Here is a 57,671-nt window from a genome sequence, read left to right on the forward strand (position 1 = left end):
GATGATCTGATGTACGTGCGGACCACAACCAACCAATCTGCAAAAGAACGCATAGCGGCAGAGACGATTAAGCATCTGCCGGAAGGAAATTCCGTCTTTGTGGGGCTGGACGTCGGGAATACCGTATGGCATGTGGCGAAACTTCTGGTCAGCGATCCGACGAAGATCGTCGTTACCAGTTCGCTGGACGCAGCCAATATCTATGCGGAGGCGGGAAATCCGAGGCTGTATTGTACGGGGGGCCAGCTGCGGGAGGTAGACCGCGGATTTTACGGCTATTGGTCATTACAGAATTTAAAATCCATTCACATGTCCGTATGTGTTCTGGGATCGGTAGGGATCGTTAACCGGGACGGAATCGGGGCGGTCTCCTTTGATGACAGGGACGCGAAGCTGCTCTACGCCAAAAACAGTGACATGCGCATCGCCATCTTTGACAGCACAAAGTGTGCCAGAGGAACGCTGGTCGAAGGCCTTCCGTGGGAAGCGATTGATCTGGTGATCTCGGACACGGGAATGCCGGAGGCGGACAGGGAGCGTATAGAAGCGAAAACGAGACTGGTTCTTGTGTAAGAGGAGTTGGGGATTTTTGATTGGGTTCCGGGAGCGAGGAGTCCGGCGGGCGGACTCCTCGCTCCCTTTCCTGGTGAATGCGAAGCGTCATGGTCTGATAAATAGAAGGGGAATCATTATGAGAGAAGTGCAAAGAAGGGACGTACCCATTTACATATCGGATTTACAGATGAAGATAGCAGGACTTCCGGACGAAGACAGACAGGAAATACGATTGCTGCTGCTGGTGGATGAGCGGGGACGGTACCGTGAATTGAGCTTTCAGTTTCCGAAAGGGAAAGTACTTTTGGAAGATGCCGGATTATATGAAAAGTATCTGCTGGCGATGATCAACAATCTGCTGGTATCCTTCGGCGGGGCACTGCTGAAGGTATATTTTGACCTGAATGATAAGGACCTGGCGGATATGGCTGCAAGGGCTTTGAGCAGGTTTCAGGCAGAGAATGAAAGAAATGACAGAACCGGTTATGGAGTATACCTGAATTATATAAATCGGATGAATGTGTTTCTGGGCCTGGGAAAATTCCGTATGGAGGTCTGCGCGCTTAAGGATTGGCCCGATCTAAGTGAGATGGAACAGTATTTCATTTATCTGCCGGAGGATGGCTGGAAGGAACAGGAGCGATTGCGCCGGTCAGCCGCTGAAATGGATGGCAGGACATTCTGCTCCCTGGACGTGGGGGGGAATTCGATCAAAGGCGCCGTGGTTCAGAACGGAAAAGTCATGGTGCTGAAAGAATATCAGTGGTATCCCACAGGACATAAAGTGGCGGAAGAGATGAATGCGCCTATGATTCTGATGGTGCGTTTTTTAAGCGCCTGCACGGGTCTGCTGGAAAAAGAAGGAAGCCTTGACAGGATACGGGAAACATTTGAAAATCAAATGCCCTATCTTCAGTTGTTAAAATGGACGGAAAAACTGGAAGAAGAGGGAATACGCACGGAAGAGCGGTTTGACTCTGTCGTGATCGGTTTCCCGGACATTGTAGTACATAATAAAATAGCGGGCGGCGAATCTTTCAAACAATTGGGGCTTAAAAATAACCCGGAAACGGATTATGAGGTTGAATTCTTTAAGACTTCGGATATTGATCTCCTGGTGGCCGGATATGTGAAAAAGGGCGGGCCGGTAGTAGTACTGAACGACGGGAATGCGGCATCCTATATTACCAGTGTGGAGCAGGCATTTTCAGAGGAGAATTTTATAGAAGCTTATGGCATGTTCGCCAACACCATCGGTACAGAGATGGGTACCGGGTTCATATCCAGAGCCGGGACGATCCAGCATATTCCGCTGGAAGGATTCCAGCATGTGATCGACCTGGGAAATGAAGCTTACGCGGCTTATCCGGCGGCTGATATCCGAAGCGTCTGCAGTATGAATACAGGAATACCCGGAACCATTCAAAAATATATCTCCCAGCTGGGCCTGTTCCGCATGGCGGTTACTGCACTTTATGAAGCCCATGATCCGCTCTGCAGCCGCTTGCTCGAAGAGGGATTCATCACCTATGATCCGGAGCAGGACAAAATGATGACAGTCATCGCGCCAAAGGATCGAAGGGGGCAGCTCACCAGATGTTTAATCGCGCAGCTGGACGAAAAAACACCGGCGGTGGAGGAAGCCTTTCGCACCATGGGAAAGGCCCTGGGCGTGCTGATCGACCAGGATAAAATGATATTTCCGGAGATCGTCACCACACGGCTGTTAAGCGGTGGAATTATCGCGAACAACCGGGCCTATGAGCTGTTATCGGAGGGCCTGCATGCGCATAATCCCACATACCATGTTATGCGGCTGGACGAAGAGACGATGTACTCGCCGCTGCTGAAAAGCATCCGGCCGGATCAGAGAAACTTTAATGTAGCAATAGGAAGCGCATATATCGGCAACCGTTTCCTGATGGAGAATATAGAAAACATGGAGGAATCACATTCATGAAGAACAATTACATCTTAGGGGGATCTGTCTCCTGTTTTGATCTATACAATCTGGAGCGCCAATTTAAGGAAATCCACGAAGCGCCCATTGATTTCATGCACTACGATGTGGTGGACGGCAGATTTAACCAGTGTCTGATCCTGGGGCTTCCCACCCTGCAGATGATGCGCCCTCATACCGAACTGCCCATCGAAGTTCATCTGGCGGTCTATGAGCCGGAGTTGTATATCGCCCAATTCATCGAAGCAGGAGCAGACATTATAACCATACACCCGGAAGGGACAAAAGACCTGATGGAAGCCTTCCGCTATATCCGCAAACTGGGAGCAAAGCCGGCCCTGGCGCTGCGAAGCGAGACCATAGCCACCGAAGACATGCTGCCAGCCATGGAAGAAGCCGAGTACATCATCAAGCTGACAGTGAATCCCGGATTTTCCGGTCAGAAAATACAGCCGGCCGCCTTTGAAAAGATGTCGGCGCTGCGCGGGATGCTGGACGCACACAGTATCGACACCAAGATCGTTGCCGACGGCAACGTAAATACGGAAACCATCCCCACCCTGGTCCATCACGGCGCCAGTATGCTGATCGGAGGTACCTCCGGCCTTTTCCTGAAAGGCAGATCTGTAAAAGAGTGCGCCCAGGCCATGCTCGACGCCATGAAACAACCAAACGAAATCTAAATTCAGAAACTAACTTATAGAAAGCAGGTTTATAGACAATGGAAATAAACAGATATCTGGATCATGCAATCCTGAACCCGGAAATGACAACAGAAGAAGTAAAAGCATCCATAGAAGAAGCCATCCACTATGAGACCAAGACTGTATGCGTCAGAGGCTGCGATATCAAAATGGCAGTGGAAATGTGCCGGGGAACCAACACGGAGGTATGCTGTGTGCTGGATTTCCCTCACGGACATGGAGGAAAAGAAGCCAAAGCTGCCCTGGCCGACATCTATACGAAACAGGGAGCCGTGGAAGTGGACATGGTAATGAATTACGGCTTTGCCCGTTCCGGAGCCTGGGACAAAGTAGAGGAAGAAATCGAGGCAGTCACGAAGGCAGCCCACCAGAACGGTGCCATAGTTAAAGTAATCCTGGAAACCAGCCAGCTAAGCCAGGATCAGATCGCCAAAGCCACCGAGTGCAGCATCCGGGCTCACGCCGACTTCGTAAAAACCTCCACCGGTTTCCACGGCGAAGGCGCTACCGTAGAGGCGGTCCAGACCATGCTGGACACCGCCCGCGGCAGAATCAAAGTAAAACCCTCCGGCGGAATCCGCAACCTGGAGACAGCCCTCAAATTTGTAGAGATGGGTGTAGACCGGCTGGGTGTAGGCTGCAATTCGACCCGTGTTATCTGCGGGGGAGCAGAGGCCTGTGAATCTGCGGGGTATTAGGGAATACTGAGGGACTGTGGGGGGCTATAGGGGGCCGGAAGGGCAAGGCTCTGGAGGAGCGCCCCGTTCTGTCCGGGCAGCCTTCCTGGGGGAATCCGGTCCGCGGCGGAATCATCCCTGGCCGGAAAGGCATCCGAAACGTATAAGGATTGCTAGCTACGAAGAAAAAAGAACCTTTTATTATCCATGTCTGTCTCAAACTCGCCAAAATACGGCTCGGACAGTGAGACAGACATGGAAAGGTTCTTTTTTCTTCTACGCAAGCAATCCTAATACGTTTCGGATAGCCTTTCCGGCCAGGGATGATTCCGCCGCGGACCGGATTCCCCCAGGAAGGCTGCCCGGACAGAACGGGGCGCGCCTCCAGAACCTTGCCCTTCCTGCTTATCAGCCGGCCATGAAGTTATGGTCGCTTATAAATTTTTATGCACAGAATGGCAAAATTTTGGTTCTGGTGAATCCGGGTTAGGTGCTATGTGGGACTATTCACGCTAATACGGTCGGGTTGTTGGGCTTGAGGGGGCGGGGCGGAAAGCCGGGGGGATTCGGGGCGGACTTTTCCTCTGCCGTCGGGGGCGGGATCTCTTCGGGGGCAGGAAACATTGAGAGGTCTTTGAAATTTCTTATAGGGCAGGATTTTTGCCAAGTCAGGGGCCACGCACTGTCTGAGCGGATGCGAGTTTGCGCGGCCCCTGACTGTCCTGGCAAAAATGCTGGCCTATTAGAAATTCAAAGGTCCCTCGAAGTTTCCAGCCCCCGAAGAGATCCCGCCCCCGACGGCAGAGGAAAAGTCCGCCCCGAATCCCCCCGGCTTTCCGCCCCGCCCCCTCAAGCATTATCCCCCAAACTCCCCGGCAAAAGTATTTGACCAGTTAGTATAATCATGGTAAAATGAATGGGAATTGAAAAGGCGGGAGGCTCGGGATCCGGGTCTCCTGTTAGATTAAGGAGTGGGTACCCATTTCCAGATTGAAGTTTGGTGCGAAAATATTCCGCAGCCTTCGGGTGCGGATTTTCCTGTTTCTGCTGGCGGTTGGAATTATTCCCTGTATTATTTTGAGAAACGGGATTCTGAACAGCTATGAGGACAGAGCTGTTTCGGTGCGTGGGATGGACGTGCAGAATCAGCTGATGATATTGAGTAATCAGTTGATCTCGTCGGATTATATGCTGGATCAGTCGTCGGAGGTGATCAATGGTCAGCTGGATCAGCTGTCGAATATGTACGACGGGCGGATCTTGATTACGGACCGGAATTTTAAGATTATTAAGGACACCTATGGGCTGGATGAGGCCAAAACTATTGTCTCCGAAGAAGTGTTTAAGTGCTTTAAGGGGGAGAATATCGTTAATTATGATCCCGATAATCACTACATAGAGCTGACGGTTCCGATTAAGGACCAGACCAGCAAAGAGGTGATCGGGGTGATGATAACCAGTGTGTCTACGGACAGTATCATGGACAACCTGGATGTACTGGGGAGCAAATCTCTGGTGCTGGTGATTGCGATTTCAGCAGTGATTCTCATGATCGCGGTGTATCTGGCCAGCTTTTTTGTGAAGCCGTTCAGTCAGGTAACCCACTCGATCGAAGAGGTGAGCGAGGGATATGGGGATGAGAATAATCTGTCTATCCCGGGCTATGTGGAGACGGAGCAGCTGGCCGAGGCCTTTAACCGGATGCTGGCTCATATGAAGGTGTTAGATGACAGCCGGCAGGAATTTGTATCCAATGTGTCCCATGAGCTGAAGACACCCATTACCTCCATGAAGGTGCTGGCGGATTCGCTGCTGATGCAGGAGGATGCGCCGGTGGAGCTTTATAAGGAGTTTATGGGGGATATCGCCCAGGAGATCGACCGGGAGAGCCAGATTATCTCCGACCTGCTGTCCTTGGTTAAGTTAGATAAGAAGGCGTCGGATCTGAATATCGCCCAGGTAAATATCAATGAGATGCTGGAATCGATCCTGAAACGGTTAAGACCCATCGCGGCACAGCGGAACATTGAGCTGGTGTTCGAGAGTTTCCGGCCGGTGACCGCCGAGATCGATGAGGTGAAGTTAAGCCTCGCATTTTCTAATCTGGTGGAGAATGCGATCAAATACAACATCGACAACGGCTGGGTTCATGTTTCCCTCAATGCGGATCACAAATATTTCTATGTGAAGGTGTCGGATTCCGGAATGGGCATACCGGAGGAATCCGTGGAACATATCTTTGAGAGATTTTACCGGGTGGACAAATCCCGGTCCAGAGAAATCGGAGGAACCGGTCTGGGCCTTGCGATTACCCGCAGTGCGATCCTGATGCACCGGGGAGCCATCAAAGTGTACAGTAAAGAGAACGAAGGAACTACATTTACGGTGCGGGTACCGCTTAATTATATCGCTTAGGAGGGATAGAATGCGAAAAAAGGCTGGAATCATCGGTCTGCTGCTGTTCCTGGTTTTCCTCTTAAGTGCCTGCGGGGAGCAGGAGAGGGAAGCGGGGCAGAAGGCCGTGTTTTATGTAAATAAGGATGAGACGGCACTTGTGCCGGAGCCCTTTGAGATCAAAGGCGAAGATACGTTAAAACTGGTGGAGGAACTGCTGGTGCAGCTGCAGAACGTACCGGAGGACGCGGAGTATAAAGCGGCTATACCTTCCGGTATCGTAGTCGGACAGCCCACGATGGATGAGAATCAGCTGTACCTGGATTTCAGTGAGAATTATCATGAGATGTCCAGTATCCGGGAGGTTTTGTGCAGGGCGGCAGTGGTGAGGACATTGACCCAGGTACAGGGGGTTAAGAATATTACATTTACGGTAAATGGCAATCCGCTTTTAGACGCCAACGCGAATCCGGTTGGAATTATGTCGGCGGACAGCTTCGTGGATAACCCCGGGGCGGAGATCAATGCCTACAAGCGGGCCACTCTCACCCTATATTATGCCAACAAAAGCGGGGATAAGCTGGTGACCACCAAGCCTACGAAAACTTACAGCGGCAATATTTCCATGGAAAAGCTGATCGTGGAACAGCTGATCCAGGGGCCGAAAGAAGGATCAAAGGCTTACACCACGATTCCTCCCGAGACTAAGATACTGGGGATTTCCACGAAAGACGGAACCTGTTATGTGAATCTGGACGAAAAATTCCTGGATAATCCTTATGAGATATCCGACATGCTGCCGATCTATTCCATCGTAAATTCTCTTACGGAGCTGTCCAATATCAGTAAGGTACAGTTCTCCATCAACGGAAAGACGGATGTAAAATTCCGGGAGAGCATCAGTCTGGAATCACCGTTTGAGCGAAATCTGGATCTGATCGAGACACAGGACACCCTGATCAAGGACAGCCAGATGGATTCGTCAAAAGGAGTGACAAATAAAAAATGATAAAACGGCCAATGTGTCTGCTGGCGCTGGCCTTCGCATTCCTTGTACTGCTGGGCACTTATGGCAGGGAGAAGAAAGAGCCTCCCTGCCCGGACGGTACCCGGGTCACGGTGCAGGGGCGTGTCTGCGGACGCGAAGAAAAAAAAGACAAGTATCTGATCTATCTGAATCACACTTCCATTCTGGAAGATAATCAAAAATTCCCTTTAAATAAATTAATCATATACCTCGAAGAAAATCCGCTTTGGAAAATCGGAAGCACGGTTCGGGTGTCGGGAACGATAAAGTGGCCCAAGCCTGCAGGGAATCCCGGCCAGTTTGACGCTGCCGGTTATTATAAGATTATGAAAACAGACGGCTTTCTCTACGGGGAGGAAACTTATCTGGCAGACGGTGATTACAACCGTTATCTGGAGGGTGTCACACAGATCCGCGAGCGGATGAGCAGGTCCCTGGACCAGGTGCTGCCGGAAAGCGACAGCCAGGTGTTAAGGGCCATGCTGCTGGGAGAAAAAGGCCAGTTGGATGCCCAAATCAAAGAGCGGTACCAAAGCGGCGGAATCAGCCATATCCTTGCCATCAGCGGTCTCCATATCTCGATCATCGGCATGGCGGTATTTCGTTTCCTCAGAAAGATCCGATGTCCGGTGCGGGCGGCCGGAATTCTGTGTATCGCGTTAATGGGCAGTTATGTCCTGATGACCGGACAGAGTGTGTCGGCCGCCCGGGCGCTGCTGATGTTCAGCCTGATGACCGCCGGGAAGATATTGGGCCGGACCTACGATCTGGGTACGGGGGCCGCCTTCGGGGCTATACTGATCCTGGCGGATAATCCTTACTATCTGTATTATCCCGGCTTTCTCCTGTCCTTTGGCGCAGTCCTTGGAATCGCTGTGTTCATGCCGATATTAAAGGAACTGCTTCCATGGAAGAATCCTGTGGCGGAAGGCCTGAAGGCAAGCCTGGCGGTACAGATTATGAGTTTGCCGGTCCTTCTGTCATCCTTCTATGAATTCCCGTTATACTCTTTGCTTCTGAATCTCTGTGTAATACCCCTGATGTCTTTGGTTGTTTTCATGGGCCTGCTGGCCGGCTTCGCGGGTATGATCAATGCAGCGGCCGGCAGCTTCCTGGCTGCCCCGGTTCATTACATATTAGAATTCTATAATATTCTGTGTATCGGTTCAGAAAAACTCCCCTTCCATACTATCATAATCGGAAAACCATCCCTCGGCCGGATCATCCTCTACTATGCGATTAGTCTGTTGATTCTGGTCCTGTGGAAAAAAATAAACCATAAAGGTCTGCGGAAAACACTGCCTGTCGTCCTGTTTTGTGTCATGCTCTTGATCCTGACAGGACGGAAAAATCCCGAATTTGAACTGGTGTCACTGGATGTCTCTCAGGGTGACGGCATATTTATCCAGTCGCAAGGACTGAATATGCTGGTGGATGCAGGCAGTTCCGATGTAAAAGAGGTGGGCAGATACCGGGTTCTGCCATTTTTAAAATCCCAGGGCATTCGAAAATTGGACTACGTACTGATGACACATGCCGATGCCGACCATATCTCAGGCATCCGTGAACTGATGCAGCTTAACTATCCGATTCGCTGCCTCCTGCTGCCGGATATCGCTGACCGGGACGAGCCTTATATGGAAATGATAAAATTAGCGGAGGATGCCGGAATAGAAGTGAGGATGATTGCTGAGGGGATGGAACTGAAGCAGGGGGGACTTTGTATCCATTGCCTGCATCCTTCTCGTGGATACCAGCCTTTGGATCGTAATGACGGCTCTGTGGTCCTGTCTATACAATATGATCAGTTCCGCTTCCTGCTTACCGGTGATTTGGGAGAAGAGGGGGAAGAACGTATCCTGGACGAGCTTTTACCGGTCGATATCTTAAAAGCAGGGCATCATGGCTCCAATACCTCCACAAGCCGGCAGTTTCTTGAAAAAACAATGCCGAAAGCGGCGTTAATCTCCTGCGGTGCCGGGAATTCCTACGGTCATCCTCATCAGGAGACCCTGGACCGCCTGGACGCGGTCGGATGCCGTACATTTCTCACCATGCAAAGCGGTGCGATTACCGTCACCATCGATGGTGGCAGCTTAAAGTTGGAAACTTTTCTTCAAAACCATTAGAAATTATAGTATAATTAAAATCAGCTACCGGAAATCTGTAATGATCATCCGTATGAAAATCTGAAATTCGGTCCCTCTGGTTCAGTTTAAGTCGTATTCTGTGAAATTACCGAGCGTGGATTGAAACAATAACAGGATAAGAAATTTTGAAGAGAGTATGCATATCCTTTCTATATGCGGATAAGGCGGAGTAAATTTATAATGAAAAATATCATCGAAGATATCAAAAATCAAACGATTAAACAAGTGTATCTGCTCTACGGAGATGAGACCTATCTAAAGAAACAGTACCGTGACAAACTCCATGAAGCCATCCTTCCGGCGGATGATACGATGAATTACACCTATTTTGAGGGAAAGGGCATAGCACCGGGAGAAGTGATCGATCTGGCGGAAACCATGCCGTTTTTTGCAGAACACCGGCTGATCGTTATAGAAAACAGCGGTTGGTTTAAAAGTTCCAGCCCCCAGATGGCAGAATATATAAAGGAGCTTCCGGAATTCACTTACTTTGTTTTTGTAGAAGAGGAAATAGACAAGCGGAACGCTCTGTTTAAGGCGGTTAAGGAGAAAGGCCGGGCGGCCGAGATGACCCGGCAGGATGATAGAACATTGGCCCGGTGGGTAGCCGGTATGCTTAAAAAAGAACAAAAAAATATTCGGGAATCCACATTGCAGCTCTTCTTAAGCAAGACAGGCTCCGACATGGAAAATATCTGTCAGGAACTGGAAAAATTAATCTGCTACACCATGGACCGGCCGGAGATCAGTGATGAAGACGTGGAAGAGATCTGCACCACCCAGATTGCCAACAAGATTTTCGATATGATCGGTGCCGTCACGGAACAGAACCAAAAGAAAGCATTAAAGCTATATTATGACCTGCTTGCTTTAAAAGAGCCCCCCATGCGAATCCTGTTTTTGATCTCCAGGCAGTTCAACCAGCTGATGCAGGTAAAAAACATGAAAAACCTGGGCCTGGACAGTTCCACAATAGCAAAGCAGGCGGGCCTGGCGCCGTTCCTGGTCAAAAAGTACGCCGCCCAGACAGGCCGGTTTACCCTGGAGCAACTGCGGGAAGCGGTAGAGGACTGCGCCCGGATGGAAGAAGCGGTAAAGACCGGACAGCTGGCAGACACCATCAGCGTAGAGCTTTTGATCGTTAAGTATAGTGCTATGGCTGGGTGAGGGCCGAGTGATGGCTGAGGGCCGGAGCGTGCCGCTGCAGGTTCCCCGCCGTTTCCCTCTCCTCCCGGACCCATAACGCAGAATTCCCCATAAAAAAAACAGCCAACATGACGGTATTGGCTGTTTTGCGCTTCTTATAACCGATTAGGCAATGCTGTTGACAGCTTTGGTTAAACGGGATACTTTACGGGAAGCGGTATTTTTATGGTAAATTCCTTTGGATGTCGCTTTATCGATTGCGGAAATCGCTCCCAATAATGCAGCATCTGCAGTAGCTTTGTCTTTTGCAGCAACTGCTGCATCGACTTTTTTGATCGCGGTCTTTACTGCCGATTTAATCGATTTATTTCTAGCCGCTTTTGTCTCATTTACCAAAATTCTCTTCTTCGCAGATTTAATATTAGCCAATCCGTACACCTCCAAATCAATGAAATCTGATTTTTGAATTCTTTTGTGGTTACCCTATAACCGGACACGGACGCTTACGGTAATCACGCTAAACATACTCATTCATTCTAGAACAAAGAAGTTTATCTGTCAATACATAATCCTCAACTTTTTGTAAAAAATACGGTTAAAAGTCTTTTCTATAAATAAGGAGGATGCTATGTTGGACAAATTCAGAGTGCGGACAGACCTGGCACTGGAGGCAAAGGAAAGTTTTGAGCAGGATGATGTGGAAATCAAGGGTGTCGTCGTGGAGGAAGAATACGATGAGGAGCGGGAGATCCATATTACAAAAGTAAAAATCGAGACCGAAAAAGGGGCCAAGGCCATGGGGAAACCGATTGGTACCTATATCACCCTGGAGGCTCCGAATATGTCTGATCCCGACGAAGATTACCACAAAGAAATCTCTACGGTACTGGCCGATCATATCAGGAATCTGATCGATCACTCTGAGGAAGAGCAGTCCATCCTGGTGGTGGGACTGGGCAACCGGGAGGTAACCCCGGATGCGCTGGGGCCGGAAGTCGTAGGCAACCTTCTGATCACCCGTCATGTCATTCAGGAATACGGAAAACTGGCGATGGGAAAAGACAAAGTCAATCTGATCAGCGGTATTGTCCCCGGGGTCATGGCTCAGACAGGGATGGAGACACTGGAAATCATCCGTGGGGTAGTGGAGGAGACCAAGCCCAGTCTGGTAATCGCCATTGACGCTCTGGCCGCCAGAAGCACCAAACGGTTAAGCCGTACGATACAAGTCACAGATACCGGCATCAACCCAGGATCTGGGGTGGGTAACCACCGGCACGCGCTGACCCGGAAAACACTGGGGGTTCCCGTGATCGCCATCGGGATACCGACGGTAGTGGATGCGGCCACCATCGTCAACGATACGATGGAAAATTTGATTGAAGCCATGGAACAGTCTGATCATATGAAGGGATTCGGCAATACCTGGCGGGAATTCGACAGCTCGGAGAAATACCAGTTGATCCGGGAACTGATTTCGCCGCATCTGAATGGTATGTTCGTAACGCCAAAAGATATTGACGACACGATTAAGAGGATTAGTTTTACCGTATCAGAGGCCCTGAATATGGCTTTCCAGTTATCCTAAGCCTCCACAAGTGCCCTTGAGGCAGCGCTTCGATTACAAGCATATTCCCCTGCAGAGGGGAATATAATTTGTAAGAACGGAGTGGTCACACAATGAGCCATTTTCAGAAAATTTCGAATCTCTTCCTATGGGTAGTGATTTTAATTCTGGGATTATATATCATATTTCATGGAACAAAAGCCCTGAGCAATGTACAGATGCAGGGCAGTTTTTCGGACCTGGCGGGCCAGGTGGAAAGTTATCTGAATAAAAAGGCCATTACAACGCATTTGCCAGGTCTGATGTATTCGGCTGCTTATGAAGAGCAGCCGTCTGATTTTAGTGTATATGTGGCGGAAAAAGCATTTGATCTGATCCCGCTGTTCGGCTATCTGGAAGAACACTCCGGATATACGACGGAGGTGGAGAGTGCCTCCACCTATGAAATGATATTGGCGGGGGAGGCCAACGATGAAAATGCCGTAAATGAGATGACCGGGGAACTGATTCCGTCCGATACGGAAAACGAAGCGATGCAGCAGGAAAATGCCGCGGCCCTGGCCAATGCCATGCAGGCAGAAAACGCCGCTGCCAATCCTGCGCCCAGTGAGCAGGTGGATGTATCCCAGATACAGGAGGCCCAGGAGGCGGCGAACCAGATCTCCATGGAAAAATTAAATGACTATGATTATCTGATCAATAACTTTTACGTAGTGGACAAAACGACCACGATTACCAGCAGCCAGCTCAATGCATCCCAGCTTCTGCAGCAAAATATGGGGATCGCCCAGGATAACAGCGTTCCCCAGATCCTGATCTACCACACCCATTCCCAGGAAAGCTTTGTGGACTCTATTCCCGGAGATCCCAGTACTACCATTGTGGGAGTAGGGGAATATCTGACGACTCTACTCAGGGATAAGTATCACTTCAATGTCATTCACCACACGGAAGTATACGATATGATTGATGGGAAGCTGGACCGAAGCAAAGCTTATGCGTTGGCGGAAACCTCCATCGCGCAGATTCTGGCTGATAACCCTTCCATTGAAGTCGTGATCGACCTGCACCGGGACGGGGTGGCCGAGGGCACCCATCTGGTTACCAATATTAACGGTAAGGACACCGCCCAGTTCATGTTTTTTAACGGCTTGTCCCGGACGACCAAGATCGGAGATATTTCCTATCTGCCCAACCCCTATATCCAGGATAACCTGGCCTTCTCCCTGCAGTGTCAGCTGAAAGCCGCCCAGTATTATCCCGGAGTGGCCAGAAAGATCTACCTGAAAGGATACCGCTATAACATGCACTTTAAGCCCAGAAGCCTTCTGGTAGAATGCGGTGCACAGACCAATACCCTCCAGGAAGAGAAAAATGCCATGGAGCCTCTGGCAGATATCTTACATAAAGTGCTGACGGGGTCCTGATTAGAAAGGTGCCAATCCCCTCTCAAAATCCCCATTTACCAAAGTTGGCCGTGAATCGTAACGATATATGAAAAAGGTATGAAAAAGGTCCGGAAAACCGCCTGGACAATAATCCTAGGTCTGTGATATAATGCTACTCGACAAAGTACGGCTGCCTGAGGAGATCTGCAATCGAATCCGGTACCATAGGAGGATGAATATGTCTCATATCGATCAGAGTAAAATACGGAATTTTTGTATCATTGCACATATTGACCACGGCAAATCGACGCTGGCGGACCGGATCATCGAGATGACCGGACTTTTAACCAGCCGGGAGATGCAGGCCCAGGTGCTGGACAATATGGAGCTGGAGCGGGAGCGGGGAATCACGATCAAGGCGCAGGCCGTGCGTACCATATATAAAGCGAAAGATGGAGAAGAATATATCTTCAATCTGATCGACACGCCGGGACACGTGGATTTTAACTACGAAGTATCCCGAAGCCTGGCGGCCTGCGACGGGGCGATCCTGGTGGTGGATGCGGCACAGGGAATCGAGGCCCAGACGCTGGCCAACGTCTATCTGGCGCTGGATCACGATCTGGATGTGATGCCGGTGATCAATAAGATCGACCTGCCAAGCGCGGAGCCCCAGAGAGTGATTGAAGAGATTGAAGATGTCATTGGCATAGAAGCGCAGGAGGCCCCTTTGATTTCAGCGAAGGACGGAACCAATGTGGAGGAAGTGCTGGAGCAGATCGTAAAGAAAATTCCTGCGCCGGCAGGCGACCCGGAGGCTCCGCTGCAGGCACTGATCTTCGATTCCCTGTATGATTCCTATAAAGGGGTTATCGTATTCTGCAGAATCAAAGAAGGTACGGTCCGCAAGGGAACGCCGATCCGAATGATGGCGACCGGGGCGGAAGCGGAAGTCGTGGAATTAGGCTACTTTGGAGCCGGACAGTTCATACCCTGTGAAGAATTGTCGGCCGGTATGGTAGGCTATATCACGGCCAGCTTAAAGAACGTCAAAGATACCCGGGTAGGTGACACGATTACCAACGCGCAGCAGCCCTGCGATCATCCGTTGCCGGGATATAAAAAAGTGAATCCTATGGTATATTGCGGAATGTACCCGGCCGACGGGGCGAAATATCCCGATTTGCGGGATGCGCTTGAGAAACTTCAGCTCAACGACGCCTCCCTCCAGTTTGAACCGGAAACTTCCGTAGCGCTGGGCTTCGGCTTCCGGTGCGGATTCTCAGGGCTTCTGCACCTGGAGATTATCCAGGAGCGTCTGGAACGGGAATACAATCTGGATCTGGTGACCACGGCGCCCGGTGTTATCTATAAGATATACAAAACCAACGGGGATGTGGTGGAACTGACCAATCCCTCCAACATGCCGGACCCTTCCGAGATCGAATATATGGAGGAACCCATGGTCAGCGCGGAAGTCATGGTGACTACAGAGTTCATCGGCGCCATCATGGACCTGTGTCAGGAACGCCGGGGGCAGTATCTGGGGATGGAATATATAGAAGAAACCCGTGCTGTTTTAAAGTACGACCTGCCGTTAAATGAAATCATCTATGATTTCTTCGACGCCCTGAAATCCAGATCCAGAGGATACGCGTCCTTTGACTATGAAATGAAAGGCTATGAGCGCTCTGAGCTGGTCAAGCTGGATATCCTGATCAACCGGGAAGAAGTCGACGCACTCTCCTTCATCGTTCACGCGGGAACCGCCTATGAGCGGGGACGCAAAATGTGCGAAAAGCTAAAAGAGGAGATCCCCCGCCAGCTGTTTGAGATTCCGATCCAGGCCGCCATCGGCAGCAAGATCATTGCCAGGGAGACCGTGAAGGCCATGCGAAAAGACGTGCTGGCTAAGTGCTACGGCGGCGACATCACCCGTAAGAAAAAATTGCTGGAGAAACAAAAAGAAGGAAAGAAGAGAATGCGTCAGGTGGGCAATGTAGAGATCCCGCAAAAAGCATTCATGAGTGTACTCAAACTGGATGACAAATAAATGAAAAAAGATCTGAGCATTTATATCCATATTCCATTCTGTGTAAAAAAATGTGGCTACTGTGACTTCTTATCTATGGCAGGAACCGAGGAGGAGCAGGAGCACTATGTGCGGACCCTGCTCCAGAAGATGGAGCGGACCCGGGAGGCCGCCGGCCAATACCGAGTGAACACCATCTTTTTCGGCGGGGGGACCCCATCCATACTGCCTGAGTCTTTGATGGGCAGACTTATGGACAAGCTCTTCGACCTCTATGAAGTAGAGCCCCGTGCGGAAATCACGATCGAGGCCAACCCGGGCACGCTCACCCCGGAAAAGCTCGTATCCTACCGGAAAATGGGGATCAACCGTTTAAGCATAGGCCTTCAATCCACCAAAAATGAAGAATTAAAGCTTCTGGGCAGAATCCATACCTATGAAGAATTCCTGGAAAATTATGAACAGGCCCGAAAAGCAGGCTTTGAAAACATCAACATTGATCTGATGTCGGGCCTGCCTGGCCAGTCCACGGAATCCTGGAAACAGACCCTCAAAAAAACGGCGGCACTGCATCCCCAGCATATCTCCGCCTACGGACTTATGATTGAAGAAGAAACGCCTTTCTACCTATTATATAAAGACGACGTGACGCGCCGTGACCGGGGAGAGGAACCCACGCAGCTGCCCACCGAAGAAGCAGAGCGGGAGATGTATTATGACACCGCCGGAATCCTGGATGAGTTCGGATACCACCGCTACGAGATATCCAATTATGCCCGCCCCGGTTATGAATGCAGGCATAACATCACATACTGGAAGCGCGGCGATTATCTGGGCTACGGCCTGGGTGCCGCCTCTCTGATGGAAAACCAGAGATTCTCAGTCACCAAAGACATGCAGACCTACCTGACCAAAAAGTACGTCTACGAAGATCTGGTGACCCTGTCCGCCACCGAGCAGATGGAAGAATTCATGTTCCTGGGCCTTCGCATGATGGAGGGGATCTCCCTGGGAGAATTCCACGACCAGTTCCATCGCAGCTTCTGGGATATCTACGCCTCCGTGTTTCGGAAGCTGGAGGATCAGGGCCTCCTGGTCCGCGAAAAAAACCGGATTTTCCTTTCCGATAAGGGAATCGATGTGAGTAATTATGTAATGGCCAGCTTTTTAATGTAAATTCGGGTTACAAACGGAAAAGAATCCCCATTACGGCGCCAAAGGCAAGAAATGTAACAGGATGTAGTTTTTTGAGCCTGGGAATATTAAGAAGGCCGAAGGTAAAGACGGCCAGCAGGATCACTCCCCAGACCGGCGTGAGATTTCCGGATTCTGAGCTTACGAATAAGGAAGTTTTAAACAGCCCGATTACCGCAGAGGCGATCAGCGCAGCGACAGCGGGGCGGATCCCGTAGAACACCGCCTGTACGATACGGTTTTCACTGAAACCGGACAGAAATTTTGCGATCAGCACAATGATCAGGATACTGGGGAGAACCAAAGCCATGGTGGCAACGATGGCACCGGGAACACCGGCTGTGTGAAATCCCGAGTAGGTGGCCATATTCACACCGATCGGCCCTGGGGTGCTCTCGCTGACCGCGATCATATCCGTCAGCTCAGCGGCGGAAAACCAGCCGTATTTATCCGCGAGTTCCATCAGGAAAGGGAGGGTGGCCAGGCCGCCGCCCAGCGCAAACAATCCCGTCTTAAAGAATTCCACAAATAGCTGCAGATAGATCATGACTTTGCCCTCCTCTCCCTGAACCGTTTGACCCCGACCCCGATCCCGGCGGCCAGCACCACAAGTAACACCACCGGAACCGGAGAAAACAGTGCCAGCAGGAGAGTTCCGAAAAAGACCAGATAACAGATCCAGTCCACCATACTTTTCCTGGCCAGGGTCAATACGGTGCCCAGCATCAATGCGCAGACGACAGCACGGATTCCGGCCAGCGCATGGGCCACATAGGCATTCTCCATGAAATTCATCAAGACAGAAGCAACAAGCGAGATAATCACCAGAGAGGGAAATACCATTCCCAGAGTAGCCATCACGCCTCCCCAGGTGCCTTTTCGTTTATATCCTACAAAGGTCGCGGTGTTAACGGCAATAATACCCGGTGTGCACTGTCCGATGGCGTAATAATCCAGTAATTCGTCTTCTGTCACCCATTCCTTCTTCTCCACTAATTCATGTTTCAGCATCGGCAGCATCGCCAGTCCGCCTCCAAACGTCAGCGCACCGATCTGCGCGAATGTACAAAATAACTCGATCAGTTCTTTCAAAGTCACCGCCTCCTCAGTATTTCATAGTATCTTCAAATCTAATGCTCCATGTATTGATTCTGCCAGTAAGATGAAAACCTCAATTTATCTATTATACGGTCTGTAGGATGAAAACCTCAATTAATCTATTATACGATCTGTAGGATGAAAACCTCAATTAATCTATTATACTGTCTGTAGAATGAAAACCTCAATTAATCTATTATATTGTCTGAAAGATCAAAACCTTATACTATCATTCTATTATATCCTCAAACCAGAGCCCCTACAATCATCGTTTCCAATCTCATCAAAAATATTAACCCAGGCAAACAACACAAAAACAGAGGACATTAAAAACCACTATAGTTCATCGAACACCGAACAGATTACGGGCGATGAATCATGTAACACACTGGTTTTTTCAGTCCTCTGCATATTTATCTAAGATATATTGAATTGTACAATAAAGCAATTACCCCAATAATAGGTTTCTTAAAAGGCAGCCGTCTCTTAAACTTCCATAATAACAGGCAGGATGATCGGGCTGCGCTGTATTTTCTTCCACAGATAGCTGTCCAGACTGTCTTTTATTTCCTCCTTGATCCGAACCCAATCCCGGCAATTTTGTTCCTCACACTTAGCAATTGCCTTTAACGCGATCTGCTGCAGTTCCTTCATCAAACTGCCGGATTCGCGGACATAGACAAATCCTCTGGAGATAATGTCAGGTCCTGCCATCAGACGGTTCGAACCGTGTTCCAGCGTCAGAGTCACGATCAGAATTCCATTTTCCGCCAGGTTCTGGCGGTCACGGATCACGATATTTCCCACATCGCCGACGCCGAGACCATCTACAAAGATCCCCCGGGCAGGCACTTTCGAGACAACCTTTCCCCGCTCCTTAGAAAGCTCCAGCACATCCCCGGCCGCCAGCACAAACGTATGCTCCTTGTCGATCCCCAGATCATTGGCGATATGGGCGCCGGCCAGCAGGTGCCTGTACTCCCCGTGGACCGGAATCGCATAGAGAGGCTTTAAAAGGGAATAGATCAGCTTGATCTCTTCCTGACAGGCATGGCCGGACACATGGGTATCCTGGAAAATCACATTGGCTCCCTTCATTGCCAGCTCATTGACTACCTTGGACACAGCTTTTTCATTTCCCGGGATCGGTGTGGAACTGAAGATGATCGCATCATTGGGCATGATCGACACCTTTTTGTGAGTGGAATCCGCCATTCTGGACAGTGCCGCCATAGCCTCCCCCTGGCTTCCTGTAGTAATGAATACCAGCTTTTCAGCTGGATACTTATTCATATCATCCACATCGATCATTGTGTTTTCCGGCACATGGACATAACCGAGATCCGATGCGATCCGGATGACCGTATCCATACTCCGTCCCTGCAGGATCACCTTTCTGCCATACTTATAAGCCGTGTCCATGATCTGCTGCACCCGGTCCACATTGGAGGCAAAGGTTGCCACAATGATCCGGTTATTTTTATTTTCCGCGAAAAGCGTATCAAAAGTCCTGCTCACCTTGGTTTCGGAAGGGGTAAAACCAGGGCGGATCGCGTTGGTACTGTCACACATTACGGCCAGCACGCCCTTCTTACCGATAGCCGCCATCCGCTGCAAGTCGATGGACTCCCCAAATAAAGGCGTATAATCCACTTTAAAATCTCCGGTATGCACAATGGCTCCCATAGGGGTATACACGGCCAGAGCGGAAGCTCCCGCTATACTATGGTTGGTCTTGATAAATTCCACCCGCAGATCCCCCAGATTCACGCTGCTTCCCTGCTTTACCACTTTGCGCCGTACTTTCTTCATGAGCCGGGCCTCTTTTAACTTATGCTCGATCAGTCCCATGGTAAGCTTCGTTGCATATACCGGTACATTCAGCTGAGGCAGAATATAAGGAAGTGCCCCGATATGGTCCTCATGGCCATGAGTGATGACAAAGCCTTTGACCTTTTCCTGATTCTCCAGCAGGTAAGAGACATCCGGAATAACCTTATCAATTCCCAGCATCGTCTCATCCGGGAAAGAAATCCCGCAGTCGATAACCACGATCGTATCCTTATACTCAATCGCGGTAATATTCATCCCGATCCGGTCCAGACCCCCCAGCGGAATAATCTTTACCGTATCGCTCCCAGCCGTCAGCTTATAATCCGTATCCACATCGGAATGCCCGATATGCCCGGATTGCTTGGAAGGATCTTTGGCCCCGCCATCCTGGACAGCATTCTCTTTCTTAACGGACTTAGCCGTACCAGAAGCTTTAGCGGCAGTCTTTCTCCTGGCCGTGTTCCGGCTGCCGGTATCCGCACGCTTGTGCGCCTTTTCCGCTGAAGTCCCGGCACTGTCTGATCCTGTCTTAGCCCCGCCGCGATCTGCTGCAGACTTGGTCTTGGACTGGTCAGTCTTTCCCTTTGCGGCGGCCTTGGTACCGTCAGATTTGGAAGCTGCGGCCCTGCTGTTTCTTTTGCTGCCCCCTGTTGTCCCAGCAGTGTTACTGCCGCTGCTTTTTTTACTAATATCTGTAGAGATATCATTTGATTCATTCTTCATTCATTTACACTTTCTGCATTAACATGCGTTTTTCTTTTATAATTGTACATCCGGACGGTTCCCTGCGTTTCAAGAGAGCCCCCTGATCCCAAACCCATCGGTGAAGGAAGCATTCAAACATTACCTCATGCACAGACCGGAAAACAAACCCAAAGAGGCCTGGAAGGTAAACCTGCAGCATCCCATAATACATGCCCTGCGGGAGGGTTCGCAGTATTCGCTGCTCAACAGAGTATTACATTACGCAAACATAATCTGCATTTCTTTTCACAAGGTATGAGTATCTTTACTACAGCAAACAGACAATCCTACCTATTAAAAGCCTGTACAATGATTTCTCATAGTCGCAGATTTCTTACCACAAGATAAATTCCGTATACACAATTGTTTTCATTATACATTGCCTAATTACCAAAAGCAAGGGGCAACTTCCAAAGAATCCCCTAGAACTTCCAAAGAATCCCCTAGAATCATAAAGAAAGAGGTTCCCCCACCTTCGGAGTTAGCCGTTCTTAGGTCCGGCCGAAGGGATTAGCCCCCGCAAGATGAGCCGCCCGGCATCAAGCCCCCGCCGTTTCCCTATCTTCACCGCTCCTAAGTCAACACCCCGCCTGCAGCCAGCCTCCAGAATTTTTAAAAAATATGTGAAATGGTATTGACAAAAATTAGGGGGAGTGCTATGTTAATTACAGATGTTAGCACTCCTCAACAACGAGTGCTAATAAAGCAAAAAGAGAGGAGCGATTGGATGCAGCTGGACGACAGAAAGACGAAAATATTGCAGGCGATCATCCGGAACTATCTGGAAACCGGCGAACCTGTAGGTTCCAGAACGATTTCCAAATACTCGGATTTGAAATTGAGTTCAGCCACCATTCGCAACGAAATGTCAGATTTGGAGGAGATGGGATTTATTGTACAGCCCCATACATCTGCGGGCCGGATCCCTTCCGACAAAGGTTATCGGCTTTACGTCGATCAGATGATGGAGGAAAAAGAACGGGAAGTCACGGAGATGAAAGAACTCATGATCCAGAAGGCTGACCGGATGGAGTCGCTGCTGCAGCAGGTGGCTAAGGTATTGGCACATAATACGAATTACGCGACGATGATTTCCTCGCCTCAGTACCATCATAATAAAGTAAAGTTCATACAGTTAAGCGAAGTGGATGAGACTCAGATCCTGGCGGTCATTGTTGTGGAAGGCAATATCGTGAAGAATAAGATTATCACGGTGGATGAGCCTTTGGATAATGAGAAGATCCTGAAGCTCAATATTATGCTGAATACACAGCTCAATGGATTGACGCTGGAAGAGATCAACCTGGGAATGATCGCGAACCTGAAGGAACAGGCCGGAATCCACAGCGGACTGGTGAGCGATGTGCTGGACGCGGTGGCGGAGGCGATTAATCTGGACGATGATCTGGAGATTTACACCAGCGGCACCACGAATATTTTCAAATATCCGGAGCTGTCCGACAGCGAACGGGCCAGTGAACTTTTGAGCACCTTTGAAGAAAAGCAGCAGTTAAGCGATCTGGTAAATGAGACGCTGGCTAACGCGGACGAACATGGAATTCAGGTTTATATCGGGAATGAGACACCGGTACGGGCCATGAAGGACTGCAGTGTTGTGACCGCGACTTATGAATTAGGGGAAGGTATGCAGGGAACCATAGGTATCATCGGACCAAAGAGAATGGATTACGAAAAAGTAGTGAGCACTCTCAAAACACTGATGGTTCAACTGGATGCGATCTATAAGAAAAAAACATAGGCAGAGATAGAAAGGAAGGTAACCAGGCTTGGCAGAAGAAAAAGATACGATAAAGGCAGATCAGCAGGAGACAGCAGATATTCCAACGGATCAGGAGAATACGGCGGCAGAGACAGCGCAGGCAGCAGACCAGGAACCGGCGGAAGATAACGTGAAGGAAGCTGAAGCTGCACAGCCGGATACACAGGAAGGCGACGAGAAAAAAGAGAAGTTCAGTAAGAGAAAAGAAAAGAAAGAAAAAAGAGATAAGAAAGATGAAAAGATCGAAGAGCTGTCCGACCAGGTAAAACGGCAGATGGCGGAGTTCGATAACTACAGGAAGCGGACCGAGAAAGAGAAGTCCCACATGTATGAAATCGGCGCAAAAGAAGTGATTGAAAAGATGCTGCCGGTTGTGGATAACTTCGAGAGAGGCCTTGCCAGTGTGCCGGAAACAGGACGGGAAGATCCATTTGTGGAAGGCATGAACAAAATTTATAAGCAGTTGATGACCACGTTGGATGAGATTGGTGTAAAACCGATCGAGGCGGTGGGAGGCGAATTTGATCCGAACCTGCACAATGCGGTTATGCATGTGGAAGACGAAGAGGCAGGCGATAACATCGTTGTGGAAGAATTCCAGAAGGGATATCTTTACAAAGAAAGCGTCGTTCGTCACAGCATGGTAAAAGTAGCAAATTAAACAAATAGAATGATAGAATCAGGAGGAAATCATAATGGGAAAAATCATAGGAATTGACTTAGGTACAACAAACTCATGCGTAGCAGTTATGGAAGGTGGAAAACCTGTCGTTATAGCGAATACGGAAGGAGCCAGAACCACACCGTCTGTAGTCGCATTTACAAAAACAGGAGAGCGTCTGGTTGGAGAGCCGGCAAAGCGTCAGGCGGTTACCAACTCTGAGAAGACCATCTCCTCCATCAAAAGACATATGGGAAGCGATTTCCGCGTAGACATTGACGGGAAGAAATATACCCCTCAGGAAATCTCCGCCATGATCCTTCAGAAATTAAAAGCGGATGCGGAAAACTACCTGGGTGAAAAAGTCACCGAAGCAGTGATCACGGTTCCTGCTTACTTCAATGACGCGCAGCGTCAGGCTACCAAGGACGCAGGTAAGATCGCAGGACTGGATGTAAAACGTATTATTAATGAGCCGACCGCTGCCGCTTTGGCCTACGGCCTGGATAATGAAAAAGAACAAAAAATCATGGTTTACGACTTGGGCGGCGGTACTTTCGACGTATCCATCATCGATATCGGCGACGGAGTCATCGAGGTTTTGGCTACCTCCGGTAACAACCGTCTGGGCGGTGATGACTTTGACCAGAAGATTACCGATTATATGATCGCAGAGTTCAAGAAAAATGAAGGCGTAGACCTTTCCGCTGACAAGATGGCTCTCCAGAGATTAAAAGAAGCCGCAGAGAAAGCGAAAAAGGAGCTGTCCTCCGCCACCACCACCAACATCAACCTGCCGTTTATCACCGCCACAGCGGATGGCCCGAAGCACTTTGACATGAACCTGACCAGGGCAAAATTTGACGAACTGACCCATGATCTGGTAGAATTAACCGCAGAGCCTGTAAAGAACGCATTGAGAGATGCCGGAATCACAGCTTCTGAACTCAGCAAGGTATTATTGGTTGGCGGTTCCACCAGAACCCCGGCTGTTCAGGATAAAGTAAAACAGTTGACCGGACATGACCCCAGCAAGACCTTAAACCCCGATGAATGTGTAGCTCTCGGAGCTTCCATCCAGGGCGGTAAGCTGGCTGGAGATGCCGGCGCAGGGGAAATCCTGCTGTTAGATGTTACCCCGCTGTCTCTGTCCATCGAGACCATGGGTGGAATAGCAACCAGACTGATCGAGCGGAACACGACGATCCCTACCAAGAAGAGCCAGATCTTCTCCACCGCTGCAGATAATCAGACGGCCGTGGATATCAATGTCCTTCAGGGTGAGCGTCAGTTTGCGAAAGACAACAAGTCCTTAGGACAGTTCCGGTTAGACGGAATCCCGCCTGCAAGACGGGGCGTGCCGCAGATCGAGGTTACCTTTGATATTGATGCCAACGGTATTGTGAATGTTTCCGCGAAAGACCTGGGAACCGGAAAAGAGCAGCATATCACCATCACCGCCAGCTCCAACATGTCTGATTCCGATATCGACAAAGCAGTCAGAGAAGCTGCCGAGTTCGAGTCTCAGGATAAGAAACGTAAGGAAGCCATCGATACCAGAAACGACGCAGATGCTATGGTATTCCAGGTGGAAAAGGCCATGGAAGAGGTCGGTGATAAGATTGATGCCAATGACAAAACTGCGGTACAGGCAGATGTCAACGCATTAAAGGAGATCATTGAGAAAACCAACGCAGAAGAGATGACAGAAGCTCAGGTAGCCGAATTAAAAGCTGCCAAGGATAAATTGATGGAAAGCTCTCAGAAGCTGTTTGCTAAGGTTTATGAGCAGGCACAGCAGGCTGCCGGAAATGCAGGAGCAGGCCCGGATATGGGCGGTGCGGCAGACGGCGGTTCTTATCAGGCCGACGACGTTGTAGATGGAGATTACAAAGAGATCTAAGAGAAATCGAATAGGAATTTATAAGGGGAAGAACCACTCTTCCCCTTATCCTGATGAAACAGAGAGGTTGAACAGATATGGCAGACAAGAGAGACTATTATGAAGTCTTAGGCGTGGATCGAGGAGCCGATGATGCTACCATAAAAAGTGCATACAGAAAACTGGCGAAAAAATACCATCCCGACATGAATCCGGGAGACACCGAGGCGGAGAAAAAGTTCAAAGAAGCTTCGGAAGCATACGCCGTACTTAGTGATGCGGAAAAGAGGCGACAGTATGACCAGTTCGGTCATGCGGCCTTTGACGGCTCAGCCGGTGCCGGAGGCTTTGATTTTTCCGGTATGGATATGGGTGATATTTTTGGTGATATATTCGGCGATTTGTTCGGCGGAGGCAGAAGCAGCCGCAGGGCCAACAACGGACCCATGCGCGGGGCGAATTTACGCACCAGTGTAAGAATTACCTTTGAGGAGGCGATCTTCGGCTGTGAGAAGGAGATCGAGCTGACGCTTAAGGATAACTGTTCCACCTGTCACGGAACAGGAGCAAAGCCCGGCACCTCTCCGGTCACCTGTGAGAAGTGCGGTGGAAAAGGCCAGGTGGTATTTACCCAGCAGTCCTTGTTTGGTATGGTTCGGAATGTACAGACCTGTCCGGACTGTCACGGAACCGGCCAGATCATCAAAGAAAAATGTACCGATTGTCACGGAACGGGCTACATTGCGAACCGCAAGAAAATCCAGGTATCGATTCCGGCCGGCATAGACAACGGCCAGAGCATCCGTATCCGGGACAAAGGCGAACCCGGAACCAACGGCGGCCCCAGAGGCGATCTGATGGTTGAAGTCGTAGTATCCAGACACCCGATTTTCCAGCGCCAGGACGCCAACATCTTCTCCACGGCCCCCATCAGCTTTGCGGTAGCGGCCCTGGGCGGAGACGTCAAGATCAGCACAGTGGACGGAGACGTCCTCTACACCGTAAAACCCGGAACCCAGACAGACACCAAAGTACGCCTGAAGGGCAAAGGAGTCCCTTCCCTCAGAAATAAAGACATCCGGGGCGACCACTATGTAACCCTGGTTGTTCAGGTACCCACAAAGCTAAACGAGGAAGCCAAGGAAGCACTCCGCAAGTTTGACGAGGCCAACGGAAACACGCTGAATCAGTCCCATGAGGGGAATGAGAAATCTAAGAGAAAAGGGTTTAAATTTAAATAGGAGACGCGCGGACCTTGCAGGAACCGGGGCCATTCGCCGGGAACATTTGATATGTTCCCGGCGAATGGCCCCTTGCCCGTCGTTGGCGCGGCTTTAGAGCAACGGGGGGTTGCTTGTGCTGCCTCATATAAAGCGGTAAAATTATAGAAAGCCGGCTAAAATAAGTGACATTTTTTGAAAGTGTGTGAGCTTATTTTAGGTACAACTTTATGATCTGATTAGCCGGTCGCGGAAAAGGAGGAAATGTACAATGGAAACAAGGGACGCGATATTAGAATTGCGGAAAAGTCTAAATTTATCTCAGGATGAATTTGCCGAGAAATTATTAGTCACCCGGCAAGCCGTTTCCCGCTGGGAAAACGGGGAAACCACACCCAATATAGATACACTCAAATTGCTTGCGAGCATCTTTGATGTGTCAGTGGACTATCTGTTAGGTCAGCCTGCAGGACAATGCCAAAGCTGCGGAATGATTATGGAAAAAGACAGCGACAAAGGAACACAGAGCGACGGCAGCAAATCAGAGGAATATTGCGCATTTTGTTATCGACGGGGAGAATTCGCTCAGGATATCACGATGGAGGAAATGATCGAACATAATTTAAAAGATCTGGATGAATGGAATAAAGACACCGGTCTGCATTTAACAGAGCAAGAGGCAAGAGAACAACTTAGGGAATTTCTGCCGACGTTAAAACGCTGGAAAAAGGACCAATAACACGGATTCAATCCACTGATAATAAAGAAGCCGTGCTCAAGCGTCCAATCTAATACGGAACAGCATTTCCGACATCTGGCGGGTCTGCATTATAAAATGAATGAAAGTACATCATAAAACATAAAAACAGCCTATAAAATTAAACCATGAAACAGGGCTTTATATAAAGTAGGGAGGAGCTGGGGGCGGCGGCTGGCTTGCGGGGGCGGGGCAAAATTCGTGGGGACAAATCGCTTGAGGCTGTATCTTAGAACAGGTTACGCAGATGGTGGGAGAACCTCGCAGGGCCTGGAACACTGTCCGAGCCGTATTTTGGCGAGTTTGTTCCAGGCCTTGCTAATAAGAGGTTCTCCCGCCATCGTAGTTACCTGTTCTTAGATCCAGCCGAAGCGATTTGTCCCCACGAATTTTGCCCCGCCCTCGCAAGCCAGCCGCCGCCCCCAGCTCCTCCCGGCCCCATCGAAAAAATCCCCCCTCATCACCAGCACAAGTTTCCCTCTTGTTTTTCATGGAGCACCTGTGGTAATATGGGAAAAGACGAAATATGAGGTGAATCCCGTGAAATGGAAAAAATTTACGATTAAGACAAAAACAGAAGCAGAAGATCTGGTGATCAGCAGCCTGGTGGATCTGGGGATCGAGGGCGCCGAGATTGAGGACAAGGTGCCTTTGACGCAGAACGATAAGAAACAGATGTTCGTGGATATCCTGCCTGACGGGCCGGAGGATGACGGCATCGCCTATATCAGTTTTTATCTGGAGGAGGATACCGATGAGACGGAACTCCTGGCGCAGGTGAGGGAAGAACTGGAAGGGCTGCGTATGTTCGTGGATGTCGGAGAGGCCGGCATCGAGGCGTCCGAGACAGAGGATAAGGACTGGATTAATAACTGGAAGCAGTATTTTAAGCAGTTCTATGTGGATGATATCCTGATTATCCCGTCCTGGGAGGAAGTGAAGCCGGAGGACGAGGGGAAGATGATCATTCATATTGATCCCGGTACGGCTTTTGGGACTGGTATGCATGAGACGACCCAGCTCTGTATCCGGCAGCTGAAGAAATATGTGCGGCCGGGGATCGATGTACTGGATCTGGGCTGCGGCAGCGGGATTCTGTCTATCGCCGCCTGTAAGCTGGGAGCCGGGCACGCGGTGGGGACGGATCTGGACCCCTGTGCGATTAACGCTACCCATGAGAACATGGAAGCCAATGCGATTGAACCGGGCCGCTTTGAGGTGATGATTGGTAATATCATCGATGAGAAAGAGATCCAGGATGCGGTCGGATATGAAAAATATGACATTGTACTGGCGAATATTCTGGCGGAAGTGCTGGTGCCGCTGACTCCGGCGGCCATCGCAGCGATGAAACCGGGAGCGCTCTATATTACCTCCGGGATTCTGGATGTGAAAGAGGAACTGATCGTGCGTACGGTGAAAGAAGCCGGACTGGAAGTTGTGGAAGTGACCCGTCAGGGAGAGTGGGTCAGTGTGACGGCGAGGAAGAGATAGATGTACCATTTCTTTGTGAATCCGGGGCAGATACAGGAGTCTGGAATCGTCATTCTGGGAACGGATGTGAATCATATCCGGAATGTTCTGCGGATGAAACCGGGAGAAAAAGTATGTGTGAGCACAGACGGAACATTCCGGGAATATTTATGCGAGATATCGGAGATTGAGCCGGATTGTATCCGGCTTGGGATATTGTCCGCAGAAGAAGAGAATCGTGAATTGCCCTGCCGGATCACGCTGTTCCAGGGGCTGCCCAAAAGCGACAAAATGGAGCTGATCATCCAGAAGGCGGTGGAATTGGGCGTATCTGAGGTGGTTCCGGTTGTGACCCGAAGGACGGTCGTAAAATTGGATGCCAAAAAAGAACAGAATAAATTAAAACGCTGGAATGCCATTTCGGAGAGCGCGGCGAAACAGTCCGGCCGGATGGTAATTCCGAAAGTCAAAGAGCTGATGAAGTTCTCAGATGCCCTGGCCTATGCCAGGAACATGGATCATGTTTTTATTCCCTATGAACATGCGCAGGGCATGGAAAAAAGCCGGGAATTGCTCCAGGCTGTGGGGTCAGGCCAGTCTGTAGGTGTTTTCATCGGACCGGAGGGCGGATTCGAAGAAGACGAAGTGCAAAAAGCCTGCGGCATGGGCGCGTCTGCGGTATCCCTGGGCAGACGGATTTTGAGAACGGAGACCGCGGGACTCGCCATTCTTTCCGTTTTAATGTTCCAGTTGGAATGCAATGACGCAATTGGGATAAACTAAGACAAGGCAAAAATAAGGATGGTGAAGAAACCTATGGAATGCTATTTTGATAATTCGGCAACAACCCGCTGCTATGAGTCCGTAAAAGAGATCATGATCCGGACGATGATGACCGATTACGGCAATCCCTCCTCCATGCACAAAAAGGGTGTGGATGCGGAGAAGTATGTAAAAGATGCCAGGGATATCATAGCGAAAAATCTAAAAGTCAACGCGAAGGAGATTTTTTTTACATCCGGAGGTACGGAGGGGAATAATCTGGCCATTATCGGAACGGCTATGGCCAACCGCAGATCCGGGAATCATGTGATTACTTCAGCGGTGGAACATCCTTCCGTAACGGCTGCCATGGAGTATCTGGAAGGGAACGGTTTCCGGGCCAGCTATATTCCGGTGGATGCGGAGGGGATTCTGCGTATGGATGCGCTGGAAGCTGCCCTTGACGAAGAGACGGTTCTTGTCTCGGTTATGTATGTTAACAATGAAATCGGGGCGGTACAGCCCATTCAGGATATCGCGGAACTGGTTCACAAAAAGGCGCCGAAAGCCAAACTCCATGTGGATGCGGTACAGGCCTATGGAAAATACCGTATTTTACCGAAAAAGCTGGGGATTGACCTGCTGTCAGCCAGCGGCCATAAAATACATGGCCCGAAAGGCGTAGGCTTTTTGTACGTCAGCGACAAAGTGAAAATCAAACCAATCTCCTACGGCGGCGGACAGCAGGAGGGTATGCGCTCCGGCACGGTGAACACCACCGGAATCGCCGGCCTGGGGGCGGCGGTAAAAGAGCTGTATACCGGTTTTGATGAAAAAATCCAGCGGCTTTACACGGTGAAGCAGGCTTTTGTCAATGGGATCGGAACAATCGAGGGGGCGGTAATTCATGGCCTTGTTGGTATAGAAAGTGCCCCCCATATCGTGAACGTGAGTTTCCCGGGGGTACGCAGTGAAGTTTTGCTGCATGCGCTGGAGGAGTATGAGATCTATGTGTCTGCGGGCAGTGCCTGCGCAGCCGGAAAGAAACATGCCGTCAGTCCGACCCTGACTGCGATCCATCTGGACAAGGACCAGCTGGAATCGGCGATCCGGTTCAGCTTTCATCTGGAATCCACGGTGGACGAGGTGAATTACTGTATCGAAAAGCTTCAGGAAATCGTACCCAAGCTGAAGAAATATACCCGCAGATAGGTAGTGCGGGGAAAATGATAATACGGGTATAGCATAAAGATACAGCATGGCAAAAAATAAAAGATAGATAGAAATAGAGCAGCAGGAAATAATAGTAATGTTTCATAAGGAGAGAATAAGATGTATCAGGCATTTCTGATAAAATACGGGGAAATCGGAATTAAGGGGAAAAACCGTTACCTGTTTGAGGACGCGCTGGTAAAGCAGATCCGGCATGCGTTAAAACCCGTAGAAGGCGAATTCCAGGTATCCAAAGAACAGGGGCGCATCTATGTGGCCTGTCCGCAGGATTATGACTATGACGAGGCCGTAGAAGCCTTACAGCGGGTGTTCGGTATTGTGGGGATCTGTCCCACCGTATGTGTGGAGGATGAAGGCTTTGATCAGCTCACCCGGGACGTACTGGCCTATATGGACGATGTCTACCCGGATAAGAATATGAGTTTCAAAGTATGCGCGCGCAGGGCCAGAAAGAATTATCCGATGGATTCCATGCAGATCAATGCCGAGATGGGCCACCGGATTCTGGAAGCCTATCCGCAGCTTCATGTGGATGTCCATAACCCTCAGATCATGCTGACCATAGAAGTCCGGGAGAAAATTTATATTTATTCCGAGATCATACCCGGGCCGGGCGGAATGCCGGTGGGTACCAACGGGAAATGTATGCTTTTGTTATCCGGAGGAATCGACAGTCCGGTGGCAGGCTATATGGTAGCCAAGCGCGGTGTGAAAATTGACGCCGTTTATTTTCATGCGCCCCCCTATACCAGTGAGCGGGCCAAACAAAAAGTGGTGGATCTGGCCTCGCAGGTGGCGAAGTATTCGGGACCTGTCTATTTATACGTGGTGAACTTTACAGATATCCAGCTGTATATTTATGATAAATGCCCCCATGACGAGCTGACAATCATCATGCGGCGTTATATGATGCGGATCGCGGAGGAACTGGCGCGCAAAAATGAGGCGCTGGGACTGATCACGGGTGAGAGTATCGGACAGGTGGCAAGCCAGACTGTCCAGAGCCTGGCGGCTACCAATGAAGTGTGCACCATGCCGGTGTTCCGGCCGCTGATTGCTTTTGATAAACAGGATATCATTGATATTGCTGAGAAAATAGGTACATTTGAGACCTCCATTCAGCCGTATGAGGATTGCTGTACCATCTTTGTGGCGAAGCATCCGGTCACGAAGCCCAGTATTCCGGTGATCAAACGTTCGGAAAAGAAACTGGAGGAAAAGATAGAGGAAATGGTAGCACAGGCGATTGATTCTGCGGAATGCATCATTGCCGGCTAGGGTGCGCCTGTAATTGCTTTCCGTCAGATGTACGTCCCGCTTTGCGGGAGATTTGGTTCCGATGAGGGAGGCGCGGCGGGCTGCGTTGACCGAAGTGGGATCGAATATACCGCGAAGTGGGGCGTGCAGATGGCGAAACAGGCAGTGCGGTTAGTTGGGATAGGAACAGGTCAATGCGCCGGGAGCTTGCAGCAGGGCAAGAAAAAACACCCCGCTGTCCATAGCGAGGTGCATGTCCCTTCCTTTTGCAAAAGCAGGGTTCTTAATCGATGATATAAGGAGCAAGCGTTGCAAGAATCGTATCGATATTTTCTTCTGCGTGGATGTTCAGATCGATCGGTTTGGACAGATCCAGGCTGAAAATACCCATGATGGATTTCGCATCGATTACATACCTTCCGGAAACCAGATCAAAATCGTTATCAAATCTAGTGATGTCATTCACAAAAGATTTCACTTTATCAATGGAGTTTAAAGAAATTCTTACTGTTTTCATTGGAAAAACCTCCCATATATTTTTTATATGTTCATCTTACCGTCGGGGTATGGAAAAGTCAATACGCAAACATACAAAGAAAATCGGGATTATTCGTCAATTTTGATAAATTTGATTATGCAGTTGTAAAGGAATTGTTATGAAAAGAGTAGCATTGCACAATTTAGGATGTAAAGTAAACGCATATGAAACGGAAGCCATGCAGCAGATGCTGGAGGAAAACGGCTATGAGATCGTTTCGTTCACAGAGCCCGCGGATGTCTATATCATCAATACCTGTACCGTAACCAATATCGCGGACCGCAAGTCCAGGCAGATGTTACACCGGGCAAAGGCAAAGAATCCAAACGCCTGCGTGGTGGCGGTTGGCTGTTATGTACAGGCGGCCGGTGAGGAACTTTTACAGGACGCGGCCGTGGATCTGGTGATCGGGAATAACCGGAAAAAAGATCTGATCCGGGTGCTTCAGGAGTGGGAGCAGGATCATAATGCGGCAGAATGCATTACCGATATTGCCGCCGATCAGGAATACGAGGAATTAACCCTTGGCAGAACCACGGAACATACCCGGGCTTATCTAAAAGTGCAGGATGGCTGCAACCAGTTCTGCAGTTATTGTATCATTCCCTATGCCAGAGGACGGGTGCGGAGCCGTAAAATGGAAGATGTGATAAAAGAAGTGAAACGTCTGGCAGCCGAAGGATATCAGGAGATCGTTCTGACCGGGATACACTTAAGCTCTTACGGAGTGGATTTTGACCCCTGCTCCTCCCTGCTGGATCTGATCTTACGTGTACAGGAAGTGGAGGGAATCGGGCGGATCCGGCTGGGATCCCTGGAACCCCGCATCATCACGGAAGAATTTGTATCGGAACTGTCGAAGAGCCGCAAATTCTGTCCCCATTTTCATTTGTCCCTGCAAAGCGGCTGTGATGAAACGCTCAAACGGATGAATAGACACTACACAACCGGTGAATACTTTAAAAAATGCCAGTTGATCCGGGAATATTTTGAGCATCCGGCTCTGACGACGGATATTATCGCAGGTTTCCCACAGGAGACCGAAAAGGAATTTGAAACGACCCGGGCCTTTTTGGATAAAGTCTCGTTTTATGAGACCCACATTTTCAAATACTCCAGGAGACAGGGAACCAAAGCGGCGGTGATGGAGGGGCAGGTTCCCGAACCGGTAAAAGCCGTGCGCAGCAATGAACTGCTGTCTCTGCACAGGGAGAAGTCCAGAGCGTTCCGGGAGTATTACCTGGGCAGGACCCAGGAGGTACTATTTGAGGAAATGACAGAGATGGATGGGGAAATCTATCAGATCGGCCATACAAAGGAATATGTAAAAGCTGCCGTAAAAAGCAAAAAGGAACTGTCCAACCAGCTGCTTTTGGTGCGGGTGACAGGCTTTCTGACGGACGAAATCATGTTGGCGGAATTCGAGTAAATCACCGGTTCCTGTTTTCAACAGTAAAATAGACATTGAATTTTCAGCCGGTATATATTAGAATAAGGGTAAAGTTTGTTTAAGAGCGTGAAGAATGGAGTATATGGGGATAACGCACGCATGGAGGAAAGAATGAAGGATCTCAGCAATACAAGATATTTTAAAGTCCAGACTGAGCCGGAACTGCAGGTAGAGGATGTGTTAAATAAGGTGTATGAGGCGATGACGGAGAAGGGCTATAACCCGGTGAATCAGATCGTGGGTTATATCATGTCCGGAGACCCGACTTATATAACCAGCCATAATAATGCCAGAAGCCTGATTATGAAGGTGGAACGGGACGAGCTGGTGGAAGCGCTGTTAAAATCCTATATCAAAAATAACCATCTGGAATAGCAGTAAGGAGAACGTTATGCGGATCATGGGTTTGGACTTCGGTTCCAAAACTGTCGGGGTGGCCATAAGCGACCCTCTTTCAATTACTGCCCAGGGAATCGAGATTATCAGAAGAGAGACTGAGAATAAGCTGCGCAGAACATGCGCCAGAATCGAGGAACTGATCAGGGAATATGGGGTAGAGTCCATTGTACTGGGCTTCCCAAAGAATATGAATAACACGGTGGGCGACCGCGCGCAGAAATCTCTGGAATTCGCTGAGATGCTGAAGCGGCGCACAGGACTTCCTGTCATCATGTGGGACGAGCGTCTCACCACAGTGGAAGCAGAACGGGCCCTGATCGAGGGCAACGTGCGAAGAGAGGACAGGAAAGAACACATCGACCGGTTAGCGGCTGTATTAATCCTACAAGGATATTTAAATACATTGCATTAGGAGCTTATATGGAAAAAATTATTTTCACTATGGAAGACACAAAGGAAAACGTGGAATTTTTCATCATGGAACAGACGAGAGTAAGTGGTGTGGACTATCTTCTGGTTACTGACACGGAGGACGAAGAGGAAGACGGTACCTGCTATATTTTAAAGGATCTGTCCGCAAGTGAGGATGCGGAAGCCCTGTATGAAATCGTGGACGATGATGAGGAGTTGACGTATGTATCCAGAATCTTCGAAGAGCTTCTGGAAGACGTTACCATCGAAAGGTAAACAAAAGAGCGTAAAATAAAAAATTTGGAGGTGCTATTTTTTGAAGAAACAAAACAACAGCAAATTGCGGATCATCCCGTTAGGAGGCCTGGAACAGATCGGGATGAACATTACTGCCTTTGAATACGAAGACAGTATGATTGTGGTGGATTGCGGTCTGTCGTTCCCTGAGGATGACATGCTGGGAATCGACCTGGTCATCCCGGATATCACGTATCTGAAGGACAACATTGATAAATTAAAAGGCTTTGTAATTACCCATGGCCATGAGGACCATATCGGGGCTCTTCCTTACATTTTAAAGGAAATCAACGCTCCCATTTATGCGACAAAATTAACGGTAGGCCTCATTGACAATAAGCTCAAGGAACACAATCTGTTAAAGGGAACCAAAAGAAAAGTGATCAAACACGGACAATCCATTAACCTGGGTGCATTTCGGATCGAGTTTATCAAAACCAATCACAGTATCGCAGATGCTTCCGCCCTGGCGATCTATTCCCCGGCAGGAACCATCGTTCATACCGGAGACTTTAAGGTGGATTATACTCCCGTATTCGGGGATGCTATAGATTTACAGAGGTTCGGCGAAATCGGCAAAAAGGGCGTACTGGCCCTGATGTGTGACAGTACCAACGCGGAGCGGCCCGGTTTTACCATGTCGGAGCGCACGGTGGGCAAAACCTTTGACAACATCTTTGCGGAACACAAGAACAGCAGAATTATCGTAGCGACCTTCGCGTCCAATGTGGACCGGGTGCAGCAGATTATCAACTCCGCCTACAAATACGGCCGGAAGGTAGTGGTAGAAGGGCGCAGTATGGTCAACGTCATCGGCACGGCCGCGGAATTAGGCTACATCAATATTCCGGATAAGACACTGATCGAGATCGAGCAGATGAAGAATTATGCCGACGAGCAGACCGTACTGATTACGACGGGAAGCCAGGGGGAATCCATGGCGGCGCTGTCCAGAATGGCGGCCAGTATTCATAAAAAGGTATCCATAAAGCCTGGTGATACCGTGATCTTCAGCTCCAACCCGATTCCCGGAAACGAAAAAGCCGTATCCAAGGTGATCAATGAGCTGTCCATGAAGGGCGCGGATGTGATCTTCCAGGATGCCCATGTATCCGGACATGCCTGCCAGGAAGAGATTAAACTGATCTATTCCCTGGTACGGCCCAAATACGCGATTCCGGTACACGGCGAATACCGGCATTTAAAAGCGCAGGCGGGAATCGCCTATAATCTTGGAATTCCAAAGGAAAATATCAAGATCCTGTCCTCCGGCGACGTGCTGGAACTGGATCAGGAAGATGCGAAAGTGGTGGACCACGTACAGACCGGCGCCATCCTGGTAGACGGACTGGGCGTTGGAGATGTGGGAAACATTGTATTAAGAGACCGGCAGCATCTGGCAGAGGATGGAATTATGATCGTCGTGCTGGCGCTGGAAAAATACAATAATCAGGTAGTATCGGGACCGGATATTGTCTCCAGAGGTTTTGTCTATGTGAGGGAGTCCGAGGATCTGATGGAGGAAGCCAGACATGTGGTAAATGACGCACTGGATGCGTGTATGGAAAAGCGGATTACGGACTGGAGCAAGATGAAGACCATGATCCGGGATTCCTTAAGCGACTATCTCTGGAAGAAAACCAAACGCAGTCCCATGATTCTGCCGATCATTATGGAAGTGTAAAAAATGCTTGTTGCAGATTGCTTAAGAGAATTAAAAAACGCCATTGGAAGCAGTGAAGAATACCTGCGGTTTGAGCGCGCAAAACAGAATCTGGCAGAATTTCCGGATCTGAAGCATCAAGTCGAGGAATGGCGGAGAAAATACTATTGTATACAGAATCAGGACGGTATCGACCTGTTTGACGAAGTTGACAGTTTACAGGAGGAGTATGCCAGAATACGAAAAAATCCCCTGATCCGGGAATTTCTGGCATCGGAGCTGCTGGTATGTCATATGATCCAGGAAGTATATCGGGAAATTTTAGACAGTGTAGATCTGGACCTTCAGTTCCTGGACGAGACTGCTCTGTAGGAGGTACAAAAGGATGGATTCGAAAAAAGCAGCTTTGGCGACGATGAAAATGGCTCTTCGTATTATCATAATAGCCCTGGTTATTTTACTGTTGGTTTATTTGGGACGCGCGGCTTTTGATTTTGGTCTGTCGGTATTTTCCAACCGTACGATGGACCCGTCCCCGGGACGCCAGGTGACGGTTGTGATAAAACAGGGAGATTCTTCCGGTGATGTGGGTGAGATGCTGGAAGGCAAAGGTCTGGTGGAAGGCAAGTGGACGTTTGTGGTAAGAGAGAAGCTGTCCAAGTATTCCGGGAAGATACAGCCGGGTACCTATACGCTGAACACCTCCATGCCCCTTTCCGATATGCTGGCCATATTAGCGGGAGACAACGCCGAAGAAGGGGAAGAGGATCAGGAAGAGTGATAGTAGATGAACGGTTGATAACCTATCTGAATTCTCTTGACTCCGGCAATCCGGCCTATCTGGAGCAGTTAGAGCAAACGGCCAGAGAGGCATATGTTCCGGTTATCCGCAAAGAAACCCAGAGCCTGTTAAAGGTGCTGGTCACTTTGAAGCAGCCCGCATCGATCCTGGAGATCGGTACGGCGATCGGTTTTTCCGCGCTGCTGATGAGTGAACATGCCCCGGACACATGCCGGATTACCACCATTGAAAATTATGAAAAGAGAATTCCCATAGCCAGGGAAAATATAAAAAAAGCGGGCCGGGAGCATCAGATTACCTTACTGCCCGGCGATGCACAGCAAATCATGAGGACTCTGAACGGTCCTTATGATTTTGTATTTATGGACGCGGCCAAGGGGCAGTACCTGAATTTCCTGCCTGAAGTGATGCGGCTTCTGTCCGCCGGCGGTCTCCTGGTGTCAGACAACGTACTGCAGGAGGGGAGCATCATACAGTCCCGCTACGCCGTCGGGCGCCGGGACCGAACCATCCACACCCGGATGAGAGAATACCTGTACCAGCTGACGCACCATCAGGAGCTGGTCACGACCATCCTGCCTCTGGGAGACGGAGTGGCGGTCAGCTGCAGAAAGACGCATGAGGACGCATCCGAAGGAAAGGGCAGAAAGGAAAGAGGATTTGCCTGAGCGAAGGGAAAGGAATAACAAAAACCATGAAGCAACAGGAACCAATGATACCGGAAACCAGAAAAGTACCAGAGCTGCTCATGCCGGAAATCAGAAAAAAACCGGAACCATCCAAACCAGCAGAAAGGAAAAAACCGGAACTACTGATCCCAGCCAGCAGTCCTGAAGTATTAAAAACGGCAGTGATATTCGGCGCCGACGCAGTCTACATCGGCGGTGAAGTCTACGGTCTGCGGGCAAAAGCCAAAAACTTCAGTATGGAAGACATGAGACAGGGAATTGAATTCGCCCACACTCACGGTGTCAAAGTATACGTAACCGCAAATATCCTGGCACACAACAAAGACCTGCCCGGGGTGGAAGCATATTTCCGTGAACTAAAAGAAATCAAGCCGGATGCCCTAATCATCGCAGATCCGGGAGTATTTTGCATTGCCCAAAAAATCTGTCCTGAGATCGAAACCCACATCAGCACCCAGGCCAACAATACAAACTACGGAACCTACCAATTCTGGTACGGCCAGGGCGTCAAACGCGTAGTATCCGCCAGAGAACTCTCCTTATCCGAGCTTCGGGAAATCCGGGCCCACATCCCGGAGGATATGGAAATCGAGACCTTCATTCACGGAGCTATGTGCATCTCCTATTCCGGCCGCTGTCTGCTCAGCAACTATTTCACCGGCCGTGACGCGAACCAGGGCGCCTGTACCCATCCCTGCCGCTGGAAATACGCGGTCATGGAAGAAAGCCGCCCGGGACAGTACCTGCCCGTCTACGAAAACGAAAGAGGTACCTACATCTTCAATTCCAAGGACCTCTGCATGATCGGGCACATTCCCGAACTAATAGAAGCAGGCATCGACAGCTTCAAAATAGAAGGCCGCATGAAAACCGCCCTCTACGTAGCCACGGTAGCCAGAACCTACCGAAAAGCGATCGACGACTACCTGGCATCCCCGGACGTATATCAGCAGAATATGTCCTGGTATCTGGACCAGATCTCCAACTGTACCTACCGCCAGTTCACCACCGGCTTCTTCTTCGGCAGGCCCGATGAGGAATCCCAGATCTACGACAACAACACCTACGTCAAGGAATACACCTACCTCGGCATCGTAAATGCCCACGATGAAGCGGGCCGTTCTGTCCTGGAACAAAGAAATAAGTTTGTGGTGGGAGAAACCATCGAAGTCATGAAACCCGGAGGGGAGAACCTCCCCGCCCGTGTCCTGGCCATTTATGATGAAACCGGAGCGGCTATGGAAAGCGCTCCCCATCCGAAGCAGATCCTGCATGTTGAGCTGTCTGCAAAGACGGAAATCTATGATATTCTCAGGCGCTCAGAGTAGGACCAGGAGGTCCGGCGCAGAGGATGAGCAGAGGTTTGGTAAATAATCCTCCAGCGAAAATGAAATACTCCGCCATCACGAAATCCATTGACCATTGAAGCGGAACATCTAGAAAGCACCTTTGCCGTCCGGTGATGCCAGCACCGGACGGCTTTTCTATTCCGAATTCCTCGCCCCGCGGTTCCCCGGTCCCCCGCCTTCTCAGTCCCGGCCCCCGCATAGACTAAAAAGATTGTACAAATAAAACATTTCACTTGGAAAGGCACTAATGGACAGTGGGACACATAAACTGTAATAATTCCGCTATGAGGTGCTTTTGTGTGAAAACATTTCCAAAACCGCTGGGCGCCGAAGAAGAACAATACTATTTGCAAAAGTACCAGCAGGGAGATCCGGAAGCAAAAGATCTGCTCATCGAAAAGAATTTGCGGCTTGTGGCCCATATTGTTAAGAAATATCAGCATCTGGATGATGATCCTGAGGATCTGATCTCCATTGGCACCATAGGGTTGATTAAAGCGGTATCTACCTATGACCAGAGCAAGGGAAGCAGACTGGCTACCTATGCGGCCCGCTGTATCGACAATGAACTTCTCATGTTTCTACGCTCGAAGAAAAAATCTTCGAAGGAAATTTCCCTTTATGAACCGATTGGGACGGATAAAGAGGGGAATGAACTGAATCTGCTGGATGTGATTGAACATAATACATTAAGCGTTACGGATAAGGTGAATCTGAAACAGGATATTGAGAAACTTTATGAGGTTCTGGAGAAAACTTTGACTAAAAGGGAAAAAATGGTCATAGAGCTGCGATATGGACTCTATAATCAGAAGGAGAAAACACAACGGGAAATCGCAGAAATGCTGGGGATCAGCCGTTCTTATGTGTCCAGAATTGAAAAAAATGCATTGGCAAAACTCCGTAAACTTCTGGAGTGAAAAGTGCCGGCTTTGGGATAGAGTTCCTGAGGCCGGTCTTTGTATTGCGTAAGATATTTTGCGTAAGATGTGCTTGCTGAATCTTTTTATTCTTTTCTGTACTCGGATATTGACCGGAATAAACTCATATACGGGGATACAGGCGCTTTTATCCTCGAATAGACCGGCATCCGGGGACAGGCCCCTTTCTCTGCGTAGCTGCTGAAAAATCGGGCTTTACTGCCGAAAGGTGCCAGTCCCCTTTCGGTTTGCCGTGAATAGTAACTATTAGTTATAAGTTCCTGGAGTTTTTCTTGACAAGAAGGGTTTTATGTGATATTTTTAAATTAAAGCAAACGGTTGCATAAGAAAAATATTTTATATTAAAAATATATAATATAAAATATAAATTATATACAAAATATATATAAATATTCAAAAAATAGATAATATAATGCAAAAATAATAGGAGTAAAAAATAAACCGGTTGCATAAAAAGGAGGTAGCGGGATGGCAGTAACGATTAAAGATGTGGCACAGGCAGCGGGAGTGTCTGCCTCGACGGTATCCAGAGTATTGAACAACAAAGGAGTTATATCGGAAGAGACCCGGAAGAGGATCTGGGACACGATGAAAGAATTGGAATATGTGCCCAACGATGTAGCCAGAAGTTTTGCAAACGGGAGCGCGCGTGCCTTTGCCCTGGTAATCGACGTGGTGGACGTCCGGGCTTATGCGAACAACTTTTTCAACAATACGGTGTTCGGCATTGAAACGGCCGCCCATGAGAACGGTTATAACCTCATGATTACCAATGAGAAGTCGGTGGAAGACGAGATCTCACCGGTACAAAAGCTTGTACTGGGGAAAAAGATCGACGGTATTGTTATTCCGATCTCCATGGCCGGTGAAAGTCTGTTGGAGAAGCTTAACGATCTGGGATTCCCGTCGGTAATTTTGGGACATTTGGATGAGGGCCGCACCGAGACCAGCTGGGTGGATATCAATAACACCCAGGGGGGGGCGCTGGCTGTCCGTCATTTGATAAAAAAAGGATACCGCAATATAGCCTTCCTGTACGGAAACGATAAGGAACAGTTCAACCAGGACCGGCTGACGGGATACAGCAGGGGAGTGTCTGCAGGCGGGATGGAGGTAAAACAGGAACTTATATGCCATGGCCTGTCGGGTGTGGAGGACAGCAGGGAATGCGTACTGGGACTGCTGCGGCAGGAAGACAGGCCGGACGCCGTGGTATGCGGGGATGACAGGCTGGCCCTTGGGGCGCTTAGAGCGGCAAAAGCGGCCGGTGTGGCGGTTCCCCGTGATTTTGGAATCGTAAGCTTTGATAATACGCCGCTTACTGAACTGGCGGACATTCCTATTACCAGCTTGGACGTGGATACCTTTGAACTGGGCCGTCAGGCCGCTGAGATCCTGATTCAGCAGATCGAGGAGCCGGAGGCCAGTTTCCGGCAGGTACTGCTTTCTACGAAAATAATCGGCAGGGCATCTACAGAACGTGAATCCGGGGAGGAAAAGATGTGAGAGAATCGTTAAACAAAGCTGCCGTGCTTCATCGTCCCACGAAGGAATATATTTATCCGGAATCACGGCATACGCTGGTGTACCAGCTGTCCGCAGCGCGGGGCGATCTGGAGCGGGTGGAGCTTCAGTATTGGTATCGCACAGAGGAAGAAGAGGAAGCGCGTCATTGTCTGCAAATGACCTGTTCTTTGCGGGACGGCTGCCGGGATTATTACAGGGCCAAAGTCACGTTCTCCGGGCCGGCCGCTTACGTACGTTACTGTTTCAGGCTGGAGAAGGGGAAGGACGTATACTGGTATGGTCCAAATGGTTTCCGGGATCGTAAGCCCGGTATGAAGGAACATTATTTTGAATTCCTGTGGCCCAATGAAGGGGATGGCTGCCGGGCGCCTGGCTGGAGCAGCAGCCAGGTATATTATCAGATTTTCCCCGAGAGGTTTCGCAACGGAGACAAGTCACTGGACCCGCCGGGAACGGTGCCCTGGGGAAGTATACCCAACCGTCAGGAATACATGGGCGGGGATTTGGCAGGGGTCATTGAAAAATTGGATTACATAAAGGATCTGGGAGCTACCTGTATTTACTTTACTCCCATATTCCATGCCATGTCGAACCACAAGTACGACACAGTGGATTATTATTCAGTGGATCCCGGGTTCGGTTCGGCGGAACTTTTCCGTCATCTGGTGGAAGAAGCCCATAACAGGGGATTACGGATCATTTTGGACGGGGTATTTAACCATTGCGGTTATGATTTTCCTTATTTTCAGGATTTTCTGGTTCATGGGGAGCAGTCGGCATACCGGGAGTGGTTTTATGCTGATTCCTACCCGGTACAGACCGATCCGCCAAACTATGACTGCGTGGGTCATTATAAATGGATGCCGAAGATCAACCTGAACTGTCCGGAGGCCAGACGTTACTTTATTGAAGTCGGAAAATACTGGGTCCGGGAATTTGATACGGACGGCTGGCGGCTGGACGTGGCTGATGAGGTGGCTACCAGCTTCTGGGAACAGTTTGCATGGGAATTAAGACAGGTGAAATCTGATATTCTGCTGATCGGAGAGACATGGGGAGACGCGGGGAGAATCTTAAACGGCAACCGGCTGGACAGCGCTATGAACTATCTGTTCAAGGATGCGGTAACCGACTTTATCGCCCGGGAGTGTATCACGGTGTCGGAATTTGACGGAAGACTGAACCGGATGCTGGCTCTGTACCCGGAAGAAGTATGCCTGCGTATGTATAACCTGCTGGACAGCCACGATACGGCCCGTTTTCTGTACGAGTGCGGCGGACAGGTACGGCTGCTCAAGCTGGCGGCCGCCGTCATGATGACATTCCCGGGCTGCCCGGCTATATTTTACGGGGATGAGGTGGGTGTCACCGGCGCCAATGACCCGCTGTGCCGGCAGGCCATGATATGGGAGGAAGAACGTCAGGACGCAGAGCTTCTCTTATGGTATAAGAAGCTGGCCTCGGTTCGCCATTCCTGCGTATCCCTGCAGCAGGGAAGCTTCTGTGCGAATCTGATATCGGATGAGAAAAAACTATACGGTTATTTCAGACAGACAGAGGATGAGGTTACTGCAGTAGTGATAAATGCCTCCCCGGATACGGCTAAGATGGAGGTGCCGCTTCCTTATGACGGAGAGTGGACCGATCTGCTGGACGGCGGAGAGGTAATAGCCGGGGAGATAAAAACCGGGGAGATGATAACCGGGGAGATAAAAACCGAGGAGATGATAACCGGAAAAATAATAACCGGAAAGAATGGGGACTGCAGCCGGTATATGAACTGTGACATGACGGATTACCGGGGATTGATCAAGGTGGAACTGGAAGCATATTCCATAAAAATATTTCGAAAAAGAGGTGTAATAGTATGAAAGGGAAGGGTATTAAAAAACTATTGGCATTATCAGTGGCAGCCATGATGACTTTCACACTCTCGGCATGTGGGGAAAAAGCGGCTTCGAACCCGGAACCGGCACAGACAACGCCTCCCAAGGCGGACACAGCGCCGGCAGAGACTCCTAAGAGTACGGAAACGCCGCCCGCAGAACCGGTCACTATTAACTTCTGGCACCATTACAGCGCTCAGTCGAAGGAGAACGAGACATTGACCAAGGTGCTGATCCCGAAATTTGAGGAGGAGAATCCGGGATATAAGGTGAACGCAGTTTCTCATGAATGGGCGGACCTGCACGATAAGATCCTGGTAAGTGCCAGCTCCGACACACTGCCCGACGTGGCCCGGCTGGATATCGCCTGGGTGCCGGAGTTCCAGAAGATGGATATACTGATTCCGCTGGATCAGGAGATGAGCGATTTTGGCACCGTCAGCGGGAACCTGCTGGAAAGCGCGATGAGTACCGCCAAGATCAAGGATCACTACTACGCGCTGGCCCTGAATACGAATTCCAAGATAATGTTCTACAACGAGGAAGCGTTCAAAGAAGCCGGACTGGAACCGCCGAAAACCATGGATGACTTTGCAAACGCGGTGAAAAAACTTTCCGGAAAGAATAAAGACGGACAGCAGGTGTGGGGATTGGATGAGCCGGCTCTGTCCGGATGGAACGTACTTCCATATATTTGGAGTTACGGCGGTTCCATCACGGATGAGAACTATACCAAGGCTGACGGATATGTGAACAGTGAAGCGACGGTTAAGGCGGTCAAAATGCTGGCCGACATGTATAAGAACAAAGAGTTTACAGGCTTTAACAGCGGAGATATTCCGATGACCGACGGGTTTGGTACCGGGCGCTATATGATGCTGTTAGAAGGCCCCTGGAAGACGGCGGAGATGGCCGGCGGGTATCCGGATTTCAAATACGGGACCTGCGAGATGCCGGCGGGCGACGGCGGTTCCATATCGGTGCTGGGCGGCGAGGACATCGCCATGTTCAAGACAGCGAATAAGGAAGGCGCCTGGAAGTTCATGCAGTTTATGACCAGTGAATTCGCGGAAGTGGAAATGGCAAAATGCGGGCAGATTCCGGTAAATAAGACTGCGCTGGAGAACGACGCCGTGAAGAACGCGGACTTCGCGCCGTTCCTGGATGCCATTCAGACCGCCAAGGCACGTCCTCCGGTAGCGTCCTGGTCGGAAATCGACAACGAACTGACCAACGCCATGACATCGGTCATTAAGGATGGGGCGGACGCTCAGAAAACGCTGGACGATCTGGCGGCTAAAATGGATAAACTGCTGGCGGAATAGCAGGTGCGGCAGGTGTTATGGACTACAGTTGACCGGGGCGGGCCAAACCGGATAAAAGAACGGCACAGGCGGCGGTTGGATCCGGCGCCTGTGACAGCCCGGCCGGGAAAAGGAGGATGACATGGGAATCAAATCAATTCGCAACCGCCTGCAGATATCGGCCCTTTTACTGCCCGGCGTGGCCGTGTTTGCACTATTTACCATATACCCCATTGTGAAGCTGTTTCAGATGAGCTTTTTGGCATGGGACTTTGGGTCCATGACCGGCCAGGAGTTCGCGGGCCTGCAAAACTATGCGGATGTCCTGTCGGACCCTACCTTTGGCACCGCGTTCGTGAATACTCTGCTGTATACGCTGGTGACGGTTCCGGGGCAGATGATCCTGGGCCTGCTGGCGGCCACGTTTATTAACGCGATTCCAAAGTTCCGGGTATCCTTCCGTGTCATCTATTATCTCCCTGTCATTACTTCCTGGGTAATTGTGTCCCTGGTATTTAAGTATATCTTTAATACGGAAGGAATGCTTAATTATTTCCTGTCCGACATCATCCATCTGACGAACGGGAATGTCCCCTGGCTGGACTCGAGGCAGGGCGGGATGTTCGTGGCGATGATGCTGGGGATCTGGAAGGGGGTCGGCTGGAATATGGTGATCTTTCTGGCCGCACTGCAGAGCGTTCCCCAGGACCTGTACGAATCCGCCCAGATGGATGGCTGCGGCAGCTTCGGTAAGTTCTTCTATATCACGCTGCCCAGCATCAGAGGGACGGTTCTGTTCGCTCTGGTCATGCTGACCATCGGCGGGTTTAACGTATTTACTTCTATTAAAATGATAACGGCCGGCAAGCCGATGCACCAGACGGAGACGGTACTGACATGGATGTATTATAAGGCGTTTAATACGGGCAAGTTCGGATACGCGGCCGCCCTGTCCTTTATCGTGGCGGTGACACTGATCCTGCTGGCGATCCTGCAGTTCAGGGTCATGAGACAAAATGACGGGCCAAAGTGAGGTGTTTGATGATGAGTCGGATAAACCGCAGAATGTGTAAAAAGAATATACCATTATATGTACTGCTTCTATGCGGCGGGGTCGTGTCAATATTGCCTATGATCTACATGATCAGCACGTCTTTAAAACCGAACGGGGCGCTGTATGAATTCCCGCCGCATTTTTTCCCGGCGCTTGATAAAATCACGGTGGAGAACTATATCTACATTTTTCAGCAGGAAAAATTTTACATCAATTTCCTGAACAGCGTCGTGGTGGCTGTGCTTACGGTGATCCTGACCGCTTTTATTGCGGCGGCCCTGGCCTTTTGCATCGCTCGTTTCCGGTTCCCGGGACGGAATATCCTGTTCGGGCTGGTGATCGGAACCATGATCATCCCCGGTACGACCCTGATCATTACTCAGTACCAGCTGGCCACTTTTTTTCATCTGACCAACAAACTGCTGGGCCTGATTCCGTTTTATGTGGCATGGGAACTGCCTTTTTCCACATTTATGATCAAGAGCTATATCGAGAACATACCAAAGGATTTTGACGAAGCTGTGTACATGGATGGAGGCAGCACGTTTACCGTGTTTTTTAAGATCATGCTGCCTCTGGCCAGCCCGGCCATCGCGTCGGTTAGTATATTCAATTTTTTGACCGCATGGGAGGAATTCCCATGGGCTTTAACCGTAATCAACGATAATCTGAAAAGGACCTTGCCCATTGCAATCTCAGGATTTTTCGGGCAGCATCAGTTTACCCAGTGGGGCTATGTGTTCGCTATGTCTGTGGCGAGTCTGGTTCCGATATTGATCATCTTCATATGCTTCCAGAAATATTTTGTATCCGGATTACAAACAGGGGGGATAAAAGGTTAGAAGGTGAGGAGGAATATCATGTATAAGAAGAACTTTCGGATGAAGGCTCTTAGTTTGGTGTTAGCTATCCTGTTCTGTGTTTCCCTGCTCATGCCGTCGCAGGTTTTGGCTGAGACGAATACCCAGCCAAGCAGTGTGCTGAATGAAAGTGATATTATTTATATGGTGTTGACAGACCGTTTTTATGACGGCGATTCCACGAATAACGGAACGCTGAACCAGGAATACCGGCCCGGGCAGTTGAAATACACCCAGGGGGGCGACTGGAAAGGGCTGACGCAGAAGCTGGATTATATTAAGAATCTCGGGGTTACGGCGATCTGGATCTCACCCCCGTCCCAGAATGAATTATTGAGCAGGGACGGAGAGGAATCCGGATATCACGGATATTTTACCCATGATTATAATTCCGCCGATCCCCATTACGGAACCAAGCAGGATTTGATTGATCTGGTGGACACAGCGCATGCCAAGGGACTGAAGGTGATTCTGGACGTGGTGCCGAACCATACCGCGGATTACTTTGCCGGGACATCCACCACCTATAGTTCCGCTGACTACCAGCCGGCTGCGCCGTTTAATAATCCCAGCTGGTACCATCATTACGGGGATATTACAAATTGGGATAACCCTTTCCAGGTCCTGAATTATGACCTGGGCGGACTGGATGATTTGAACCAGGATAATCCGGATGCGCGGGCAGCCATCAAAGACGCTTATAAAAACTGGGTCGATATTACCGGGGCAGATGGCGTGCGGGTGGATGCAGCCCGGTCCATACCCAAAGATTTCCTGCAGGAATTCGAGCAGTATCTGGGCGTGCCCTCTTTTGGGGAAATCTTTGTAGGGGATGTGGACTATGTAAGCGATTTTGCCAATTATGAGTGGGGTGTGCTTGATTTCCCGCTGTTCTTCCAGGCCCGGGAAGTGTTCGCCCATGATGCGAGCTTTACCACTGTAAAATCGATTCTGGATCAGGATTATAAATATAAGGATGTCAATCATCTGGTTACTTTCATAGATAACCATGACAGAGACCGGTTCCTGTGCCTGGCAGACGATAATTATCAAAAGCTCCGGCTGGCGCTGACCTTCCTGTTCACAGTCCGGGGTATCCCCGATGTCTATTACGGAACGGAACAGAACTGCTACGGCGGCGGCGTTCCTACCGAGTGGGCCGGAATCGCCAATAAAGAAAACAGGGAAGTGATGCCCGGATTTTCCGAAGACGGAAACATGTATAAACTGATTCAAAGACTGAGCCAGCTGCGCAAAGATTATAACTGCCTCCAGACCGGCACCCAGCGGGAAATGTGGGTGGAAGATAATATCTATGCGTATTCCCGCAGGAATGACACGACCGGCCAGGAAGTCATCACCGTGATCAATAACGGGACCAGTAATGAGACCCGCCAGATACCAATCAGGGCAGAGAGCTCTTTGGGCGTGGGCACAGGACTGACGAACCTGCTGGATACGTCTGTTTCCGTTAACATCACTGCCGGCGGTGTGACTGGGAAGCAGATCAGTCTGCAGATTCCGGCAAAGACTGCATATGTGTTCACGTCTGACTCCGTAGCGTCCTATACTCCTCCGGCCAGGAATGTAACGACGATCCGGGTTCATTATGACGTAGGACTTGGCAACGATATGTACCTGCGGGGAGACAGTTATCCGCTTACCTGGGACATAGGACGCAAGATGCTGAATGTAAGTTCCGATGTCTGGGTGTATGAGACGGAGCGGATACCGGCCGGCGCTTCCTTCGAATTTAAACCGATGATAAATAATACCACCTGGTCCAGCGGTAATAACTTTGTTGGAACCGGAGGGCAGGTGAACGACATCTACCCGACTTTCTGACTATCACAGGCTACATAAGAATTAAAGTATGAGACTGGCGCCTGGCAGGACCGCCGAGCTCGGGAAGCTGGAGGGTGCACACTTGATAGGGGCCTGTCCTCGGATGTTAACTGGAGTATTCCGGCATCCGGGGACAGGTCCTTTTTTCTACGTAGCTGCTGAAAAATCGGTTTTTACTGCCGAAAGCTGCCAGGCCCCTCCCATTTTTGGAGCCTGAATTTTCGGACAGTCTCCCCTTAATATTCCGCATTTATTTTAACGTTTAAGTATTGATATAACAGCTATTTTATAGTATAGTAAGCTCATCGGACAAGTTCTTTGTCTGTTTTCCGGCGTATCGCCGATTTTTCCTATATTAACGAACGAATTTTATAACAATTAAATCATGATCTCTAATTTTATAATATGAAATGAGGTGTTATATGTTTAGCAGCGTATTGTCCGCGTGTGTGTGCGGGATCGAGAGTATACCGGTGCATGTGGAGGCGGATATCAGTGACGGGCTACCGGTAATGAATATGGTGGGCTATCTGTCCTCGGAGGTGAAGGAGGCGCAGGACAGGGTCCGATCGGCTATGAGAAATACGGGAATCCGTCTGCCGGTGAAGCGGATTACGGTGAATCTTTGGCCGGCAGATATCAGGAAAGCGGGTTCCGCTTTTGATCTGCCCATTGCGTCCGCGATTCTGGGGGCGTTGGGGATGATACCCGCCGGGAGGATGGAGAAGGTATTGATCGCGGGAGAGCTAAGCCTGAATGCGGAGGTGAATCCGGTAAATGGTATTCTGGCCGTGGCGGCCGGAGCCAGGGAAATGAAGTGTGACTGCTGTATTGTCCCAAAACAGAATGCGCAGGAGGCAGCTGCGATACCGGGGCTCACAGTGATCGGGGTTCAGACGCTCGCGGAAGTGATTGCCTATCTGAATGATGAGACGGCGCTCCAGCCGGAATATGTGGATACAGAGGAACTGCTGGCGGAAGCAGGGACGGAAGGCGGCATGGATTATGCGGATATCTTCGGCCAGGAAGCGGTAAAACGGGCTGCGGAGGTAGCAGTGAGCGGCAGGCATAATCTGCTTCTTATCGGGCCGCCGGGGGCGGGTAAGACGATGATAGCCAAGAGAATCCCCTCGATCCTGCCCCGGCTGACGATTGAGGAAAGCCTGGAGATAACGAAGATATACAGCGTGTGCGGGCTTCTCAAAAAGGACGAGGGACTGATCCGGAAACGCCCGTTCCGCTCTCCGCATCATACGGTTACGACAAATGCGCTGGCCGGCGGCGGGAGGATACCCAGGCCCGGTGAGATCAGTCTGGCCCATCTGGGAGTACTTTTTCTGGATGAACTTCCCGAGTTTTCCAAACCGGTCCTGGAGATCTTACGGCAGCCGATGGAGGAACGGGTGATCCATATCGCCAGAAACAGGGGAAATTATACGTTCCCGGCGGATTTTATGCTGGCGGCAGCTATGAATCCCTGCCGGTGCGGCTTTTATCCGGATATGGGAAAGTGCAGCTGTAATTCCAAAGAGATCAAAAGATATCTGGGAAAAATAAGCGGCCCGCTGCTGGACCGTATGGATATCTGCACGGAGGTACCCAGGATGGAATATGATAAAATCGCAGCTAAGAGGATGGGGGAGACATCCGCCGCTATCCGGGAACGGGTTTCCAGAGCCCATGAGATGCAGCGCCGTAGATATCAGGGGACTCCTTTCCGCTATAATGCGGAACTGACACCAGCGGCCATCGGGACGTATTGCGCATTGGGGAAAAAGGAAGAAGCGCTGCTCTCGGAAGTTTTTGATAAACTGGACTTGAGTATGCGGGGGTGCCACCGCGTACTCCGGGTGGCGAGAACCATCGCAGATCTGGACGGCAGCAAAAGAATCCGTTCCGAACATTTAAGTGAGGCTGTCATGTACCGGATGGGCGACCGGAAATTCTGGCATTAAAGGGGGCATGATTATGGAAAGAACCGAATATGTTGCTTATGGAGAGCCGGCCTATCCCGAGAAGCTGGGAAAGATACAGGCATATCCCCAGGGCCTTTACGTCAGGGGAAAACTGCCCGATCCGAAAGTACCGGCGGTGGCCATCGTGGGAGCCCGTATGTGCAGTGCCTATGGGAGGAGTAAAGCCCGGGAATTCGGAAGAGTGCTGGCGGCCAACGGGGTACAGATTATCAGCGGATTGGCGAAGGGGATCGATGGATGCGCCCAGGAAGGGGCGTTAGAAGCGGGAGGACTGACATTTGCGGTTATGGGCTGCGGGGTAGATATCTGCTATCCCAAAGAGAATTACAGGCTATATGAACAGATCATAAGGGAAGGCGGAGTGATTTCAGAGTATCCCAACGGGGAACAGCCGGTCAACTGGCATTTCCCGGCCAGAAACCGGATTATCAGCGGCCTGGCGGATCTGGTACTGGTAATAGAAGCCAAAGAAAAGAGCGGGTCTTTAATTACCGCAGATCTGGCGCTGGAGCAGGGAAAGGACGTGTTTGCGCTGCCGGGACGGGTGACGGACCCGCTCAGCATGGGATGTAACCGGCTGATCGCCCAGGGAGCCGGCATTGCATTACGTCCGGAAGAATTGCTGGAAGGACTTGGAATCATATTTGGCAAATCTGACGGGAAATCGAAAAAAATGAAGATACCACTTGAAAAAAACGAAGTTTCGGTGTATGCTTGTTTGGATTTAGTCCCAAAAAGTGTAGATGAAATTATGGCGGTAACCGCCTTGCCTATACAGGAAGTATTTCAAATATTATTGTCCCTTCAGCTAAAAGAATGCATAGAAGAAGCGGCAAAGGGGAAATTTGTCAGAAGGGACTTTCCGGTATAAACCGGTGGTTTGAAGTTAAGAAGATTTTCGGAGGGTATTAAATGGCTAAGTATTTAGTGATCGTGGAATCACCGGCTAAGGTGAAAACTATTAAAAAATTCCTCGGTTCCAATTATGATGTGGCGGCGTCGGGAGGTCACGTAAGGGATCTGCCCAAGAGTCAGCTGGGAATCGATATTGAGCATGACTATGAACCGAAGTATATTACAATCCGGGGGAAAGGGGAACTGCTGGCTGATCTGCGCAAGAAGGTTAAGAAAGCAGATAAGATCTTTCTGGCAACTGACCCTGACCGGGAAGGAGAGGCGATCTCCTGGCATCTGTCCAAGGCTCTTAAGCTGGAAGATAACAGAATGGCCAGAATCAGTTTTAATGAAATTACCAAAAATGCAGTAAAGGCTTCTCTGAAAGAGCCCAGGGATATTGATATGAATCTGGTAAATGCGCAGCAGACCAGAAGAATTCTGGACCGTATGGTTGGTTACCGGATCAGCCCCCTGCTGTGGGCAAAGGTTAAGCGGGGGTTGAGTGCGGGGCGTGTGCAGTCCGTGGCGCTTCGGATCATTGCCGACCGGGAAGAAGAGATTGACGCATTTATTCCGGAAGAGTACTGGACCTTGGACGCAAAATTTGGTATTCCCGGGGAGAAAAAGGTACTGGTCGCCAAATTCTATGGAGATAAAGACGGCAAGCGCACGATCCGGAATGAAGAAGAGCTGAACCAGATCCTGAAGGATCTGGAGGGAGCCGACTATAAGGTGGCTGATGTCAAGACCGGCGAGCGGATCAAGAAACCGCCGCTTCCCTTTACAACCAGTACCCTGCAGCAGGAAGCCTCCAAGCTTTTGAATTTTTCCACCCAGAAAACCATGCGTCTGGCGCAGCAGCTGTATGAAGGAATCGAAATCGCGGGTAACGGTACGGTTGGTGTGATCTCCTACCTGCGTACGGATTCCACGAGAATCTCCGATGAAGCGGATGCGAATGCGAGAGCCTATGTGGAGGAGGTATACGGAAAAGAATACGTGACCACTGCCCAGGCGTCTTCCAGTAAGGGGAAAAAGATCCAGGATGCCCACGAAGCGATCCGTCCGACAGATATCACAAGGCTTCCCGCTATGCTGAAGGAATCCTTATCGCGGGATCAGTTCCGCCTGTACCAGTTGATCTGGAAACGCTTTACAGCCAGCCGGATGAGCCCGGCCAGATATGAGACAACTTCGATTAAAATAGACGCGCGGGACTATCGTTTTACGGTGGCAGCCTCCCGTCTGGCGTTTGACGGTTTTATGTCCGTCTATGAAATAGATGACGAAGAAAAGCAGCAGAATAATGTGCTGGCCAGACAGATTACTACAGATACCCAGATTCATCTGAATGAATTTGACCAGAAACAGCATTTTACACAGCCGCCGGCTCATTATACGGAGGCCACATTGGTTAAGACGCTGGAGGAACTGGGGATCGGACGACCCAGCACCTATGCCCCTACCATAACCACGATCATCGCCAGACGTTATGTGGCGAAGGAGAATAAAAATCTCTATCTGACCGAGCTGGGGGACGTGGTCAATTCCATCATGAAACAGAGCTTTCCCAGTATCGTGGATGTGAATTTTACCGCGAATATGGAGGGCCTGCTGGACTGTGTGGAAGAAGGCACGGTTAATTGGAAAACAGTGGTCAGCAATTTTTATCCAGATCTGAGAGATGCCGTAGAAAAAGCGGAAAAAGAGCTGGAGCAGGTGAAGATAGAAGATGAAGTCACCGATGTAATCTGCGAGGAGTGCGGCAGGAACATGGTGATCAAGTACGGACCTCATGGCAGATTCCTGGCTTGTCCGGGATTTCCCGACTGCCGCAATACCAAGCCCTACCTGGAAAAGGTGGGAGTCGCGTGTCCGAAGTGCGGTAAGGAAATCGTGCTGCGCAAGACGAAAAAAGGCCGCCGTTACTACGGATGCGAGGATAATCCGGAATGTGATTTTATGTCCTGGCAGAAGCCGTCCCAGGAGAAATGTCCGGAATGCGGAGGATACATGGTAGAGAAGGGGAGTAAGCTGGTCTGTGCCAATGAACACTGCGGTTATGTCAAGGTAATAAGCAAAGAAAAAACTTCTTAAAGATGTGAGATAATTCGGTTGATTTTCAGACAATTCCATGTTAGAATTGTGGTTGTTTAGGAGGTCGCCATGAGTATTCAACTATTAGACAAAACCAGGAAGATTAATAAGCTGCTTCATAACAACAGCCACAGCAAGGTGGTCTTTAATGATATCTGCGCGGTACTGGCGGATATTCTGGATTCCAACATACTGGTGGTCAGTAAAAAAGGAAAGGTTCTGGGTTCATCCAAATGTCAGGATGTCGAGGAGATTACCGAATTGATATCAGACCGGGTGGGTCAGTTTATAGACCGGACGCTGAACGAACGATGGCTGTCCATCCTTTCCACAAAAGAAAATGTAAATCTGCAGACTCTGGGTTTTGACTCGGAAGATGTGCTTAATTATGAGGCAATCATAACGCCCATCGATATTTCAGGGGAGCGTTTGGGTACTCTGTTTGTTTATAAAAAGGATGTCCGGTTCGATATCGGAGATATCATCCTGTGTGAATATGGAGCAACCGTTGTGGGCCTGGAGATGATGCGGGCTGAAAAGGAAGAAGCGGAGACCAGAAAGCGGCAGATTCAGGTGGTTAAGGCTGCGATCAACAGCCTGTCTTTCTCGGAATTGGAAGCGATCATCTGCATTTTCGATGAGCTGGGAGGGCCGGAAGGAATCCTGATCGCCAGCAAGGTCGCGGACAATGTGGGAATCACCCGTTCCGTAATCGTCAACGCCCTGCGCAAGTTCGAAAGCGCCGGCGTCATAGAATCCCGTTCCTCCGGTATGAAAGGCACCTATATCAAAGTAATAAACGATTATATATTCGAAGAACTGGATGATATCAAGGAACGCAAAAGGATGTCTATGGAACTGAATATCAAAAACACGGATTATTAATAAACTCAAATAAACTCCCCCGACTTTAACCGTTGGGATATAAGGGATACTGTCTTGAAGTTGGAGGCAGTATTTTTTGTTATCTGTGTTTGGCGGTTTTGGGTGGGGGCCGGGATTAGAGGGAGGCGGCGGGAGCCCCTCCGGACCACAGTTACACCCCCCGCAAGTAAGTTCGATACTCAATAAAGTATAAAAAAAGTATAAAATCGTATAAAAAGGATAAAATTAAGAAAATGGATAAAAATGTTAGAATAAGCTAGAAAAAATGAGAATATATTGAGAAAATCGCCAATATGTAAAGTTGCACGAAAGGCGAGAATTATCTAATATATGACTATCGGTTAGCACTCGAATTGAGTGAGTGCTAATAATACACAAAGCAGAATTCATTAAGGAGGAATTATCATGAAATTAGTACCGTTGGGAGACAGAGTAGTTATTAAACAGTTAGAAGCAGAAGAAACTACAAAATCCGGTATCGTATTACCTGGCCAGAACAAAGAGAAACCTCAGCAGGCAGAAGTAATAGCAGTAGGACCCGGTGGAACGGTTGACGGGAAAGAAGTCAAGATGGAAGTAAAAGCTGGCGATAAGATTATATATTCCAAATATGCCGGAACAGAAGTAAAAATCGATGAAGACGAATACATCATCGTAAAACAGTCCGATATCTTAGCAATCATCGAATAATATAGAAAGAGTAGGAGGCTATTATCATGGCAAAAGAGATTAAATACGGAGCAGAAGCAAGAGCTGCATTGGAAACAGGTGTGAATAAGCTGGCGGATACTGTCAGAGTAACGTTAGGGCCCAAAGGAAGAAACGTTGTACTGGATAAATCCTTCGGCGCTCCGCTGATCACCAACGATGGTGTAACCATCGCAAAAGAAATCGAACTGGAAGATGCTTTTGAGAACATGGGCGCTCAGCTGGTAAAAGAAGTAGCGACCAAGACCAACGACGTAGCAGGTGACGGAACAACTACCGCTACCGTTCTGGCTCAGTCCATGATCCACGAAGGAATGAAGAACCTGGCAGCAGGCGCTAACCCCATCGAACTTCGTAAAGGTATGAAGAAAGCTACAGATACCGCAGTCAATGCGATTCATGACATGAGCAGAAAGATTTCCGGCAAAGACCAGATCGCAAGAGTAGCCGCTATCTCCGCAGGTGATGATACGGTAGGCGATATGGTGGCGGACGCTATGGAAAAGGTATCCAATGACGGCGTTATCACGATTGAAGAATCCAAGACCATGTTAACAGAACTGGATCTGGTAGAAGGTATGCAGTTTGACAGAGGTTACATTTCCGCATATATGGCTACTGATATGGATAAAATGGTTGCGACTCTGGATGAACCCTACATTCTGATCACGGACAAAAAGATCAGCAATATTCAGGAAATCCTTCCTCTGTTAGAGCAGGTCGTACAGTCCAGCGCTAAACTTCTGATCATCGCAGAAGATGTGGAAGGCGAGGCCCTGACTACCCTGATCGTGAATAAATTAAGAGGAACCTTCAACGTAGTAGCTGTAAAAGCACCTGGCTACGGCGACAGAAGAAAAGCAATGCTGGAAGATATCGCTATCCTGACCGGCGGACAGGTAATTTCCGATGAACTGGGACTGGATCTGAAAGAAACCACAATGGCTCAGTTAGGACGTGCAAAATCCGTTAAAGTCGAAAAAGAGAATACCATTATCGTTGACGGTTATGGTGAAAAGAGCGCGATCGATGGCAGAATCAGCCAGATCAAAGCTCAGATCGAAGAAACCACCTCTGATTTTGACAGAGAAAAATTACAGGAAAGACTTGCTAAATTATCCGGCGGTGTTGCAGTGATCCGTGTAGGTGCTGCTACCGAAACTGAGATGAAGGAAAGCAAGCTTCGTATGGAAGATGCTTTGAATGCGACAAGAGCAGCTGTAGAAGAAGGTATCATCGCAGGTGGCGGTTCCGCATATATCCATGCAGCTAAAGAAGTTGAAAAACTGGCTGAAACAATGGAAGGCGACGTCAAGACAGGCGCTAACATCATCCTGAAAGCTCTCGAGGCTCCGCTGTACTATATTGCGGCAAATGCAGGACTGGAAGGTTCCGTCATCGTTAACAAAGTGAAAGAAGCAAGCGTAGGCCATGGCTTCGACGCTTACAAAGAGCAGTATGTAGATATGGTAGAAGCAGGCATCCTGGATCCTTCCAAGGTAACCAGAAGCGCACTGCAGAACGCCACCAGTGTAGCAGCTACCTTCCTGACCACGGAATCCGTAGTTGCCAACATCAAAGAAGATGCGCCGGTTCCTCCGGCCGGAGGCGGAATGGGAATGATGTAATTCCTTTTAAAGGGGCCCTGAAAAGGGGCCCCTTTTTTGGACTTTTTTTATCTGGTTAAAACCGTTAATAAAACCAGATAAAAACCGAGAAACCAAAATAGACCAGAAATTGAAAAAAACACTTTAAAAGTCGGTAAGATTTGATATAATGTACATAATATGTAATATTTTGGAGGTTAGCGGATGAGTGACTTGTATTTCGAACATATTGTTAAAAGAAAGACCCCAACGCTGTTGGTAGTGGCAAAGGGTGTTATGCTGGGCATAACCGTAGCGGCATTTATAATGGGTGTGCTGGCAACACCGATCTTATTAATAGCCGGAGTAGTTCTCGGAATTGTGGATTATTTTGTATTTCCCCGCTGGGATGTGGAGTTTGAATACTTGTTTGTAAATGGCGAGATGGATGTGGATAAGATAATGTCCAAAAGTAAGAGAAAGAAGATGGGTAGTTTTGAACTCTCCAGAACGGAACTGGTTGCGCCGTACAATTCCCATGATTTCGATTCCTACCGCAACAAACAGATGAAGACTCTGGATTTCTCAAGCGGCATTCCGGATCATAAAATATACGGAATGGTCGTGGAGGGCGATCAGGAGCTTCTGAAAATTCTGTTCGAGCCCAACGAAAAGATCCTTCAGGCCATGAAGAGTATGGCCCCCAGAAAAATCATAATCTAATATAGTTTCCCCCTTTTCGAAATCAGCCGTCAGAATCGGATAGATCGGAGAGGTGGAAACTTTTTTCATGGAAAGGTGCCTGATTTTCAGAGGGCCCTGCCGCAGTTCCAATCCCTGCATGCCGCAGTTCCCGTCGCAGTTCCCGTCCCGGAAAATGCAGTTGACAGACCCAGGGTTTTTTGCTAGACTAGGGAACAATAACATAAAGTATAAAATTACCATATAGAAGAAAGAGAGGAAATAAAATGGGTAAAATCATTGGAGAGGGAATAACATTTGATGATGTGCTG

At 49.5% G+C, this 57,671-nt stretch carries 51 protein-coding genes (2 of these 51 cut by a window edge); 46 read left to right on the forward strand and 5 right to left on the reverse strand.

Going from position 1 to position 57,671, the window contains the following annotated elements:
- From ABC831_RS06230 to holA, 8 genes are all read left to right on the forward strand, one after another.
- Positions 1 to 573 carry the 3' portion of a DeoR/GlpR family DNA-binding transcription regulator gene (locus ABC831_RS06230; protein WP_343247373.1) on the forward strand. Its footprint begins 201 nt before the window's first position, so 573 of the gene's 774 nt are visible here — the last part of the coding sequence; its start codon lies beyond the left edge, outside the window; its stop codon occupies positions 571 to 573.
- A gap of 118 nt (positions 574 to 691) precedes the next feature.
- Positions 692 to 2,515, forward strand: coding sequence for a hypothetical protein (locus tag ABC831_RS06235; RefSeq protein WP_343247374.1), 1,824 nt, complete (start codon positions 692 to 694; stop codon positions 2,513 to 2,515).
- Positions 2,512 to 3,198 carry a ribulose-phosphate 3-epimerase gene (locus ABC831_RS06240; protein ID WP_343247375.1) on the forward strand — a complete coding sequence of 229 codons (687 nt, stop codon included), beginning with the start codon at positions 2,512 to 2,514 and terminating at the stop codon, positions 3,196 to 3,198. Before ABC831_RS06235 ends, ABC831_RS06240 begins: the two co-directional genes overlap by 4 nt.
- Before the next feature lie 38 nt (positions 3,199 to 3,236).
- Entirely contained in the window at positions 3,237 to 3,917 is a 681-nt protein-coding gene (gene deoC, locus ABC831_RS06245) for a deoxyribose-phosphate aldolase (protein WP_343247376.1), read from the forward strand.
- Between the two features lie 960 nt (positions 3,918 to 4,877).
- Complete coding sequence (locus ABC831_RS06250; protein WP_425524570.1) at positions 4,878 to 6,311, forward strand: sensor histidine kinase; 1,434 nt, start codon at positions 4,878 to 4,880, stop codon at positions 6,309 to 6,311.
- A 10-nt stretch (positions 6,312 to 6,321) separates the two neighbouring features.
- Positions 6,322 to 7,299 carry a GerMN domain-containing protein gene (locus ABC831_RS06255; RefSeq protein WP_343247378.1) on the forward strand — a complete coding sequence of 326 codons (978 nt, stop codon included), beginning with the start codon at positions 6,322 to 6,324 and terminating at the stop codon, positions 7,297 to 7,299.
- Positions 7,296 to 9,446 carry a DNA internalization-related competence protein ComEC/Rec2 gene (locus tag ABC831_RS06260; RefSeq protein WP_343247379.1) on the forward strand — a complete coding sequence of 717 codons (2,151 nt, stop codon included), beginning with the start codon at positions 7,296 to 7,298 and terminating at the stop codon, positions 9,444 to 9,446. The genes ABC831_RS06255 and ABC831_RS06260 overlap by 4 nt, the downstream gene beginning before the upstream one ends.
- A gap of 201 nt (positions 9,447 to 9,647) precedes the next feature.
- Complete coding sequence (gene holA, locus ABC831_RS06265; protein ID WP_343247380.1) at positions 9,648 to 10,634, forward strand: DNA polymerase III subunit delta; 987 nt, start codon at positions 9,648 to 9,650, stop codon at positions 10,632 to 10,634.
- Positions 10,635 to 10,778: 144 nt separating this feature from the next.
- Here holA and rpsT read toward each other — a convergent pair whose 3' ends face one another.
- A complete protein-coding gene (gene rpsT, locus ABC831_RS06270; protein WP_343247381.1) occupies positions 10,779 to 11,042 on the reverse strand; it encodes a 30S ribosomal protein S20 in 264 nt (87 codons plus the stop codon).
- Positions 11,043 to 11,241: 199 nt separating this feature from the next.
- On the opposite strand from rpsT, the gene gpr reads away from it, so the two are divergent.
- From gpr to hemW, 4 genes are all read left to right on the forward strand, one after another.
- Positions 11,242 to 12,201: a GPR endopeptidase gene (gpr, locus tag ABC831_RS06275; protein ID WP_343247382.1), complete on the forward strand. Its 960-nt coding sequence runs from the start codon at positions 11,242 to 11,244 to the stop codon at positions 12,199 to 12,201.
- 92 nt (positions 12,202 to 12,293) lie between these two features.
- On the forward strand, positions 12,294 to 13,607 hold the full coding sequence (locus ABC831_RS06280) for a stage II sporulation protein P (RefSeq protein WP_343247383.1): 1,314 nt from the start codon (positions 12,294 to 12,296) through the stop codon (positions 13,605 to 13,607).
- A 199-nt stretch (positions 13,608 to 13,806) separates the two neighbouring features.
- Complete coding sequence (gene lepA / locus ABC831_RS06285; protein WP_343247384.1) at positions 13,807 to 15,621, forward strand: translation elongation factor 4; 1,815 nt, start codon at positions 13,807 to 13,809, stop codon at positions 15,619 to 15,621.
- On the forward strand, positions 15,622 to 16,776 hold the full coding sequence (gene hemW, locus ABC831_RS06290) for a radical SAM family heme chaperone HemW (protein ID WP_343247385.1): 1,155 nt from the start codon (positions 15,622 to 15,624) through the stop codon (positions 16,774 to 16,776).
- 7 nt (positions 16,777 to 16,783) lie between these two features.
- Here the strand turns inward: hemW and ABC831_RS06295 are convergent, their stop codons facing one another.
- The 3 genes from ABC831_RS06295 to ABC831_RS06305 form a co-directional block, all read right to left on the reverse strand.
- The gene (locus ABC831_RS06295) at positions 16,784 to 17,341 is read right to left on the reverse strand and encodes a chromate transporter (RefSeq protein ID WP_343247386.1); all 558 of its coding nucleotides are present in this window, start codon (positions 17,339 to 17,341) and stop codon (positions 16,784 to 16,786) included.
- Positions 17,338 to 17,892 carry a chromate transporter gene (locus tag ABC831_RS06300; protein WP_343247387.1) on the reverse strand — a complete coding sequence of 185 codons (555 nt, stop codon included), beginning with the start codon at positions 17,890 to 17,892 and terminating at the stop codon, positions 17,338 to 17,340. The genes ABC831_RS06295 and ABC831_RS06300 overlap by 4 nt, the downstream gene beginning before the upstream one ends.
- A gap of 486 nt (positions 17,893 to 18,378) precedes the next feature.
- On the reverse strand, positions 18,379 to 20,448 hold the full coding sequence (locus ABC831_RS06305; RefSeq protein ID WP_343247388.1) for an RNase J family beta-CASP ribonuclease: 2,070 nt from the start codon (positions 20,446 to 20,448) through the stop codon (positions 18,379 to 18,381).
- 748 nt (positions 20,449 to 21,196) lie between these two features.
- On the opposite strand from ABC831_RS06305, the gene hrcA reads away from it, so the two are divergent.
- The 10 genes from hrcA to ABC831_RS26495 all read left to right on the forward strand — a co-directional run bounded on the left by hrcA (position 21,197) and on the right by ABC831_RS26495 (position 31,788).
- Complete coding sequence (hrcA, locus tag ABC831_RS06310) at positions 21,197 to 22,228, forward strand: heat-inducible transcriptional repressor HrcA (protein WP_343247389.1); 1,032 nt, start codon at positions 21,197 to 21,199, stop codon at positions 22,226 to 22,228.
- A gap of 28 nt (positions 22,229 to 22,256) precedes the next feature.
- Positions 22,257 to 22,910: a nucleotide exchange factor GrpE gene (gene grpE / locus ABC831_RS06315; protein WP_343247390.1), complete on the forward strand. Its 654-nt coding sequence runs from the start codon at positions 22,257 to 22,259 to the stop codon at positions 22,908 to 22,910.
- Between the two features lie 34 nt (positions 22,911 to 22,944).
- Positions 22,945 to 24,813 (forward strand): molecular chaperone DnaK, encoded by a 1,869-nt coding sequence (gene dnaK, locus ABC831_RS06320; protein WP_343247391.1) that lies wholly within the window; start codon positions 22,945 to 22,947, stop codon positions 24,811 to 24,813.
- A gap of 77 nt (positions 24,814 to 24,890) precedes the next feature.
- Positions 24,891 to 26,033 (forward strand): molecular chaperone DnaJ, encoded by a 1,143-nt coding sequence (gene dnaJ, locus ABC831_RS06325; RefSeq protein WP_343247392.1) that lies wholly within the window; start codon positions 24,891 to 24,893, stop codon positions 26,031 to 26,033.
- Between the two features lie 250 nt (positions 26,034 to 26,283).
- Complete coding sequence (locus ABC831_RS06330) at positions 26,284 to 26,751, forward strand: zinc ribbon domain-containing protein (protein ID WP_343247393.1); 468 nt, start codon at positions 26,284 to 26,286, stop codon at positions 26,749 to 26,751.
- A 558-nt stretch (positions 26,752 to 27,309) separates the two neighbouring features.
- Entirely contained in the window at positions 27,310 to 28,263 is a 954-nt protein-coding gene (gene prmA, locus ABC831_RS06335) for a 50S ribosomal protein L11 methyltransferase (protein ID WP_343247394.1), read from the forward strand.
- A complete protein-coding gene (locus ABC831_RS06340) occupies positions 28,264 to 29,025 on the forward strand; it encodes a 16S rRNA (uracil(1498)-N(3))-methyltransferase (protein WP_343247395.1) in 762 nt (253 codons plus the stop codon). It abuts the gene before it with no gap.
- Between the two features lie 33 nt (positions 29,026 to 29,058).
- Positions 29,059 to 30,216, forward strand: a complete 1,158-nt coding sequence (locus ABC831_RS06345) for a cysteine desulfurase family protein (protein WP_343247525.1) — start codon at positions 29,059 to 29,061, stop codon at positions 30,214 to 30,216.
- 120 nt (positions 30,217 to 30,336) lie between these two features.
- On the forward strand, positions 30,337 to 31,515 hold the full coding sequence (thiI, locus tag ABC831_RS06350) for a tRNA uracil 4-sulfurtransferase ThiI (protein ID WP_343247396.1): 1,179 nt from the start codon (positions 30,337 to 30,339) through the stop codon (positions 31,513 to 31,515).
- 27 nt (positions 31,516 to 31,542) lie between these two features.
- Complete coding sequence (locus ABC831_RS26495; protein WP_484840525.1) at positions 31,543 to 31,788, forward strand: DUF6783 domain-containing protein; 246 nt, start codon at positions 31,543 to 31,545, stop codon at positions 31,786 to 31,788.
- Here the strand turns inward: ABC831_RS26495 and ABC831_RS06365 are convergent.
- A complete protein-coding gene (locus tag ABC831_RS06365) occupies positions 31,778 to 32,011 on the reverse strand; it encodes an HPr family phosphocarrier protein (protein WP_343247397.1) in 234 nt (77 codons plus the stop codon). The genes ABC831_RS26495 and ABC831_RS06365 overlap by 11 nt on opposite strands.
- Before the next feature lie 139 nt (positions 32,012 to 32,150).
- Between ABC831_RS06365 and mtaB the strand changes: the two genes are divergently transcribed.
- From mtaB to guaB, 24 genes are all read left to right on the forward strand, one after another.
- Positions 32,151 to 33,461, forward strand: a complete 1,311-nt coding sequence (gene mtaB, locus ABC831_RS06370; protein WP_343247398.1) for a tRNA (N(6)-L-threonylcarbamoyladenosine(37)-C(2))-methylthiotransferase MtaB — start codon at positions 32,151 to 32,153, stop codon at positions 33,459 to 33,461.
- A 132-nt stretch (positions 33,462 to 33,593) separates the two neighbouring features.
- Positions 33,594 to 33,857, forward strand: a complete 264-nt coding sequence (locus ABC831_RS06375) for an IreB family regulatory phosphoprotein (RefSeq protein WP_343247399.1) — start codon at positions 33,594 to 33,596, stop codon at positions 33,855 to 33,857.
- A 16-nt stretch (positions 33,858 to 33,873) separates the two neighbouring features.
- Positions 33,874 to 34,293 carry a Holliday junction resolvase RuvX gene (ruvX, locus tag ABC831_RS06380; protein ID WP_343247400.1) on the forward strand — a complete coding sequence of 140 codons (420 nt, stop codon included), beginning with the start codon at positions 33,874 to 33,876 and terminating at the stop codon, positions 34,291 to 34,293.
- Between the two features lie 8 nt (positions 34,294 to 34,301).
- Positions 34,302 to 34,568: a DUF1292 domain-containing protein gene (locus ABC831_RS06385; RefSeq protein ID WP_158355549.1), complete on the forward strand. Its 267-nt coding sequence runs from the start codon at positions 34,302 to 34,304 to the stop codon at positions 34,566 to 34,568.
- A gap of 40 nt (positions 34,569 to 34,608) precedes the next feature.
- Positions 34,609 to 36,273 carry a ribonuclease J gene (locus ABC831_RS06390; protein ID WP_343247401.1) on the forward strand — a complete coding sequence of 555 codons (1,665 nt, stop codon included), beginning with the start codon at positions 34,609 to 34,611 and terminating at the stop codon, positions 36,271 to 36,273.
- A 3-nt stretch (positions 36,274 to 36,276) separates the two neighbouring features.
- A complete protein-coding gene (locus ABC831_RS06395; RefSeq protein ID WP_343247402.1) occupies positions 36,277 to 36,624 on the forward strand; it encodes a YlbF/YmcA family competence regulator in 348 nt (115 codons plus the stop codon).
- Between the two features lie 13 nt (positions 36,625 to 36,637).
- Entirely contained in the window at positions 36,638 to 37,033 is a 396-nt protein-coding gene (locus ABC831_RS06400; protein ID WP_343247403.1) for an endolytic transglycosylase MltG, read from the forward strand.
- Positions 37,030 to 37,722 (forward strand): O-methyltransferase, encoded by a 693-nt coding sequence (locus ABC831_RS06405; protein ID WP_343247404.1) that lies wholly within the window; start codon positions 37,030 to 37,032, stop codon positions 37,720 to 37,722. Before ABC831_RS06400 ends, ABC831_RS06405 begins: the two co-directional genes overlap by 4 nt.
- Before the next feature lie 80 nt (positions 37,723 to 37,802).
- A complete protein-coding gene (locus ABC831_RS06410; protein WP_343247526.1) occupies positions 37,803 to 39,071 on the forward strand; it encodes a peptidase U32 family protein in 1,269 nt (422 codons plus the stop codon).
- A 320-nt stretch (positions 39,072 to 39,391) separates the two neighbouring features.
- Positions 39,392 to 40,012 carry an RNA polymerase sporulation sigma factor SigK gene (gene sigK / locus ABC831_RS06415; RefSeq protein ID WP_343247405.1) on the forward strand — a complete coding sequence of 207 codons (621 nt, stop codon included), beginning with the start codon at positions 39,392 to 39,394 and terminating at the stop codon, positions 40,010 to 40,012.
- A 489-nt stretch (positions 40,013 to 40,501) separates the two neighbouring features.
- On the forward strand, positions 40,502 to 41,539 hold the full coding sequence (locus tag ABC831_RS06420) for a LacI family DNA-binding transcriptional regulator (RefSeq protein WP_343247406.1): 1,038 nt from the start codon (positions 40,502 to 40,504) through the stop codon (positions 41,537 to 41,539).
- Complete coding sequence (locus ABC831_RS06425; RefSeq protein WP_343247407.1) at positions 41,536 to 43,431, forward strand: glycoside hydrolase family 13 protein; 1,896 nt, start codon at positions 41,536 to 41,538, stop codon at positions 43,429 to 43,431. Before ABC831_RS06420 ends, ABC831_RS06425 begins: the two co-directional genes overlap by 4 nt.
- Entirely contained in the window at positions 43,428 to 44,771 is a 1,344-nt protein-coding gene (locus tag ABC831_RS06430; RefSeq protein ID WP_343247408.1) for an extracellular solute-binding protein, read from the forward strand. The genes ABC831_RS06425 and ABC831_RS06430 overlap by 4 nt, the downstream gene beginning before the upstream one ends.
- 121 nt (positions 44,772 to 44,892) lie before the next feature.
- Positions 44,893 to 45,783 carry a carbohydrate ABC transporter permease gene (locus tag ABC831_RS06435; protein WP_343247409.1) on the forward strand — a complete coding sequence of 297 codons (891 nt, stop codon included), beginning with the start codon at positions 44,893 to 44,895 and terminating at the stop codon, positions 45,781 to 45,783.
- An 8-nt stretch (positions 45,784 to 45,791) separates the two neighbouring features.
- A complete protein-coding gene (locus ABC831_RS06440) occupies positions 45,792 to 46,646 on the forward strand; it encodes a carbohydrate ABC transporter permease (protein WP_343247410.1) in 855 nt (284 codons plus the stop codon).
- 18 nt (positions 46,647 to 46,664) lie between these two features.
- Positions 46,665 to 48,509, forward strand: a complete 1,845-nt coding sequence (locus tag ABC831_RS06445) for an alpha-amylase family glycosyl hydrolase (protein ID WP_343247411.1) — start codon at positions 46,665 to 46,667, stop codon at positions 48,507 to 48,509.
- A 422-nt stretch (positions 48,510 to 48,931) separates the two neighbouring features.
- Positions 48,932 to 50,464, forward strand: coding sequence for a YifB family Mg chelatase-like AAA ATPase (locus ABC831_RS06450; protein WP_343247412.1), 1,533 nt, complete (start codon positions 48,932 to 48,934; stop codon positions 50,462 to 50,464).
- Positions 50,465 to 50,477: 13 nt separating this feature from the next.
- Positions 50,478 to 51,356: a DNA-processing protein DprA gene (gene dprA / locus ABC831_RS06455; RefSeq protein WP_343247413.1), complete on the forward strand. Its 879-nt coding sequence runs from the start codon at positions 50,478 to 50,480 to the stop codon at positions 51,354 to 51,356.
- A 41-nt stretch (positions 51,357 to 51,397) separates the two neighbouring features.
- Positions 51,398 to 53,479: a type I DNA topoisomerase gene (topA, locus tag ABC831_RS06460; protein WP_343247414.1), complete on the forward strand. Its 2,082-nt coding sequence runs from the start codon at positions 51,398 to 51,400 to the stop codon at positions 53,477 to 53,479.
- Between the two features lie 69 nt (positions 53,480 to 53,548).
- Positions 53,549 to 54,364 carry a GTP-sensing pleiotropic transcriptional regulator CodY gene (gene codY, locus ABC831_RS06465; protein WP_343247415.1) on the forward strand — a complete coding sequence of 272 codons (816 nt, stop codon included), beginning with the start codon at positions 53,549 to 53,551 and terminating at the stop codon, positions 54,362 to 54,364.
- Between the two features lie 405 nt (positions 54,365 to 54,769).
- Positions 54,770 to 55,054, forward strand: coding sequence for a co-chaperone GroES (groES, locus tag ABC831_RS06470; RefSeq protein ID WP_158355563.1), 285 nt, complete (start codon positions 54,770 to 54,772; stop codon positions 55,052 to 55,054).
- Positions 55,055 to 55,080: 26 nt separating this feature from the next.
- Positions 55,081 to 56,700, forward strand: a complete 1,620-nt coding sequence (gene groL / locus ABC831_RS06475) for a chaperonin GroEL (RefSeq protein WP_343247416.1) — start codon at positions 55,081 to 55,083, stop codon at positions 56,698 to 56,700.
- 183 nt (positions 56,701 to 56,883) lie between these two features.
- The gene (locus ABC831_RS06480; RefSeq protein ID WP_343247417.1) at positions 56,884 to 57,381 is read left to right on the forward strand and encodes a DUF6106 family protein; all 498 of its coding nucleotides are present in this window, start codon (positions 56,884 to 56,886) and stop codon (positions 57,379 to 57,381) included.
- Between the two features lie 245 nt (positions 57,382 to 57,626).
- A protein-coding gene (gene guaB / locus ABC831_RS06485) for an IMP dehydrogenase (RefSeq protein ID WP_343247418.1) crosses the window boundary here: on the forward strand, positions 57,627 to 57,671 show its 5' portion. 1,410 nt of this gene lie beyond the right edge of the window; the window shows 45 of its 1,455 coding nt (coding positions 1–45); it begins with the start codon at positions 57,627 to 57,629; the stop codon falls past the right edge of the window.

This window comes from Diplocloster hominis, assembly GCF_032380655.1.
In the GTDB taxonomy this organism is placed as follows: domain Bacteria; phylum Bacillota; class Clostridia; order Lachnospirales; family Lachnospiraceae; genus Diplocloster; species Diplocloster hominis.

Coding starts and splice junctions, on each gene's coding strand:
- ABC831_RS06295 (WP_343247386.1), bottom strand. CDS start 17,341: ATGATCTATCTGCAGCTATTTGTGGAATTCTTTAAGACGGGATTGTTT.
- ABC831_RS06480 (WP_343247417.1), top strand. CDS start 56,884: ATGAGTGACTTGTATTTCGAACATATTGTTAAAAGAAAGACCCCAACG.
- ABC831_RS06345 (WP_343247525.1), top strand. CDS start 29,059: ATGGAATGCTATTTTGATAATTCGGCAACAACCCGCTGCTATGAGTCC.
- ABC831_RS06280 (WP_343247383.1), top strand. CDS start 12,294: ATGAGCCATTTTCAGAAAATTTCGAATCTCTTCCTATGGGTAGTGATT.
- ABC831_RS06305 (WP_343247388.1), bottom strand. CDS start 20,448: ATGAAGAATGAATCAAATGATATCTCTACAGATATTAGTAAAAAAAGC.
- dprA (WP_343247413.1), top strand. CDS start 50,478: ATGGAAAGAACCGAATATGTTGCTTATGGAGAGCCGGCCTATCCCGAG.
- holA (WP_343247380.1), top strand. CDS start 9,648: ATGAAAAATATCATCGAAGATATCAAAAATCAAACGATTAAACAAGTG.
- ABC831_RS06435 (WP_343247409.1), top strand. CDS start 44,893: ATGGGAATCAAATCAATTCGCAACCGCCTGCAGATATCGGCCCTTTTA.
- deoC (WP_343247376.1), top strand. CDS start 3,237: ATGGAAATAAACAGATATCTGGATCATGCAATCCTGAACCCGGAAATG.
- ABC831_RS06240 (WP_343247375.1), top strand. CDS start 2,512: ATGAAGAACAATTACATCTTAGGGGGATCTGTCTCCTGTTTTGATCTA.
- codY (WP_343247415.1), top strand. CDS start 53,549: ATGAGTATTCAACTATTAGACAAAACCAGGAAGATTAATAAGCTGCTT.
- ABC831_RS06365 (WP_343247397.1), bottom strand. CDS start 32,011: ATGAAAACAGTAAGAATTTCTTTAAACTCCATTGATAAAGTGAAATCT.
- lepA (WP_343247384.1), top strand. CDS start 13,807: ATGTCTCATATCGATCAGAGTAAAATACGGAATTTTTGTATCATTGCA.
- groES (WP_158355563.1), top strand. CDS start 54,770: ATGAAATTAGTACCGTTGGGAGACAGAGTAGTTATTAAACAGTTAGAA.
- dnaK (WP_343247391.1), top strand. CDS start 22,945: ATGGGAAAAATCATAGGAATTGACTTAGGTACAACAAACTCATGCGTA.
- ABC831_RS06420 (WP_343247406.1), top strand. CDS start 40,502: ATGGCAGTAACGATTAAAGATGTGGCACAGGCAGCGGGAGTGTCTGCC.
- ABC831_RS06440 (WP_343247410.1), top strand. CDS start 45,792: ATGATGAGTCGGATAAACCGCAGAATGTGTAAAAAGAATATACCATTA.
- hemW (WP_343247385.1), top strand. CDS start 15,622: ATGAAAAAAGATCTGAGCATTTATATCCATATTCCATTCTGTGTAAAA.
- gpr (WP_343247382.1), top strand. CDS start 11,242: ATGTTGGACAAATTCAGAGTGCGGACAGACCTGGCACTGGAGGCAAAG.
- ABC831_RS26495 (WP_484840525.1), top strand. CDS start 31,543: ATGTACGTCCCGCTTTGCGGGAGATTTGGTTCCGATGAGGGAGGCGCG.
- ABC831_RS06255 (WP_343247378.1), top strand. CDS start 6,322: ATGCGAAAAAAGGCTGGAATCATCGGTCTGCTGCTGTTCCTGGTTTTC.
- groL (WP_343247416.1), top strand. CDS start 55,081: ATGGCAAAAGAGATTAAATACGGAGCAGAAGCAAGAGCTGCATTGGAA.
- ABC831_RS06330 (WP_343247393.1), top strand. CDS start 26,284: ATGGAAACAAGGGACGCGATATTAGAATTGCGGAAAAGTCTAAATTTA.
- ABC831_RS06400 (WP_343247403.1), top strand. CDS start 36,638: ATGGATTCGAAAAAAGCAGCTTTGGCGACGATGAAAATGGCTCTTCGT.
- ABC831_RS06260 (WP_343247379.1), top strand. CDS start 7,296: ATGATAAAACGGCCAATGTGTCTGCTGGCGCTGGCCTTCGCATTCCTT.
- ABC831_RS06450 (WP_343247412.1), top strand. CDS start 48,932: ATGTTTAGCAGCGTATTGTCCGCGTGTGTGTGCGGGATCGAGAGTATA.
- topA (WP_343247414.1), top strand. CDS start 51,398: ATGGCTAAGTATTTAGTGATCGTGGAATCACCGGCTAAGGTGAAAACT.
- ruvX (WP_343247400.1), top strand. CDS start 33,874: ATGCGGATCATGGGTTTGGACTTCGGTTCCAAAACTGTCGGGGTGGCC.
- ABC831_RS06340 (WP_343247395.1), top strand. CDS start 28,264: ATGTACCATTTCTTTGTGAATCCGGGGCAGATACAGGAGTCTGGAATC.
- ABC831_RS06385 (WP_158355549.1), top strand. CDS start 34,302: ATGGAAAAAATTATTTTCACTATGGAAGACACAAAGGAAAACGTGGAA.
- ABC831_RS06445 (WP_343247411.1), top strand. CDS start 46,665: ATGTATAAGAAGAACTTTCGGATGAAGGCTCTTAGTTTGGTGTTAGCT.
- mtaB (WP_343247398.1), top strand. CDS start 32,151: ATGAAAAGAGTAGCATTGCACAATTTAGGATGTAAAGTAAACGCATAT.
- ABC831_RS06375 (WP_343247399.1), top strand. CDS start 33,594: ATGAAGGATCTCAGCAATACAAGATATTTTAAAGTCCAGACTGAGCCG.
- ABC831_RS06430 (WP_343247408.1), top strand. CDS start 43,428: ATGAAAGGGAAGGGTATTAAAAAACTATTGGCATTATCAGTGGCAGCC.
- thiI (WP_343247396.1), top strand. CDS start 30,337: ATGTATCAGGCATTTCTGATAAAATACGGGGAAATCGGAATTAAGGGG.
- ABC831_RS06395 (WP_343247402.1), top strand. CDS start 36,277: ATGCTTGTTGCAGATTGCTTAAGAGAATTAAAAAACGCCATTGGAAGC.
- ABC831_RS06235 (WP_343247374.1), top strand. CDS start 692: ATGAGAGAAGTGCAAAGAAGGGACGTACCCATTTACATATCGGATTTA.
- ABC831_RS06410 (WP_343247526.1), top strand. CDS start 37,803: ATGCCGGAAATCAGAAAAAAACCGGAACCATCCAAACCAGCAGAAAGG.
- dnaJ (WP_343247392.1), top strand. CDS start 24,891: ATGGCAGACAAGAGAGACTATTATGAAGTCTTAGGCGTGGATCGAGGA.
- hrcA (WP_343247389.1), top strand. CDS start 21,197: ATGCAGCTGGACGACAGAAAGACGAAAATATTGCAGGCGATCATCCGG.